Origin of the sequence: Enterococcus canintestini (assembly GCF_001885735.1) — a bacterium.
Lineage (GTDB): Bacteria > Bacillota > Bacilli > Lactobacillales > Enterococcaceae > Enterococcus_C > Enterococcus_C canintestini.
In genome coordinates this window covers 1-57,671 of the sequence record NZ_JXKG01000015.1, presented here as the reverse complement: position 1 = coordinate 57,671, position 57,671 = coordinate 1, and the positions used below count along the sequence as shown (strand labels likewise).

The 57,671-nt window shown below is 36.9% G+C and carries 50 protein-coding genes and 1 other annotated feature (1 of these 51 running past the window's edge); of the genes, 17 read left to right on the top strand and 33 right to left on the bottom strand.

The features are described from left to right. Positions 1-330, top strand: the 3' portion of a protein-coding gene (locus RU96_RS09305; RefSeq protein ID WP_071865263.1) for a DUF5067 domain-containing protein. It extends 285 nt beyond the left edge of the window; only the last 330 of its 615 coding nucleotides appear in the window; its start codon lies beyond the left edge, outside the window; it ends in the stop codon at positions 328-330. Positions 331-428: 98 nt separating this feature from the next. Next, positions 429-1,637, top strand: a complete 1,209-nt coding sequence (locus RU96_RS09300) for a site-specific integrase (RefSeq protein WP_071865262.1) — start codon at positions 429-431, stop codon at positions 1,635-1,637. Positions 1,638-1,673: 36 nt separating this feature from the next. On the opposite strand, the gene rplT is transcribed toward RU96_RS09300, so the two are convergent. From rplT to nox, 10 genes are all read right to left on the bottom strand, one after another. Continuing rightward, positions 1,674-2,033, bottom strand: a complete 360-nt coding sequence (gene rplT / locus RU96_RS09295) for a 50S ribosomal protein L20 (RefSeq protein WP_071865261.1) — start codon at positions 2,031-2,033, stop codon at positions 1,674-1,676. Positions 2,034-2,095: 62 nt separating this feature from the next. Next, positions 2,096-2,296, bottom strand: coding sequence for a 50S ribosomal protein L35 (gene rpmI / locus RU96_RS09290; protein ID WP_016173762.1), 201 nt, complete (start codon positions 2,294-2,296; stop codon positions 2,096-2,098). A gap of 53 nt (positions 2,297-2,349) precedes the next feature. After that, entirely contained in the window at positions 2,350-2,871 is a 522-nt protein-coding gene (gene infC, locus RU96_RS09285) for a translation initiation factor IF-3 (RefSeq protein WP_071865260.1), read from the bottom strand. 25 nt (positions 2,872-2,896) lie between these two features. Further along, positions 2,897-3,023: a sequence feature (ribosomal protein L20 leader region), on the bottom strand. A 117-nt stretch (positions 3,024-3,140) separates the two neighbouring features. After that, on the bottom strand, positions 3,141-3,347 hold the full coding sequence (locus RU96_RS09280) for a hypothetical protein (protein ID WP_249024175.1): 207 nt from the start codon (positions 3,345-3,347) through the stop codon (positions 3,141-3,143). 272 nt (positions 3,348-3,619) lie between these two features. Next, on the bottom strand, positions 3,620-4,210 hold the full coding sequence (gene leuD, locus RU96_RS09275; RefSeq protein ID WP_071865258.1) for a 3-isopropylmalate dehydratase small subunit: 591 nt from the start codon (positions 4,208-4,210) through the stop codon (positions 3,620-3,622). Next, entirely contained in the window at positions 4,210-5,595 is a 1,386-nt protein-coding gene (leuC, locus tag RU96_RS09270) for a 3-isopropylmalate dehydratase large subunit (protein ID WP_071865257.1), read from the bottom strand. Before leuC ends, leuD begins: the two co-directional genes overlap by 1 nt. 53 nt (positions 5,596-5,648) lie before the next feature. Next, positions 5,649-6,701 (bottom strand): 3-isopropylmalate dehydrogenase, encoded by a 1,053-nt coding sequence (gene leuB, locus RU96_RS09265; RefSeq protein ID WP_071865256.1) that lies wholly within the window; start codon positions 6,699-6,701, stop codon positions 5,649-5,651. A gap of 24 nt (positions 6,702-6,725) precedes the next feature. Further along, a complete protein-coding gene (locus RU96_RS09260; protein WP_071865255.1) occupies positions 6,726-8,243 on the bottom strand; it encodes a 2-isopropylmalate synthase in 1,518 nt (505 codons plus the stop codon). A gap of 306 nt (positions 8,244-8,549) precedes the next feature. Further along, positions 8,550-9,086, bottom strand: a complete 537-nt coding sequence (locus RU96_RS09255) for a ClbS/DfsB family four-helix bundle protein (protein ID WP_071865254.1) — start codon at positions 9,084-9,086, stop codon at positions 8,550-8,552. A 160-nt stretch (positions 9,087-9,246) separates the two neighbouring features. Next, entirely contained in the window at positions 9,247-10,581 is a 1,335-nt protein-coding gene (nox, locus tag RU96_RS09250; RefSeq protein ID WP_071865253.1) for a H2O-forming NADH oxidase, read from the bottom strand. A 378-nt stretch (positions 10,582-10,959) separates the two neighbouring features. Between nox and RU96_RS09245 the strand changes: the two genes are divergently transcribed. Then, a complete protein-coding gene (locus RU96_RS09245) occupies positions 10,960-11,586 on the top strand; it encodes a pentapeptide repeat-containing protein (protein WP_071865252.1) in 627 nt (208 codons plus the stop codon). Between the two features lies 1 nt (position 11,587). Here RU96_RS09245 and RU96_RS09240 read toward each other — a convergent pair whose 3' ends face one another. After that, a complete protein-coding gene (locus tag RU96_RS09240) occupies positions 11,588-12,493 on the bottom strand; it encodes a magnesium transporter CorA family protein (protein ID WP_071865251.1) in 906 nt (301 codons plus the stop codon). Between the two features lie 88 nt (positions 12,494-12,581). Beyond that, positions 12,582-13,241, bottom strand: coding sequence for a deoxynucleoside kinase (locus tag RU96_RS09235; RefSeq protein ID WP_180708244.1), 660 nt, complete (start codon positions 13,239-13,241; stop codon positions 12,582-12,584). A 527-nt stretch (positions 13,242-13,768) separates the two neighbouring features. Between RU96_RS09235 and mvk the strand changes: the two genes are divergently transcribed. Genes mvk through fni form a run of 4 tightly spaced genes read left to right on the top strand, consistent with a single transcriptional unit; the run spans position 13,769 to position 17,865 of the window. Further along, on the top strand, positions 13,769-14,704 hold the full coding sequence (gene mvk, locus RU96_RS09230) for a mevalonate kinase (RefSeq protein ID WP_071865250.1): 936 nt from the start codon (positions 13,769-13,771) through the stop codon (positions 14,702-14,704). Then, positions 14,697-15,671, top strand: a complete 975-nt coding sequence (gene mvaD / locus RU96_RS09225) for a diphosphomevalonate decarboxylase (RefSeq protein ID WP_071865249.1) — start codon at positions 14,697-14,699, stop codon at positions 15,669-15,671. The genes mvk and mvaD overlap by 8 nt, the downstream gene beginning before the upstream one ends. A gap of 30 nt (positions 15,672-15,701) precedes the next feature. After that, entirely contained in the window at positions 15,702-16,808 is a 1,107-nt protein-coding gene (locus tag RU96_RS09220; protein ID WP_071865248.1) for a phosphomevalonate kinase, read from the top strand. Further along, positions 16,798-17,865, top strand: coding sequence for a type 2 isopentenyl-diphosphate Delta-isomerase (gene fni, locus RU96_RS09215; protein ID WP_071865247.1), 1,068 nt, complete (start codon positions 16,798-16,800; stop codon positions 17,863-17,865). The genes RU96_RS09220 and fni overlap by 11 nt, the downstream gene beginning before the upstream one ends. An 83-nt stretch (positions 17,866-17,948) precedes the next feature. On the opposite strand, the gene RU96_RS09210 is transcribed toward fni, so the two are convergent. From RU96_RS09210 to tgt, 4 genes are all read right to left on the bottom strand, one after another. Beyond that, positions 17,949-18,422 (bottom strand): hypothetical protein, encoded by a 474-nt coding sequence (locus tag RU96_RS09210; RefSeq protein ID WP_071865246.1) that lies wholly within the window; start codon positions 18,420-18,422, stop codon positions 17,949-17,951. Positions 18,423-18,626: 204 nt separating this feature from the next. Continuing rightward, entirely contained in the window at positions 18,627-21,233 is a 2,607-nt protein-coding gene (gene adhE / locus RU96_RS09205) for a bifunctional acetaldehyde-CoA/alcohol dehydrogenase (RefSeq protein WP_071865245.1), read from the bottom strand. A gap of 411 nt (positions 21,234-21,644) precedes the next feature. Continuing rightward, positions 21,645-21,998, bottom strand: a complete 354-nt coding sequence (gene yajC, locus RU96_RS09200) for a preprotein translocase subunit YajC (RefSeq protein ID WP_071865244.1) — start codon at positions 21,996-21,998, stop codon at positions 21,645-21,647. Positions 21,999-22,078: 80 nt separating this feature from the next. Continuing rightward, positions 22,079-23,227 carry a tRNA guanosine(34) transglycosylase Tgt gene (gene tgt / locus RU96_RS09195; protein WP_071865243.1) on the bottom strand — a complete coding sequence of 383 codons (1,149 nt, stop codon included), beginning with the start codon at positions 23,225-23,227 and terminating at the stop codon, positions 22,079-22,081. 213 nt (positions 23,228-23,440) lie between these two features. Between tgt and RU96_RS09190 the strand changes: the two genes are divergently transcribed. Continuing rightward, on the top strand, positions 23,441-24,178 hold the full coding sequence (locus RU96_RS09190; RefSeq protein ID WP_071865242.1) for a DUF975 family protein: 738 nt from the start codon (positions 23,441-23,443) through the stop codon (positions 24,176-24,178). A gap of 129 nt (positions 24,179-24,307) precedes the next feature. On the opposite strand, the gene RU96_RS09185 is transcribed toward RU96_RS09190, so the two are convergent. Both RU96_RS09185 and queA read right to left on the bottom strand, forming a co-directional pair. Beyond that, complete coding sequence (locus tag RU96_RS09185; protein WP_095006586.1) at positions 24,308-26,944, bottom strand: cation-translocating P-type ATPase; 2,637 nt, start codon at positions 26,942-26,944, stop codon at positions 24,308-24,310. 691 nt (positions 26,945-27,635) lie between these two features. Further along, positions 27,636-28,667, bottom strand: a complete 1,032-nt coding sequence (queA, locus tag RU96_RS09180; RefSeq protein ID WP_071865240.1) for a tRNA preQ1(34) S-adenosylmethionine ribosyltransferase-isomerase QueA — start codon at positions 28,665-28,667, stop codon at positions 27,636-27,638. 178 nt (positions 28,668-28,845) lie between these two features. On the opposite strand from queA, the gene RU96_RS09175 reads away from it, so the two are divergent. The 5 genes from RU96_RS09175 to RU96_RS09155 all read left to right on the top strand — a co-directional run bounded on the left by RU96_RS09175 (position 28,846) and on the right by RU96_RS09155 (position 33,322). Beyond that, on the top strand, positions 28,846-29,733 hold the full coding sequence (locus RU96_RS09175) for a VOC family protein (RefSeq protein ID WP_071865239.1): 888 nt from the start codon (positions 28,846-28,848) through the stop codon (positions 29,731-29,733). 196 nt (positions 29,734-29,929) lie between these two features. Next, a complete protein-coding gene (locus RU96_RS09170) occupies positions 29,930-31,093 on the top strand; it encodes a betaine/proline/choline family ABC transporter ATP-binding protein (RefSeq protein WP_071865238.1) in 1,164 nt (387 codons plus the stop codon). A gap of 3 nt (positions 31,094-31,096) precedes the next feature. Then, the gene (locus RU96_RS09165; protein ID WP_071865237.1) at positions 31,097-31,732 is read left to right on the top strand and encodes an ABC transporter permease; all 636 of its coding nucleotides are present in this window, start codon (positions 31,097-31,099) and stop codon (positions 31,730-31,732) included. Continuing rightward, positions 31,732-32,649: an osmoprotectant ABC transporter substrate-binding protein gene (locus RU96_RS09160; protein WP_071865236.1), complete on the top strand. Its 918-nt coding sequence runs from the start codon at positions 31,732-31,734 to the stop codon at positions 32,647-32,649. Before RU96_RS09165 ends, RU96_RS09160 begins: the two co-directional genes overlap by 1 nt. Positions 32,650-32,653: 4 nt before the next feature. Beyond that, positions 32,654-33,322: an ABC transporter permease gene (locus RU96_RS09155; protein WP_071865235.1), complete on the top strand. Its 669-nt coding sequence runs from the start codon at positions 32,654-32,656 to the stop codon at positions 33,320-33,322. A 109-nt stretch (positions 33,323-33,431) separates the two neighbouring features. Here RU96_RS09155 and RU96_RS09150 read toward each other — a convergent pair whose 3' ends face one another. The 5 genes from RU96_RS09150 to RU96_RS09130 all read right to left on the bottom strand — a co-directional run bounded on the left by RU96_RS09150 (position 33,432) and on the right by RU96_RS09130 (position 41,166). Then, positions 33,432-35,258 (bottom strand): APC family permease, encoded by a 1,827-nt coding sequence (locus RU96_RS09150; protein WP_071865234.1) that lies wholly within the window; start codon positions 35,256-35,258, stop codon positions 33,432-33,434. A gap of 267 nt (positions 35,259-35,525) precedes the next feature. Beyond that, entirely contained in the window at positions 35,526-38,231 is a 2,706-nt protein-coding gene (locus RU96_RS09145) for a YhgE/Pip domain-containing protein (protein ID WP_071865233.1), read from the bottom strand. A gap of 266 nt (positions 38,232-38,497) precedes the next feature. Beyond that, positions 38,498-39,163, bottom strand: coding sequence for an HAD family hydrolase (locus RU96_RS09140; RefSeq protein ID WP_071865232.1), 666 nt, complete (start codon positions 39,161-39,163; stop codon positions 38,498-38,500). A 4-nt stretch (positions 39,164-39,167) separates the two neighbouring features. Further along, a complete protein-coding gene (locus tag RU96_RS09135; protein WP_071865231.1) occupies positions 39,168-39,482 on the bottom strand; it encodes a hypothetical protein in 315 nt (104 codons plus the stop codon). 91 nt (positions 39,483-39,573) lie between these two features. After that, entirely contained in the window at positions 39,574-41,166 is a 1,593-nt protein-coding gene (locus RU96_RS09130; protein WP_071865230.1) for an AcpB/EbpR/MafR family transcriptional regulator, read from the bottom strand. Between the two features lie 316 nt (positions 41,167-41,482). Between RU96_RS09130 and RU96_RS09125 the strand changes: the two genes are divergently transcribed. Beyond that, positions 41,483-42,589: a class F sortase gene (locus RU96_RS09125; RefSeq protein WP_071865229.1), complete on the top strand. Its 1,107-nt coding sequence runs from the start codon at positions 41,483-41,485 to the stop codon at positions 42,587-42,589. Between the two features lie 78 nt (positions 42,590-42,667). Here the strand turns inward: RU96_RS09125 and RU96_RS09120 are convergent, their stop codons facing one another. The 6 genes from RU96_RS09120 to RU96_RS09095 all read right to left on the bottom strand — a co-directional run bounded on the left by RU96_RS09120 (position 42,668) and on the right by RU96_RS09095 (position 49,226). After that, on the bottom strand, positions 42,668-43,039 hold the full coding sequence (locus RU96_RS09120; RefSeq protein ID WP_071865228.1) for a type II toxin-antitoxin system PemK/MazF family toxin: 372 nt from the start codon (positions 43,037-43,039) through the stop codon (positions 42,668-42,670). A gap of 11 nt (positions 43,040-43,050) precedes the next feature. After that, positions 43,051-44,169: an alanine racemase gene (gene alr / locus RU96_RS09115; protein ID WP_071865227.1), complete on the bottom strand. Its 1,119-nt coding sequence runs from the start codon at positions 44,167-44,169 to the stop codon at positions 43,051-43,053. Between the two features lie 31 nt (positions 44,170-44,200). Next, positions 44,201-44,551, bottom strand: a complete 351-nt coding sequence (gene acpS / locus RU96_RS09110; RefSeq protein ID WP_071865226.1) for a holo-ACP synthase — start codon at positions 44,549-44,551, stop codon at positions 44,201-44,203. A 299-nt stretch (positions 44,552-44,850) separates the two neighbouring features. Further along, a complete protein-coding gene (gene cshA / locus RU96_RS09105) occupies positions 44,851-46,383 on the bottom strand; it encodes a degradosome RNA helicase CshA (protein WP_071865225.1) in 1,533 nt (510 codons plus the stop codon). Between the two features lie 311 nt (positions 46,384-46,694). Then, entirely contained in the window at positions 46,695-48,041 is a 1,347-nt protein-coding gene (locus tag RU96_RS09100; protein ID WP_071865224.1) for a UDP-N-acetylmuramoyl-tripeptide--D-alanyl-D-alanine ligase, read from the bottom strand. 123 nt (positions 48,042-48,164) lie between these two features. Beyond that, positions 48,165-49,226 (bottom strand): D-alanine--D-alanine ligase, encoded by a 1,062-nt coding sequence (locus RU96_RS09095; RefSeq protein WP_071865223.1) that lies wholly within the window; start codon positions 49,224-49,226, stop codon positions 48,165-48,167. 252 nt (positions 49,227-49,478) lie between these two features. Between RU96_RS09095 and RU96_RS09090 the strand changes: the two genes are divergently transcribed. Further along, positions 49,479-51,197, top strand: a complete 1,719-nt coding sequence (locus RU96_RS09090; RefSeq protein WP_071865222.1) for an ABC1 kinase family protein — start codon at positions 49,479-49,481, stop codon at positions 51,195-51,197. A gap of 110 nt (positions 51,198-51,307) precedes the next feature. Here RU96_RS09090 and RU96_RS09085 read toward each other — a convergent pair whose 3' ends face one another. From RU96_RS09085 to RU96_RS09075, 3 genes are all read right to left on the bottom strand, one after another. Then, positions 51,308-51,757 (bottom strand): YaiI/YqxD family protein, encoded by a 450-nt coding sequence (locus tag RU96_RS09085; RefSeq protein WP_071865221.1) that lies wholly within the window; start codon positions 51,755-51,757, stop codon positions 51,308-51,310. A gap of 113 nt (positions 51,758-51,870) precedes the next feature. Continuing rightward, positions 51,871-52,533 carry an ABC transporter ATP-binding protein gene (locus RU96_RS09080; protein WP_071865220.1) on the bottom strand — a complete coding sequence of 221 codons (663 nt, stop codon included), beginning with the start codon at positions 52,531-52,533 and terminating at the stop codon, positions 51,871-51,873. Positions 52,534-52,566: 33 nt separating this feature from the next. Further along, positions 52,567-54,084: an ABC transporter permease gene (locus RU96_RS09075; protein ID WP_071865219.1), complete on the bottom strand. Its 1,518-nt coding sequence runs from the start codon at positions 54,082-54,084 to the stop codon at positions 52,567-52,569. A gap of 148 nt (positions 54,085-54,232) precedes the next feature. On the opposite strand from RU96_RS09075, the gene RU96_RS09070 reads away from it, so the two are divergent. Next, positions 54,233-54,910 (top strand): response regulator transcription factor, encoded by a 678-nt coding sequence (locus tag RU96_RS09070; protein ID WP_071865218.1) that lies wholly within the window; start codon positions 54,233-54,235, stop codon positions 54,908-54,910. A gap of 3 nt (positions 54,911-54,913) precedes the next feature. Beyond that, entirely contained in the window at positions 54,914-56,224 is a 1,311-nt protein-coding gene (locus RU96_RS09065) for a sensor histidine kinase (protein ID WP_071865217.1), read from the top strand. 225 nt (positions 56,225-56,449) lie between these two features. Here RU96_RS09065 and RU96_RS09060 read toward each other — a convergent pair whose 3' ends face one another. Then, positions 56,450-57,406 carry a Gfo/Idh/MocA family protein gene (locus tag RU96_RS09060; protein ID WP_071865216.1) on the bottom strand — a complete coding sequence of 319 codons (957 nt, stop codon included), beginning with the start codon at positions 57,404-57,406 and terminating at the stop codon, positions 56,450-56,452. Between the last annotated feature and the right edge of the window lie 265 nt (positions 57,407-57,671).

Here is a 57,671-nt window from a genome sequence, read left to right as displayed (position 1 = left end):
GGTGCTATGACTGGTAACCCAATAATTATTTTAGAGATGGAGTTTACAAACAAAAAACAACAGCCACAGTCACCTTATATGAGTTTCATTACTGATTTTGACGCCCAGCAAACTGACGGAAAAACAACTACTACTTTGATGGGAGCAAATACTGAGTATGGCAACTTAGACGATCAAGAAGCCGTAAAAATGGGAGATTCTAATGTGAATAGTGGTGTTACCGTAAAAGCTATCATAGGATACACATTACAAAACAAAGAACAACCTGTAACTTTTATATACAGACCTTCTCAAATTTCTGGTCAAAATAATGGTTTTATTATTAAATAAAAAGAAGAGCCTTCGGGCTTTTCTTTTCATATTAGATACCAATTAACGTAAAACTCCTTATGCCCTTCGCCCCACGTTAGGTACTGGGAGGAATTTACATGACAACAATAAAGAAATATATCAAAAAAGATGGAACGCCTGCTTTCATGTTCCGAAAATATTTAGGTATTGATCCTTTAACTGGTAAACAAAGAGAGACAACAAGACGTGGCTTTTCAACTATGAAAGAAGCAAAATTAGCTCTGGCCAGACTAGAAATTCAATTTGAGGAAGAAGGACTAAAAAAATCCCCTAAAATACAAACCTATCAAAATTTATTTGAGAATTGGTTTAAATTAGTTTACAAAAGCAAAGTAAAAGAAAGTACTTACTGGGGAACTCGCTTTGTTTTCGATAAGCATATCTTACCTGCTATTGGATCTTATCGTATAGATAAAATATCTGTTATCGATTGTCAAAAGCAAGCCAACCATTGGGCTGAAACTTCGCCCAAAAGATATAAGCGGTATATTAACTATGCAGGTATGGTTTTTGATTATGGATGTTCTATAGGGATACTAAAAGAAAACCCTATGAAAAAAATCATTCTACCTACTACAAATGATGATTTTAATCCCAACGAGCTAGAAAATTTTTATGATCGTCAACGGTTAATTGAATTTTTAGATAGAATGAAAAACAACTTTCCATTTATCCGTTATACTTTCTTCTCTCTATTAGCTTTCACTGGATTAAGAAAAGGCGAGGCTTTAGCGCTAACTTGGCGAGATGTAGATTTCAAAGGGAAAACTATTACCATTACCAAAACTCAAGCTGTTGGTAAAAATGGGAAACTTCTTGTTCAAACACCAAAAACGAAAGCTAGTAATCGCATTATTTCAATTGATGACCATACACTTGACGTTCTAAAAGAATGGCGTTCTATTCAATCAAAAAATCTAGAACAATTAGATTTTGTTCCATCCATTAATCAACTTATCTTTTCAAAAATTAGTGATAACTCCTATATGTACCCGAGAACACCTTTATCTTGGTTAGATAGCTTTTACATTCACAATAAAGATATGCCCCGAATCACCGTACATGGTTTTAGACATACGCACGCATCTCTTCTTTTTGAAGCAGGCGCTAGTATGAAACAAGTCCAAGTTCGAATGGGACATAGCAACATAAAAACAACGATGAATGTTTACACTCATGTGACTAAAGAAAGCAACGAAGAAACAGCTTTATTGTTTTCCGACTACATGACCAAAGGAAAACGTCTGGGTCAATCTCTGGGTCAAAAGAAAAACCCCGCTCAATAAGGGCGGGGAAACATTGATATATCAACGTTTTACTGATTACTTATTCAAAGCATCTTTAGCTTGGTCAGCTAATGCAGTAAATGCAGTTGCATCGTTTACAGCAAGGTCAGCTAACATCTTACGGTTGATGTCGATTTCAGCCAATTTCAAGCCATGCATTAATTTTGAGTAGCTCAAGTTGTTCATACGAGCTGCAGCGTTGATACGTGCAATCCACAATTTACGGAAGTCGCGTTTTTTCTGACGACGATCGCGGTATGCGTAGTTGTATGAATTCATTACTTGTTCTTTTGCTGTTTTAAATAAAGTATGTTTGGAACCGTAGTAACCTTTTGCTAATTTAAGCACTTTTTTACGACGTTTACGAGTTACTGTTCCACCTTTAACACGTGCCATGTTTAATTCCTCCTAAAATAAATCTTGAATTTTTAAAATGGTAAAGCAAGGGTACAACTAGCTTATTTCATGCGAGCTAATTGTTGGCGGATACGTTTGTAATCGCCAGCTGACACCATGCTTGCTTTACGCAATTGACGGCGTTGTTTTTTTGTTTTGCCGTGGAAACGGTGGCTTGTAAACGCACGGAATCGTTTTAATCCGCCTTTACCAGTACGTTTTACGCGTTTTGCTAAACCGCGGTGTGTTTTTTGTTTTGGCATAACTAATTTTCCTCCTCAAAATCAATTCTTCATGAACTTTGACTGACTGACGCTTATTTCTCAGGCTTTGGTGCAACCACTAGAAACATACTGCGTCCGTCCATCTTCGCTTTTTGCTCAACAACTGCGATATCCGCAACTTCTTCAGCTAAGCGATCAAGGACTTTCTGACCAATTTCTTTGTGGGTAATGGCACGACCTCTAAAACGGATTGAAGCTTTCACTTTGTCTCCTTTTTCTAGGAACTTACGTGCATTACGTAGTTTTGTATTGAAATCATTGACATCAATTGTCGGACTTAAACGAACTTCTTTGATGTTGATCACTTTTTGTTTCTTACGAGCTTCACGATCTTTTTTCTGTTGTTCAAAACGATATTTCCCGTAATCCATGATCCGAGCTACTGGTGGTTTCGCACCGGGAGCCACTAAAACGACATCAAGATTTGCATGTTCCGCAATGCTTAATGCTTCTGCTTTAGTTTTAACACCTAATTGTTCACCGTTTTGGTCGATCAAACGCAACTCACGTGCACGAATGCCGTCGTTTACCATCATATCCTTTGCTATGGTCATTCACCTCCAAGTTTTTTGAAGAGAGAAAGCAATAAAAAAACGAGTTCGTAATCGAACCCGCGCGCAAAATCAGCTTGTAAAACAAGCGATCTAACTATTCTGCCCAGCAATATCTTCACTAAGGCGAGAAGCGGGTGCTTCTGCTTTCATTTCTCAACTAGTACAATATACTACAGCTAAAAATATTTGTCAAGCCTAGAAGATTTTTAGCTGTATAAAACGACACCCAAAATTTATCGCAAATTTGGGTGTCATTAAAATTTTTTCTTTTAGTAAGGTTGATTAGGGGAGCGAAAATTTGCTCCAGCAATTGGTGTATCTTCGACTACTTTTTCAATTCCTTTACTTTCTTTTTCTTCTTTACTCTCATCATCTAATTGCAATTCTTTTTCCATTTTATCTATTTTTTCGATTGATTTATCCTTTTTGGCTTCTTGGGCTAGTTTTTCTAGTTGTTTTTCTTTTTCATCCATCATTTTTCACCCTTTCGCTTTATTTTCCAATGTAAGCGTATCATTTTTAACAAAAAAACTGAAACAAAGTGATTAAACTTTATCTTTTCATAAATTGTTTAATAAAAAGTATTAGTTTTTATAATGAAACACTCCAACGAAAAATTCCCATCTAAAAAAGCGCTACTTTCTTATAACTAAAAAATCATTACGTTTTTCATTAAAGGAATTTAACCATCAAAAAAATCCTTATCCCAGCAAAATCGTGCTACGCTATGCTTTGATAAGGATTTTTATTAACGCCAATAACTTGGCATCATTTTATTTTCATATTGTGTGATGAGTGCTTCATCTTGTAAAGTGATTCCAATTTCATCTAAGCCATTGACTAATTTGTATTTCCAGCTTTCATCTATTGTAAATGGAAATTCAGCGGTGGCAGTTTTAACGACTTGGTTGGGTAAATCAATCGTAATTTCTACTTCAGGTGATAAAGCTGCCAACTTTTTACGTGCTAATTCATCTAATACAATCGGAAGTAAACCATTTTTAGTGGCGTTCATATAAAAAATGTCACTAAAACTACCTGCGATCACTACCTTAAAGCCATAATCCATTAAGGCCCAAGCAGCGTGCTCCCGCGAAGAACCCGAGCCAAAATTATCACCTGAAATTAAGATGGTTGCTGCTTTGTATTGAGGATAATTTAAAACAAATTCTGGATTAGGCGTGCGATCTACTAAGTAACGCCAGTCATCAAAGAGAAATTCACCAAATCCTTTTTTATCGACTCGCTTTAAATAAGTCTTTGGAATAATTTGATCTGTATCTACATTGTTGTTCATAAAAGGAACAGTCTTACCTGTATATACTTTAAATGCTTCCATTAACCAACCGCTCCTTTCACAAGTTTGCGCACATCCACAAAAGTACCATTTAACGCAGCCGCTGCTGCCATCGCAGGACTACACAAATGTGTTCGGGAATTTTTCCCTTGGCGGCCAACAAAATTACGATTTGAAGTGGAAGCACAGTGGACAAATTCCGGTACCTTATCAGGATTCATCCCTAAACACATCGAACAACCCGGCTCACGCCATTCAAAGCCAGCTGCTTCAAATATTTTATCTAGGCCTAATTTTTCTGCCGCATGTTTTACAGGTCGTGAACCAGGGACCACTATTCCAGTCACACCTGCTTTTATTTTTTTACCCGCAATAATTTTAGCGGCCTCTTGCAAGTCAGAAAGTCGTCCGTTCGTACAGGAACCAATGAAAACATATTCTATCGGAATATCCTGAACGTTTTGACCTGGCTGTAAATTCATATAGGCATAAGCCAATGCATCGTTATGATCTTGAATTGGCGGGAATTCTTTGTCAACTGCGACTCCCATCTCAGGATTTGTTCCCCATGTTACAAAAGGCGCGAGACTTGCGGCATCTAATTCTAACAAGCAATCAAATGTTGCTCCTTCATCACTATAAAGTGTTTGCCAATCCTCAATTGCTGCTGCCATATCTTTTGGTGCATATTGACGCTGGGCAACGTAATCAAATGTCTTTTGGTCTGGTGCCATTATTCCGATTTTCGCGCCACCTTCAATTGCCATATTGCAAATTGTCATTCGTTCTTCCATTGATAAATTTGAAATGGTGTCGCCAAAAAATTCAGCGGCATATCCCACCCCAAAATCAGTTCCATATTTAGCAATTAAAGCTAAAATAATATCTTTTGCATAGACTCCAGGTTGCAGCTGGCCAGTTACTTTAATTCCCATTTTTTTAGGCTTTTTTTGCCAGATTGTCTGTGTCGCAAAAACATGTTCGACCTCGCTTGTTCCAATACCAAACGCAATGGCACCAAAAGCACCGTGGGTTGCTGTATGGGAATCGCCACACACAATTACTTTACCTGGTTGTGTTAATCCCATTTCTGGCCCTACCATATGAACAATACCCTGATTTTCAGAACCATTATCACAGAGTTCAATCCCAAATTCCTGACAATTTTGGCGTAGTGTATCAATTTGTTTTTTGGCAATCAGATCACTAATCTGATGAATATTAACAGTAGGCACATTATGGTCCATTGTTGCAAAGACTCGATTTGGACAACGGACGCTGCGTTTGGTTTGTCGTAAGCCTTCAAAAGCTTGGGGCGAAGTCACTTCATGAATCAATTGCAAGTCAACATATAATAATTGTGCCTCTTCTTTCTTGCCTTTAATGACATGGCGATCCCAAACTTTATCAAAAAGTGTCTTTTTCATCTCATTACCTCCCATAAGCTCAAATAATAGAATTTAACTATCACCGCCAAAATTTAACTTTGCATTTTTTTAATCACAGCTGCGGTAAATTCATCGGTTTTAGCATTACCACCTAAATCTGGCGTCACAACGCCTTCATTCATTACCGCAAAGACCGCATCTTCAATTGATTGTGCCATTTTTTCTTCCTGAAAACTTTGACGTAACATTAAAGCCGCAGACAAAATCATCGAAGCCGGATTTGCACAGTTTTTCCCAGCAATGTCTGGAGCTGAGCCATGAATGGGTTCATACAAAGAAACGCCATTTTCACTGTGACTTGCACTTGGTAAGACTCCTAATGTTCCAGGTAAAACAGAAGCTTCATCACTTAGAATGTCACCAAATAGATTTTCAGTAACAATTACATCAAAATCCGTGGGCTGTTGCACAATACGCATAGCACAAGAATCAACTAGCTGATGCTCCAAAGTACAGTCAGGGTAATCTTTAGCAACATCTGTCACCACTTTACGCCATAACTTGCTGGTCGCTAAAACATTGGCTTTATCAACAGAAGTGACTTTTTTCCGTCGTGTTTGTGCTAGCTGAAATGCTTTGTGGGCAATGCGGGCAATTTCTGTTTCAGTATAACGACAAGTATCATAAGCTTTTGTTTCTTGTAGTTGTCTTGGTTCGCCAAAATAAATACCACTAGTTAATTCCCGTACGACAATAAAATCTGTCCCTTTCACAATTGCTTCTTTGACTGGTGACAAAGGTAATAACGCGTCTGGGACACAAATTGGACGAATATTAGCAAATAAGTTTAGTGCTTTTCTTAAAGCTAAAAGTCCTTGTTCTGGGGTTTGTTTAGCTTTTTCCCAAGGAGAGCCTATAGCTCCGCCAATGGCCCCTAATAAAATAGCATCGGCATCATAGCAAGCCTGAAGCGTTGCTTCAGGTAAAGCTTTACCACTAGCTTCAATGCCTGCACCACCAAAAAGTTGATTATTAAATTGAAAATTTTGCCCATAATTTAGTGCAGTAGCTTGCAAAACTGCAATGGCACTCGCCATGATTTCTGGGCCAATACCATCCCCGGCTAAAACTGTAATTTTTTTCATTTCTATTCTCCTCGCCTTAATAAATTATGCTGAAAAGTTTTTCAAACTACCGCTAGCTTGGACATAAGCTTTAGCAGATGCCTCTAAAACATCAAAATCTATCCCAATACCATTAATTCTTTTTTTCGTTTTGGGGCACTCTAAAACAACTCTCACTTGTGCTTGTGCATCTTCACCAGCAGTTAAGGCGGTAATTTCATAACTGACTAAAGTTGGTTTCTGAGAAAAAATCTGGTCAATGGAATTATATATCGCTTGAATGCTACCAGAACCAATTGCAGAGGCAATTTTTATTTGCTCCTCACTATTTTTAACTGAAACAATCGCTCCTTGATGACCATTAGAAACATATTGCAACTGGACTTGTTCCAAATGAAAGGCAGTCTGGGATTGACGATCTTGATCGGCCACTAAAGCTAACAAATCATCATCTGTAACTTGTTTTTTCTTATCGGCTAAATTTTTAAACTGTTTAAATAGTGGCTTTATTTCCTCATCAGCTAAGGTATAACCCAATTCTTGCATTTTGGTGACAAACGCATGACGCCCAGATAATTTTCCAAGGGGCAATGAATTGGTGTTCACTCCAACTAATTGAGGCGTAATAATTTCATAAGTTTCAGGATTTTTTAATACCCCATCTTGATGAATTCCAGATTCATGCGCATATGCATTACCGCCTATCACCGCTTTATTTTGTGGAACAGAAATCCCAGAAAGTCGCGCCACCAAATCACTAGTTCGCTTTGTTTCTTGCAGTTGAATTTTACTTTCACATTGATAAAAATCTTTACGAATATAAAGGGCAACTGCCACTTCTTCTAACGCAGTATTGCCAGCACGTTCGCCAATGCCATTCACCGTACCTTCAACGCGGGTCGCACCATTTTCAATAGCAGCCAGTGCGTTTGCTGTTGCCATCCCCAAATCATCATGACAATGAGAAGAAAAAACAATTTCTTCTGAGCTGTGAATATTGGCCAACAAAAATTTGAATAATGCGCCATATTCTGTGGGGTTAGAATAGCCCACCGTATCGGGAATATTAATAATCGTAGCACCGGCATCAATTGCCGTTTGAACGGCGGTTAAAAGGAATTCTTTTCTAGTACGGGTAGCATCCTCAGGGGAAAATTGAACTTTAGCAAATTTGGTCTTAGCATAACTGACATGTTCTTTAATGGCAGCCAACACTTCTGCTTCTGTCATTTTCAATTTGTACTGCATATGAACATCACTGGTGGCTAAAAAAACATGAATCTGTGGAAAGCGGGCAAATTGAAGCGCTTCATAAGCACGATCAATATCTTTTTTCTGGCAACGAGCTAATCCTGTAACGGTCATCTTCTGAACGGCTTTTGCAATCGCCTTTACTGCTTCAAAATCCCCTACTGATGCAATCGGAAATCCCGCTTCAATCGCATCAATTCCCCATTTTTCTAACTGCAAGGCAATTTGCACCTTTTCTTTGGTATTAAAATTGACACCTGGGGTTTGTTCGCCATCTCGTAACGTTGTATCAAAAAACTGAATTGCCCTCATGATATTTCCTCCTCAATTATGCAATGTTTGACAACTTATCTTCTAAAAAAAATTATAAAAAAAGCATTCCATTAAGGGATTAACCGTTAATGCAATGCGAATAGGACTCTTAAATTACCCAAAGAGTCCTCAGCTATAATAATAAATTCATCATAAATGGAGAAGTTGTCATTTTCATCACCTGCTTGTTTGTTACAAACATCATAAAGCTTGATAAAAACGATGTCAACAGTTTATTCTAAATTTTCTGAATATTCTTTTTTTATTTACTTAAATTCGTTGAAACAAAAAATAATTTATACTAACTTAGCTTGCTAAACTCTTTTTAAATTTCCGAATTTTTTTTAGCGCCCACTCATAATGACTGGCAGTTGCTGAAACAAAATAGCTACCCAAAGTAGTTCCTCCTACCCAAGGAAATACTCCTTTTTCAAATAATTCATCATTGGAAAATTGTTCGGCTAAGTCCATGACCTTTTGATGCGTTGTTTGTACGAGTTCAAAAGCTTCTTCATACGTTGTACTTTGATGTTTCTGCCAAAATTCTAAATTCATCTCCCCATAATTTCTCCAATTATAGCCTGCTTTTAAAAATGGTTTTGCTTCACCTTTTTGATTGGCTTCTACCCATGTCAGTAATAGCTTGTGCCATTCATACAGATGAATCAAAACGTCGCGTAAATTTTTATCCCGCTGCCAATGAGCTTGCTTTTCTTTTTCAACATCAAAAGTAAATGTTTGCCTTAATGCACTTTCCGGCAATGTTTTTAGTAGCGCTACCATTTTGTCATAGGATTGCTCTGAGGCTTGTAGCAACTCTTCTTTATTCGTAGGTCTTGCCATTTTACCCCTCCTTTTGCTTTTTAATATAGAGATTATTTATAACTAGATTCTATTTTATTTTACCGAATAATAGAATGAATTAAAAGAAAAGTCCTGTAAGAAAAAAAACGCTAAGCTCAGTAATAAAACTGAAACTTAGCGTTAAACATTTTGTGCTATTTTACTCTGCAGCTAAAGCAGCCATAGTAATGTAGTTGTAAGGTTGATTGAAGTGTGGCAAGAAGAAAATATCCAATAACTTCAATTCATCAATTGTCACATGTTTACTAATCGCAAGTGAGAACATGTGAATACCCATCGAAATATCTTCAGTAGAAGACATTTGTGCCCCGACGATTCGACGAGAAGATGCTTCATAGACGATACGAATTTTCACGTCACCGTTTTCTTCTTTAATAAAGCCTGGCTTTTGCAAATCTTCATAATCCGTATATTTTACTTCCATGTTGTTCTTTTCAGCAGCTGCAACGGACAAACCAGTTGAAACCATGTTAAAGCCAAAGATTGAAATCCCATTTGAACCTTGAACGCCAGCAGACTCAACTGGTGTGCCACCAATATTGTGACCTGCGACAATCCCAGTTCGTACTGCATTAGAAGCTAGTGCGATATACGTTGTGGCATCTAAAGCGTTCGAATAAATCGTAGCACAATCTCCTACGGCATACACATCAGGATCACTTGTTTGTTGATGACGATCAACTAGATAAGCGCCATTGGCAAAAAGTTCCAAATGATCTTTCCCTAGTTGCGCATTTGGACCAAAACCAATCGCATTAATGACCATATCAACCGGATATTCACCTTTTTCAGAAATAACAGTATCGACTCTTTCAGTCCCTTTATATTCTTTAATTAGTTCGCCAAAGTGTAATTCAATACCATGATCGGCTAAGTTTTTGTCCATGTCATCGGTAAACCATTTGTCATAATAAGATGGTAATGAACGATCAGCAGCATCAAAAAGCAATACATTTTTGCCTCGACGTTTCGCAGCTTCGGCAATTTCAACACCGATATAACCAGCACCTACAACAGCTACTGTTTTCACGCTGTCTTTTGCCATTTCGCGATCAACTTCTTGCCCTTCTTGGAATAATTTCAAAAAGTGAATACCAGCTAAATCATGTCCTGGTACTTTTGGTGAGATGGGGCGTGAACCAGTTGCTAAAATAATTTTGTCATAGCTTTCTTCAAAAGTAGAGCCGTCTTTTTTCTCACAGTAAACGATTTTTTTATTAAAATCGACATCCGTTACTGAAGTTTCCATGTAGATTTTTGCGCCTTTTTCTTCAAAAGCCTCTTTGTTTGTATAAAAAAGATCTTGATAACCATCAATTTGACGGCCAACCCATAACGCAGTCCCACAACCTAAATAACTTAAATTGGTATTACGATCGATCATTACTACTTCTTGATCTGGGTAATTATCTAATAATGTATTTGCCGCTGCAATACCGGCATGGTTGGTTCCGACAATAATTGTTTTTGTCATTTCTAATTCCTCCAATATTTAAATCATCCTTACTACTTTTTTCACAAACTACTCCAAAAAAAGTAAAAAGGAAACTATTCGTGAAACATGCTATTTTCTGTTTCCGTTTACATTTTAGAAAAAAACAAATTGAAAGGCGATTATTCTGCTTGTGAATCGCTAACATTTTATTTATAACAAGAGTTCCCATTCAAACCATTGAAATAATCCGTTTTCAAAATTAGAGCTTTATGAGATGAAATTTTTTTCACAATAATTATTCTAAAAAAAGAAATACTTTTAAGTAGATTGAGGTAATTTTTTTGTCATAATTTGTTTTTATAGTGAGCATTGGCTAAAATGCAAAGTAACAAAAGTTTTCACGAAAGGAGTCTAAAAATGAAACCACCAGCACCTCCGCAACTTCCTTCATTAACATCAGCTGATTTTTTTATTGAAGATGAAGCTTTTTTTGAAGGACAACAATTTGTTTTAGCTGACTATAGCTATTTAACTGCTAAAAATATGATTATCAGGCAAAGTACACTGGAAAAAATTTCACTCCATAAAGCCAGTCTCGATAATTTCGAGGCGAGCAACGTCATTTTTTACAATTGTGATTTTTCCAACATTGAATGGCTCAAAGCTAGTTTTCACCAAGTTGTATTTGAACAGTGTAAACTAACTGGGGCGAATTTTGCCGAAAGTTATTTACGTGACTGCAAATTTCACGATTGTCTGTGCGACTTTACATCTTTTAGCCAAAGTAATTTAAAATTTGTCCAATTTTCACAATGTCGTTTAACAGAAAGTGAATTTTATAACATCAAGTGGCAACACCTAACATTAAGTCAAAATGATTTAACCAGAAGTAACTGGGGGCACACATCGTTAAATAAACTAGATTTTAGCCAAAATGAATTTCAACAGATTTTTTTAGATTATACTGCCTTAAGAGGACTTGTTGTTAACCCACAACAAGCTTTGGTAATTGCTACCAGTTGTGGACTAGTAATTAAAGATTAACTTACTTTATCCGACGCCACATCGCCAAAAGCATCCACACGGATAATCCAAGGCTAATTAGCATTGCAATCGCCCAGCCAAAAACAGAATTAGAAAATGGCAAGGGCACGTTCATGCCAAAAAAGCCGGTAACGATGGTCGGTACAGTTAGTAACAAAGACCAAATGGTTAAAAACTTCATCGTATCGTTTAGATTATTATTTAACAGATTGTTATAGGCACCTGAAAGCTGGTCGATTACTTGTGAAGCTAAATTCGTCATCTCCACCGCTTGTTTAGCCTCAATTAAAGCATCATCCAACTGCTCTTTTTCATTATCATGTAAGCGATGGAAAATACTCAAAGCTCGAATTTGTTGCAACAAAACCGCATTTTGCTTTGTCGCAGTTACCAAATAGACTAACCCAATTTCAAGGTCAGACAGTTCCAGCAAGTTCTTATTCGTGGTGCGTTCTCTTAGTTTTTGATTCAAGCGCATCCTTTCACTATTCACTTCTTCAATTAAAGGAAAGAAAGAATCTGAAATTAAAAAAAGGGTATGAAAAAGCAAACTATATTCGCTTTGATTACTGTTTTTATGCAATAAATTTTCCATCATATCCGTGACATAGCCAGTATGGTCTGTCGTAAATGAAAACAGATGATGTTCTTTAATGATAAATGTCATCGGGCTTGTCTCATAGTGATTATCAGTTTTATGCCGGTGCGGCACATTATAGACTAATAAAAAAGCGTGTTCTTCTGCGTCATACTCCACGCGAGCACGTTCGTTTTTATCTAATGAATAGGTTAGCATCTCGTCACTTAGTTGGTATTTTTCTTGCAACTCTGTCAAGGTCGTAACACTATGGTTATCGACTTGTACCCAAAATGAGGCGCCATTATTAAATTCTCGCTTATGTTCCATTTTTCACCCCGCCTTATCTACTTAGTCTAATTATAACAAAAAACGCTAGAATCCCTACTCATAAGTCTGGATTCTAGCGTTTTTTCCTTTAACCAATAAACTCCATTTGACGAATTTCTGCTAATTTATCATCAATCAATTGAATGACTTCTTTTGCAGCCGCTTCATCTTCTACAAAGTTCAATAAGTCCCCATCAATTTGCAATTTCGGACTTTCATGATAATTTTCAAACCATGCATCATACCGTTGATTTAATTCTTTATAATAATCATATAAACTTGGATCATATTCTAACTGTTCAAAATCACGACCGCGTTTTTTAATCCGAGCCAACATAGTTTCAAAAGAAACTTTGATGTGAACTAACAAATCAGGATGTTTTTTTTGCGCCGCATAAGGCAATTCTTGCATCATATTGGCTAACAATTCATCATACACTTGTACTTCTGTTTCTGTCGCACGGCCTAAATCGGCATTTAAATGAAATAACAATGAATCCTCATAAATTGAACGATCCAACACATTATTTTCATGGCGTAATGCTTGTTTAATACTATCAAAGCGCTTATTCAAAAAGTAGATTTGCAATAAAAACGCATATTTGTTTGGATCTTGATAAAACAGTGGCAAAACTTCATTGTCATCAACTGATTCATAAAATGCCTCACTGTTTAAATGATTGGCTATCATTTCAGTTAAACTTGATTTACCTGCGCCAATGGTACCTGCTAATACAATCACACTCATGGACCTCCAACTCACCTATCACTAAATATTGTGGTTTATCACTACTTGCAACACTATACCCCACAACATTTAGTTACGTCAAATAAGAAAATACTCACCAAAATAGCGACTTATTTGTCAAAATCTAGTTGCCGTGCGGTTTCAAAATTAATCCAAAGCGCTATTAATTATTTTACTTTTAATTAAATTTAGTAAAGACAACTTTCGATATTTTTAGCTTTTAAAAACGTAAATTAAAAAAAGAAGTTAAAAAAAACTCTTAAGAAAAAATTGAAAAGCCTTGAAATTTTTCATAAAGCCTTAACGATTCAGCAAATTTTTAGTAGAATAGACAAGCAGTACATAATTTTCTAATAGAAAAATCAGCAAATATCTTCTAACAGCTAATAAAGACAATAAAACTATTGTTTCTTAAGAGTGAAAAGCGCAATATTTTAAAGTAGACGAAATGAATATTTGCTCGCATGGAACAATTAGCATGCGGAATAGATAAAACTTAAAAAATAAAGTAGAAATGAGGCATTTGCATGAAATCCAGTGGTGAAGGGAATGCCAATGGTAAAATTATTTTGATGGGTGAACACGCTGTAGTTTATGGTGAAGCAGCGATTGCCTTTCCTTTTCAACCAACCCATGTAACAGCTGAAATAACAGACCATCCTTATGATCAATTACGTTCTGGCTATTTTGTTGGTCCTCTTATCAAAGCACCCAAAAGTTTGGAGAATATTAAAACATTGATTCGTCAATTACGGCACGATTTCACTGCTCCTCCTGTGCAAATTACCATTTCAAGTACAATCCCCGCAGAAAGAGGGATGGGTTCTAGCGCTGCCGTGGCGGTAGCGATTACCCGCGCTTTTTTTGATTGGCAAAATTCACCAGTGAGCCATGAAACACTGTTAAAGTATGTGAATTATGCGGAAAAAATTTCTCATGGTAATCCCAGTGGTATCGATGCCGCTGCGACTGCTGGTAGTGAACCAATCTTATTTCAAAAAGGTGCCGCTTTTGAAACTTTTCCTATTAATCTTAGCGCTTTTTTAATTGTCGCCGACACTGGCGTCAAGGGTAAAACACGCCAGACAGTCAAAGCAGTAGCACAGCGCTTTGAACAAGATAAAAAGACCACTAGCGCTTTGATTAAAGAACTTGGTGATTTGACTTTAAAAGCCAAACAGGCGATTTTAAATAATCAAGCCCGTTATTTGGGCGAATTAATGAATGCCGCTCAAAAAAATTTAGCTGCTTTACAAGTAAGCGATCAAACACTAGATAATTTAATTGCTGTAGCCACAAAAAATGGTGCACTCGGCGCAAAATTAACTGGTGGCGGCAAAGGCGGCTGTATGATTGCCTTAGCTGCTGATTACACCACGGCTAAAAAAATTGCTACCGCATTAACTAACCAAGGTGCCAAAGCAACTTGGATTCAAGAATTAGGAGTTTATCAATATGCTTAAAGGAAGTGCCAAAGCACATACCAATATCGCTTTAATCAAATACTGGGGCAAAGCCGATGAAGATTTAATTATTCCCATGAACAATAGTCTTTCTTTGACCCTTGATGCTTTTTATACTGAGACAACGGTCACCTTTTCAGAGGAGTTGACTGCAGATATTTTCTATTTAGATGATGTCTTACAAGATGAAGTGGGGACCAAAAAAATTAGTCGCTTTTTAGATTTAGTTCGTAAAAAAGCTGATTGCCCACTTTTTGCAGAAGTTAAAAGTTACAATCATGTGCCAACCGCTGCTGGTTTAGCATCTTCTGCCAGTGGCTTAGCGGCGCTTGCGGCAGCTTGTAATCAAGCGCTGCAACTAAATTTATCTGACAAAGATTTGTCTCGTTTGGCCCGCCGCGGTTCAGGTTCGGCCTGTCGCAGTATTTTCCCTGGGTTTGTAGAATGGCAAAAAGGCACCAGTGATGAAACTTCTTTTGCAGAACCTGTACCAAGTAGTGGCTGGGAAGATGAGCTGGCGATGATTTTCATTTTAATTAACGATCAAGAAAAAGATGTGTCTAGTCGCGACGGTATGCGTAGAACAGTAGAAACTTCGGCATTTTATCCCGGTTGGTTACAAACGACACCACAAGACTTAGCTAGTGCTAAAATTGCGATTCATGCCCAAGATTTCAATAAACTAGGAGCAATCACTGAAAACAACGCCTTAAAAATGCATGGTACAACTCTTGCCGCTGTGCCACCATTTACTTATTGGTCACCAGATAGTTTAAAAGCTATGAATGCCGTGAAAAAAATCCGCGCAACTGGCCTAGCTTGTTACTTTACAATGGATGCAGGTCCCAATGTTAAAGTCTTATGTCAAAAAAAAGACGTCGCAAAAATTGAAGCAGAGCTGGCAAATTATTTTGAAAAAGAACAATTAATTACCGCTTTTAGCGGACCAGGTATCACGTATTTATAAACATGGGTAACATTAACAGGAGGAATTCAAATGCTTGTGGAAGCTTCGGCCCCAGGAAAACTTTATATTGCAGGTGAATACGCTGTTGTTGAGCCGGGACATCCGGCCATTATTATTGCAGTCGATCAATTTATTACCGTTACAATTACCTCTGCAACCAAAAGTGGCAGTATTCAATCCGCCCAATACAGTGAATTACCAGTAAAATGGACCCGTCGCGGTGGGGAATTGGTTTTAGATATTCGCGAAAATCCTTTTCATTATATTTTAGCGGCGATTAAAATTACCGAAAAATATGCCCGTGAACAAGGTAAAGAACTGGCTTTTTTTGATTTAAAAGTTACAAGTGAGTTAGACAACTCCAATGGTCGCAAGTATGGTTTAGGCTCTAGTGGCGCAGTAACCGTTGCGACTGTCAAAGCGCTAAGTGCCTTTTATGAGTTGCCTCTAACGCCAATGATGACGTTTAAACTAGCCGCTCTTGCCCATTTAGAAGTCCAAGGTAATGGTTCTTGTGGCGATATTGCTGCCAGTTCTTACGGTGGTTGGATTGCTTTTGCAACATTTGATCAGCAGTGGTTAAAAAAGGAACAGCAAAGTGAAAGTATCACTAATTTACTCACCAAAGAGTGGCCTTATCTTACCATTACACCGCTACCAGAAGTCCCTCACTTACGTTTATTGATTGGCTGGACAGGTTCTCCAGCATCGACTTCTGATTTGGTTGATCAGGTGAATGAATCAAGAGCAGACAAGCAAACTTCTTATGAAGAATTTTTAGCTGATAGCAAAACTTGTGTAGAACAAATCGTCACTGGGTTTCATCAGCAAGATATCAGCCTAATCAAACAAATGATTAAAAAAAATCGGCGCCTATTAAATGAACTGACTCAAATCACAGACGTTGTCATTGAAACACCTGCTTTAAAAACATTATGTGATTTAGCTGAAAATTACGGTGGTGCAGCCAAATCTTCTGGTGCTGGCGGAGGCGACTGTGGCATCGTGATTACTGATCAAAAAAGTGGGATTTTACCGTTAATGAGCGTGTGGGAAAAAGCAGGAATTACCCCCTTACCCCTCCACGTTTATCATTACCCAAATCCTACTATAAAAAGGAGTTCCCATGAATCGTAAAGATGAACACATTCGTTTAGCCAAAGCCTTTCATAAAGAAAAAAGCAATGATTTTGATGCTATTCGCTTAATTCATAATCCTTTACCGCAAATTGCTACAAATGATGTTAGTCTACAGACAGCGGTTTTAGACCATGAAGAAGCTTTTCCTTTTTTTATCAATGCTATGACAGGTGGTTCACAAAAATCACAACAAATCAATCACGATTTGGCCCTTATCGCAAAAGAGTGCAATTTGATGATGGCTACAGGTTCTGTTACGGCTGCTTTAAAAGATGAAAGTGTGCAAGATAGTTTTAAAATTGTCCGCAAAGTCAATCCTGATGGTTTTTTCTTAGCGAATATTGGCGCTCATAATGATTTAGAAAATGCCCAAAGAGCGGTGGAATTATTTGGCGCAAATGCCTTACAAATTCATTTGAATGCTCCGCAAGAATTGGTAATGCCAGAAGGTGACCGTGCTTTTGGCGATTGGTTGGATAATATCGCTGAAATTGTAGCAAAATTAGACGTTCCGGTAGTTGTAAAAGAAGTTGGTTTTGGTATGACCAGAGAAACAATGTTGCAATTAATTAGTGTTGGTGTACAAACCATTGATGTCTCAGGCCAAGGGGGAACAAGTTTCACTCAAATTGAAAATGCTCGTCGCCCTAAACGTGAAATGGCTTATCTGAGTGAATTTGGACAATCGACTGCTATTTCATTATTAGAAGCCGCACAAGTCACCCGTTCATTTGAAGTAATTGCTTCAGGTGGGATTCGCAATGCTTTTGATATTTTCAAATCCCTCATCTTAGGGGCAGACACAGTAGGTATTTCTGCTACTATTTTAAATCAACTACTCAGTCACGGTGTAGATGCGACAATTGCCATGATTGAAAGTTGGCAAGAAGATTTAATCTTGCTCTACACGATGGTGGGCAAAAAAAATACCCATGCTCTTGAAACGGTTCCGGTTATTTTTACAGATGAAGTGTGGCAATGGTGCCAAGCACGGGGAATTGATGTTAGAAAATATGCAATTCGCGGGCAAAATGAAATTCCTTTCCGTTTTTAAGCATAAAACGCCAAGCCACAGCTTAGATTTTTTCTAAAAGTGGTTTGGCGTTTTTTTATAAATGACAAGTTAGAAAAGTATGCTTAGCGTTTAAATAAGCGCTTAAAAAATCCTGCTTTTTCAGTAGTATTTTCTTTTTCATGAAGTGGCGTCTTTGTAGCCAAGTCAACTGATATATTGGACTCTTTTTGCAAAGTTCGATTTAACTCAACAATGCCTTTTAAACTTTCATACATACGCCGAATCGCACCTTCTGTTACCTTAAATTGTTCAGCAGCATCACTTTGTTCTGCTGGACTATTTAATTGAGCAAGAATAGCTTGAAGCAATTGCGCTTGTTGTTTTAAAACAGCATTAATGGGATAAGTTTTTAGCTCTGGGGGGCCTATTTCAATGTTTACGTAATCGGTCACTACTGACAAACTTTCAATGTAATCGAGTAAATCGTGTTGAAGTGTGGTGATGGATAAATCTTGAGTGGGGTTTTCAATTCGCTCGACTAATTTTTTTAACAACTCCTGAGATTGCTTGAGCTCTTTTACTTGTGCTAGTACCATCGCTTTTCCTTCTTCCTTTTTCCTTCTTATCTTTAATATTAGGTTACTCCTAAGAAAAGTCAACTACTCTACTACAAACTTAAATTGCAGCTTTATTTTATTAGCATACCGTTACAACTTATACTAACTTATACACTTTACTTTCACGCAAAAAATCCGTCCTAGCTGCTAAGAGGCTAAGACGGATTTTTAACTTACATTTAATTATGCTTTTGCATTGTATGCTTCCACAATGATACCTTTTAATTCAGAAATTAAAGGTTCTTTTGGATTAGCTGTAGTACATTGATCTTCATAAGCAAGTTCAGCCATGCGGTCAACAGTTGTATCCAATGTTTGTTGTGTAACGCCTTGTGCTTTCAAGCTCATATCGATACCAACCGATTTACCTAATTCGTAAACTGCAGTTGCTAATGCTTCGACTAATTCTTCAGTTGTTTCACCTTTAAGACCTAAGAATTTCGCAATATCCGCGTAATCTGTATCTGCACGGAAGTAGTCATATTTAGGGAACATTGCATGTTTTTGTGGATCTTTGGCATTGTAACGGATAATATGCGGTAATAAGATCGCATTTGTACGTCCGTGAGGAATACCATATTCGCCCCCAATTTTATGCGCGATTGAGTGACAAATACCCAAGAACGCGTTGGCAAAGGCCATACCTGCCATTGTAGATGCGTTATGCATTTTTTCTCTTGCATCTGGATCAGCTGTTTTCACTGAATTTTCCAAGTTATCAAAGACAAGTTTGATTGCTTGTAAACTTAAACCACGGGTATAATCAGATGCCATAACAGAAACATAAGATTCAATTGCGTGTGTTAAAACGTCCATCCCTGTATCAGCAGTAACACTTGCTGGCACTGACATAACAAATTGCGGATCGACAATCGCAACGTCTGGTGTCAATGCATAGTCAGCTAATGGATATTTCACATGCGTATCGCTATCAGTAATAACGGCAAATGGTGTTACTTCTGAACCGGTACCTGAAGTTGTTGGGATACATACAAATTGTGTTTTTTCAGGTTTGCCAATTTTGTAAGTCCGTTTACGAATATCTAAGAATTTTTGTTTTGCGCCAAAGAATGAAGTATCTGGGTGTTCAAAGAACATCCACATGCCTTTTGCCGCATCCATTGCAGAACCACCACCAAGCGCAATTACTGTGTCTGGTTGGAAAGCATTAAAGACTTCAAGACCTTTATAAACTGTGTTTGTTGAAGGGTTTGGTTCAACATCTGAGAAGACTTCAATTTTCACATCGTTTTTACGACGAGCTAAAACTTCACGTACTGTATCCGCATAACCAAATTGCACCATACCTGGATCACAAACGATCATGACACGTTCAACGTTTTCCATTTTTTCCAAGTATAATAATGAGTTCTTTTCAAAGTAAATTTTTGAAGGTAATTTGAACCATTGCATATTATTTCTCCGTTTCGCGATAGTTTTAACGTTGATTAAGTTGATCGCAGATACGTTCTTAGAAACAGAGTTACGACCGTAAGAGCCACAACCTAATGTTAATGATGGAATCATTTCGTTGTAAATATTCCCGATACCACCTTCAGCAGATGGAGAGTTTACTAAGATACGGCAAGCTTTCATCTTCAAACCATATTGTAATTGTAAATCTTCATTTTCAGTGTGGATAACCGCTGTATGACCAAGTCCACCTAATTCCAACATACCTTGAGCTAAATCAAAACCATGTTCTGTACTTTGAGCTTTCATCATCGCTAAAACTGGTGATAATTTTTCACGAGATAATGGGTAATCAGCCCCAACACCATCTAATTCTGCGATTAACATTTTAGTGCCTTCAGGAACTTTAATACCGGCTAATTTGGCAATTTCAGTTGCAGGATGACCAACAATTGCAGGGTTAACCGCATATTTGCCTTCGTTCATAACTGCATCTTCTAATTTTTTCAATTCTGATTTTTTCACAACATAACATTGATGTGCTTCAAATTCAGCTTTAACTGCAGCGTAAATTTCTTTATCAACGATTACACCTTGTTCAGAGGCACAAATCATCCCGTTATCAAATGTTTTTGAAACGATAACGTCATTTACTGCACGTTTAATTTTCGCTGTTTTTTCGATATAAGCTGGTACGTTACCTGCACCTACACCTAAAGCTGGTTTACCAGTTGAGTAAGCTGATTTCACCATGCCAGGACCACCAGTTGCCAAGACAATTGCAACACCTGGGTGGTTCATTAATTTTTGCGTTGCTTCAATTGAAGAATGTTCTTTTTCAATCCATTGAATACAGTTTTCAGGAGCACCTGCTGCAATCGCTGCATCACGAACGATACGCGCTGCTTCTTTTGAACATTCTTGCGCAGATGGGTGGAAAGAAAAGATTACTGCATTAGCAGTTTTCAATGAGATCATTGCTTTAAAAATAGTAGTTGAAGTTGGGTTAGTTGTTGGAACAACTGCTGCAACGACCCCAACAGGACCTGCAACTTCGATTAGACCTTTTTGTTTGTCTTCGCCGATTATGCCAACTGTTTTATCATGTTTAATTGAGTTCCAGATATATTCTGAAGCATACATATTTTTGATTGCTTTATCTTCGACAATCCCACGGCCAGTTTCTTCAACTGCCATTTTTGCTAAAGGCATATGTTTGTCTAAAGCAGCCATTGCCATTTCATGTACGATTTTATCTACTTGTTCTTGGGTAAAGTTTTCCATTTGTTTTGCAGCTTCATTTGCTTTTGCTGCTAACTCGTCGATTACTACATCTGTATTGATTACTTTAACTTCTTTTTCCAATGTCTTAGCCATTGTGTTCCTCCTAAAAGTTGGGTAATTTTCTTTGTTAACCATTTCACATACAGAACTATACACTATAATTTTTAGCTTGTAAATAGTTTTTGTGATTTTTTTCACAGTTTTTTTAAATTAAATTTTGCCTTGTTCTAAAAGCATTTTTACAACCCTTGATTTAAAAACAAAGAAAGCAGTTACAAAGTTTTTATAACTTTATAACTGCTTTAAAAATATTTTTTATTATCTTAAGTAAAATGATAATAGATTAATTATAACTTAAGTAATTTTTATTCTTAGTAACCCTAATTAGACATTCATTTATTCGTGCACTAGTTTACAAAGATAAAGCAACACCCTAAAAGACCTCAAAAATTTTATCTAACTAATGGAAAATTTTTAGTCAAAAAAATCCTGCAAAAAGCAGGATTAGTCTTTGTCACTATTATCTTCAGTATCAGTAGGGTTAGAAACTAAATCTTCAGTTTTAACTTCTGTTACTGTATCGTCCACTACTACTGATTTCCCAGGAGTAATTGATTTGATGGCTTGTTTATCAAAAACAAGAAATACACCTTCACAATCAATTGTGACTGTTTTGTTCGTATCGTCAACTTCAGCCAAAACACCATGCAAGCCGCCGATTGTGACAACTTCATCACCTGGTTTCATTGCGTTTAACGTATTTTGACGTTCTTGTTGTTGTTTTTTGGTTGAACGTGACATAAACCACATCGCTCCTAACAACACTACGAACATAAGAATTGTTGGTAAGCCGCCCATTTTCTTCACCTCGTTTAATTTAATTCACAAGAATAACTTTAACAAAGATTCTTTACTTAAACTAGTTTTTTCTATGAATTTTAAAAACTTTTCGCATTTTCTTTATTGTAGCCATATTCTTCAAAGAAAGCTTGGCGGAAATCCAACAAGTTATCATCCATAATCGCTTGGCGAACTTGTTTCATTAAGTTTAATAAGAAATACAAATTATGATACGTGGTTAGGCGAATCCCAAATGTTTCATCACAATGAATCAAGTGACGGATATACGCACGACTATAATTACGACAAGTATAACAATCACATTTTTCATCTAGCGGTCTAAAGTCATGGGCAAATTTAGCATTTTTGACAACCAGACGGCCTTTAGAAGTCATACATGTACCATTGCGAGCAATTCTTGTTGGTAAAACACAGTCAAACATATCAATACCACGAATTACGCCGTCGATTAATGAATCGGCAGCACCCACACCCATTAAATAGCGAGGTTTGTGATCAGGAATTAGTGGCGTTGTGAAATCTAAGACACGATTCATTTCTTCTTTTGGTTCCCCAACCGATAAGCCACCAATTGAATAACCAGGAAAATCCATACTGATTAAATCTTTGGCACTTTGACGTCTTAAATCTTCAAAGCCAGCCCCTTGAATAATTCCAAATAAACCTTGGCGATCAGGATTAGCATGAGCTTCTAGTCCTCTATAGGCCCAACGTGAAGTACGTTCAACTGATTTTTTAACATAATCATAACTTTCATCAAAAGGTGGACATTCATCAAAGCTCATCATAATATCTGAACCTAATTTATTTTGAATATCAATCGCTTTTTCCGGTGATAAGAAAAGTGGTGCCCCATTCAAATGGTTTTTAAAATGCACGCCTTCTTCAGTAATATTACGCATATCAGCTAGTGAGAAAACTTGAAAACCACCTGAGTCTGTTAAAATAGGTTGATCCCAATTCATAAATTTGTGTAAGCCGCCTGCTTCTGCGACTAAATCTTCACCCGGGCGTAACCATAAATGATACGTATTACTTAAAATTACACCAGCACCCATTTCTTTTAACTCTTCTGGTGCCATAGTTTTAACTGTCGCTAGTGTTCCCACCGGCATAAACATCGGTGTTGGAAAAGTTCCATGCGGGGTAATTAATTCACCCAGGCGTGCGCCAGTATGTTTTTCTTTTTTAATTAAACGGTATTTGATGGCAGGTTCTTGCGCCATTTTACTCCCTACTTTCTACTTTGTTCTGTGTAGCTTCAACCATCATAAAGGCTAGGGGAAAAATTTGCAAGGTCATAATTTTGACTGTTATTTTCTTTTAATAAATGTCCCTTTATTCAGCAAAAAAACAGCAAAATCCCTATAAATTCTTGTAATTTCCAAAAATTAAAGTTTTTGTTATACTGAAGCTACTTATAAAAAGGAGTTGAAAAAATGAAATCATCTGGTGAATTAAAGTTAGAAGCCAAACAAATGTTACAAGGCCGCTGGAAAGATGCGGTTTTAATGAACTTGATTCCAACTGTAATTGGCATTGCCATTGCCGCAATTATCTTAATTCCTCTTATTGCCATTATCGGTGGAGTTGCAATCTTTAGTCCTGATACATTAGATACTGTTTCAAATGGGATTAACAGTAATGGGGATGTTTCTTGGACAGCCCAAATTGGCAATCAAGGGGGCGGTATTCTTAGTGGACTATTAACGACTATTTTTGTTTCTGGAATGTCTTGGACGTTTTTAGACATTTATCGGGGGAAACGGGTCGACATTCATCCTTTAAGCGACGTTTTTCGCGCTTTTAAGAGTCCCTTTTTAGTAGGTGTGGTCTGTATTTACCTACTTTCAACCATCTTCATTGGCTTGTGGTCATTGCTGTTTTTGATCCCTGGTATTATTAAAAGTTATTCTTATGCCCAAGCAAACTTTATTTACTACGACATTTTAGAAGGTACTGGTCAAAAACCAGGATATCTCGAATGTATTACTGCAAGCCGCCGTTTAATGAATGGCTATAAAGGTCAATTATTCTGGTTAGATTTAAGCTTTATTGGTTGGCACATTTTAGCAGTCTTAACTTGTGGTATTGGCTATCTATGGTTAAATCCTTATATTTACGCTACAAAAGCCGCTTTTTACAATAATTTGCCAAATGAAGCTGAAACATTTTAATCACTAAAAAGTATTGAAATAAAAAGGCCTAATAAATGCTACTTAATTGTGTGTCTTTTACTTAGAAAAGGAGCTGTGACAAGACTGTCACAGCTCCTTTAGTATTTCATTATATGCTTCAAAAAAAGTTTAGTCTTCTTCTGTTGAAAAATGGAACTTAATCATTTCATTTACAAAGACTGGTATAATCGATAAGATGGCCACTAAGAACCAGTGATTTAAACTAATATGAACTAAGTTAAATAAGCCTTGAGTAAATGGTAACAACGCAATTGCCGTCGTAATCAAAATTGCCAAGACCGCCATTTCAAAAAGTGATTTATTCGATGATAATTTCACTTGGAAAATGGAACGACTACTGCGAACATTAAAGACGTGGATAATCGATGAATAAGCCAAGACTAAAAAGGCAACAGTTTGGCCCACTTCTGGACTTGCATCAACCCAAGGACTGACACTATCCACAAAAGAACCTAAATAATAACCAAAAAGAGTGACGATAGTAAAAATACCGGCATTTACCGCAATTTTCTTCCATAATCCCCGTGCAAAAATTCCCTCATGTGCTGGAATTGGCGGCTCATTCATGATGCCAGCTTCAGCTGGTTCTCGCCCTAAAGCAAACCCAGGTAATCCATCAGCGACGACGTTAACAAATAATAGTTGTACCGCACTAAATGGTGCCCCCCAACCAATTAACATCGCGATTAAGACGATAAAAATTTCGGAGATATTACAACTTAATAAAAAGTTGATGGCTTTGCGAATATTTTGATAAACAGTCCGACCTTGGGCCACGGCATCAACAATTGTTGCAAAGTTATCATCTGTTAAAACAATATCGGCGGCTCCTTTGGCTACGTCTGTCCCAGTAATTCCCATCGCACAACCAACATCACTGGCATTTAATGCTGGCGCATCATTGACACCATCACCTGTCATGGCTACTACAGCACCCGTTCGCTGCCAAGATTTTACGATTCTAATTTTATCTTCTGGTGTTACGCGGGCATAGACGGTCAAATCTTTTACTTTTCCATCTAATTCTTCATCTGTTAATTTTTGTAATTGTGAACCAGAAATTGCTTGATTTTTATGACTTAAAATACCTAATTCTTTAGCAATCGCACTGGCTGTAACCACGTGATCGCCTGTAATCATCACTGTTTTGATGCCTGCTTTACGCGCTTTTTTAATTGCTCCTTTACTTTCTGGTCTTGGTGGATCAATCATACCCACTAAGCCGAGTAAGCGTAAATCTTGTTCTAAATTTTCAGAAGTAATTTCAGTTGGTTCTGCTTCAAAGACACGGTATCCAACCGCAATCACCCGCAATGCTTTTTTACCGAAACGATCATTGACAACTTGGGCACGCTCCACATCCCCATAATGAAATCTTGGCATTAAGACATCAAAGGCACCTTTGGTAACAGAAAGAAACTTTTTATTTCCCATCTTATGAACAGTGGTCATCATTTTCCGTTTTGAATCAAATGGTAATTCTGCCACCCGTGGATACTCTTCATCCAATTCTTTTTTGGTGTGATAATTTTCTTCAATTGCGCGCACAATGGCAACTTCTGTTGGATTTCCTTTCACAACTACTTCGTCATCTTCGCCTTTTTCTACAATAACGTCTGTACAAAGACTGGCGATTTTTAAAACTTCCATCGCTTCATCAGTCATACCGTCTTCAACATCTGTTACTTCATCACCGCGAGACCAAACACGGCGAACTTGCATTTTGTTTTGCGTTAAAGTCCCTGTTTTATCTGAACAAATTACACTAGCAGTACCAAGTGTTTCCACTGCTGGTAAACGTCTAATAATGGCATTTTTCTTTGCCATTTTCTGCACACCATAAGCCAATGTTAAGGTAACGATAACCGTTAGTGTTTCTGGAACGGCGGCAACAGCTAAAGAAACAGATGTCATAAACATTTCTAAGAGCGGTTCATTTTGTAAATAGCCAATTAAAAAGACTAAAGCGGCAGCGACTAAAGCAATTAAGCTGATTCGTTTCCCTAATTGGTTTAAACGTTTTTGTAACGGTGTTAAAGATGTACCAGAATCACTTAATAAACCAGCAATTTTACCCATTTCAGTGTCCATACCTGTACCGGTTACAATCGCTTGTCCACGACCATTGACCACCGTACACCCTTTAAACACCATATTTTGTTGATCACCTAATGGTAATTCTTCTTCACTAATAAACTCAGCATCTTTTTCTACCGGCTCACTTTCCCCGGTCAACGCAGACTCCTCAATTCGCAATTGGGAAGCTTGCGTTAAACGAGCATCCGCCGCAATCATAGCTCCGTTTTCAATCACCAATAAATCGCCTGGCACTAATTCATCGGCATCGATTTCTTTTTGCTGTCCATCACGAATGACCGTAGCCGTTTGTTTATTCATATCTTGCAATGCACTGAGCGCTTTTTCAGCATTTCCTTCTTGGACAATCGTCAAAACAGAATTAATTACAATAATCGCAATAATCAATATTCCTTCAAATAAATCACCATGTTCAGTGGCAATAGCGGTATAAAATGAAATAATCGCCGCCACTATTAAAACTAACGTGGTAAAGTCCGTTAAACTGAGTAAAATCTTTTTCACCATGGAATCTTTCTTCTCTTCAGCAAAACGATTCGGCCCGTACTTTTCATATCTTTTTTGGGCTTCTTGATTGCTAAGACCAGCTTTAGTTTGTGAAGAAAACTCCTCCACTATTTCATCTGCTGTTTTTTTATAATAGTCCATCATCTTCTCTCCCTTTAATTTAATTCATAATTTAACTATAACATACGATTTTTTAAGACCACAAACTATATGCGGTTTTTTCACAATTGTTCAAAAAATATTCACAATTAACGTAGGAAATTTTATTTTATAAAAGGAGAGTTTATTGCTTGTAAGCGCTTTTATATCGTGCTATACTATTGGTGTAAGGAAGGAAGATATTTGTTGGAAAGGAGATCTCGAAAAGAAGAAAAATTAAACAAGCTAAAAGTTGTTCGATGTACAAGATTCACCTAGATTTATATGTGTGAAGTAAAAAATTATAAATAGTGAATGCGTATTAGAGGTTGAAATTTAACACAACAAGTAGTAAAAAATAATACGTAACAATTAAACAATTATAAATTACAAGATTACAAGTGAATAGCAACAAGAATCACATGTTTTAGTGTAGAAAATGTAGTGAAAACAAAATTTTATGTTTAACACAAGAGATTGGTACTTTGCATATATAAACTGCAAATAACCCTTTTCAACAAATCCTTCCATGATATAAAAGAGGATGGGCACTCGAGAGCCCATCCTCTTTCTTTTTGTTCTTATTCATCAAAACTCTAAAAGCATCATATACGCTTATTAGCGCAATTCATTTTTTAGTTTTTTGTTGCGGTAATTTACTTACCATTAAAAACAGCTTAGTTAGGGTTACAATTTATTTTACAAACATCGCATCGCCAAAACTAAAGAAGCGGTAGCGGGCTTCAATCGCATGTTGATAAGCCGCTAATGTTAATTCACGTCCAGCAAAAGCACTGACTAACATTACCAAAGTTGATTTTGGCAAATGAAAATTGGTGCTAAAGGCTTGCACAATTTTAAATTCGTAACCTGGGGTGATAAAAATATCTGTCCAACCACTATCGGCTTTAATTTCACCATCGAATTTGCTGCCAATTGTTTCAAGCGTACGAATCGAAGTGGTACCGACTGCCACAATTTTACCGCCAGCAGCTCTTACTGCATTCAACTCTTGTGCAGCTTCTTCTGTTAAACGGTAAAATTCACTATGCATTTGATGTTTGGAAATATCATCAACGCTGACTGGTCTAAACGTCCCCAGTCCCACATGTAAAGTTAAATAAACTAACTTCACTCCTTTAGCTTCAATTGCAGCTAATAATTCTGGCGTAAAATGTAAGCCCGCTGTTGGCGCTGCCGCTGAACCATTTTCTTTGGCATAGACAGTCTGATAACGATCTGGATTTTCCAAACGTTCTTTAATATAAGGTGGTAGCGGCATTTCCCCTAATGACTCTAAAATTTCTAAGAAAATCCCATCATACTTAAAAGTAATAATTCGTCCGCCGTGTTCTAATTCTTCTTCTACAACCGCTTTTAGCCGGCCATCACCAAAAACAATTTCTGTCCCCACTTTTGCTCTTTTGGCTGGTTTAATTAGGGTTTCCCATGTATCACCTGTCGTATTGGTTAAAAGAAGAACTTCTAAATGACCACCCGTATCCGGTTTTTCACCATGCAAACGCGCTGGTAAAACGCGCGTATCATTCATAACTAAGGCATCGCCAGGATTTAATTCATCAATAATATCGCTAAAATGTCGATCTTCCATTTCACCAGTTTGTCGATCTACCACCAATAAACGAGAACTAGAACGCTTTTCCAATGGTGTTTGCGCAATCAGTTCTTCAGGCAAATCAAAATCAAAATCTTCTGTTGTTAACATTTTTACCACTCTTTTCCTGAAATTGTCTTTTGTATTTTAACACTTTTTATACTACTTGACGATGAATGAGACACATTACTTGCTGAAAACTTTTTTAGTCGTTAAACTTACATAAAGTAAGAAAAACAGTGCGATTCTCCGCGCCGATTTTTTCTAATTTCAAAAAGAGGTGTCTTTTATGCCAGCGTTTCATCATATTTCATTATTAACGAAAAACCGTCAGCAAAATGTGGCGTTTTATACCCAACTATTGGGGATGCGCTTTGTTAAAAATACCGTTAACCAAGAAAACACCCGTATGCTCCATTACTACTACGGTGATTATACTGGTAGTCCTGGTAGCGTTGTTACATTTTTCATCGTGCCTCACTTAGGACAACGGTATGACAATGATCATTTTTTAGCCACAATCGGCTTAAATATTCCAGCTCATAGCTTAAACTATTGGTATGAACGATTAACCAATGCTGGTGTTACTGTCACAAAACAAGAAAACCAATTATTTTTTAACGATCCAGATGAGGTGGCTATTATTTTAACTGAAGTTACAGAAGGTCCCCTCAAATCTGAATTACAAGTTCAAAATGATGTCCCAGGCGATAAACAAATTTTAGGGCTTGCTTCTACTCAACTACATGTTTCTGATCCTAAAGCAACGGCTGATTTTTTTAAGCGCTATTTAGATTGGGATGTTATAGATGGCAAAATAAACTTAAGTCAAAATGAACACTTAGAACTTTATCAAACTGAAACAATCGAAAAAATGCGAATGGGCCGGGGTGCTATTGATCATGTGGCATTTGCTGTTAAAGATGATGCCGCTTTAGAAGATTTATATCAAAAAGCCCAAGCACAAAATTGGCAAATTGAAGAAATCATCTCACGGGGCTATTTCAAGAGTCTTTATATTCGCGAACCTGGTGGTAATCGTTTAGAGTTTGCGACCATGTCACCTGGCTTTACGATTGATGAACCATTAGAAACGTTAGGAGAAAGTTTTGCCTTACCACCTTTTTTAGCCGCTAAACGGACTGAAATTGAAGCCAACTTGTATCCAGTCGACTAGATAATTCCTCATTTTACACGACACGCTACTAAGCTATCATTAGTAGCGTGTTTTTTGTTCGATAAAAAAAGCGTTATCAATTTTTCTAACAAACAGAAATTTTTCCAAAAACATGCGTATTATTTGTCATATCCTTCATTTACTTACATACTAGTAGTGATACATAACTGGGAAAATGATGAAGAGGTGAAGTAAATTGATCGAATTTCAACATGTAACAAAAATTTATAAAGGTGGTAAAGTCGCTGTCGAAGACGTCAATTTGTCTTTTAATAAGGGCGAATTTATTTGTTTTATCGGTACAAGTGGCTCGGGTAAAACAACGTGTATGCGAATGATTAATCGCATGAATGAACCAACAAAAGGGAAAGTACTCATTAACGGTAAAGATGTTAAAGATGTTAACCCTGTCGAACTGCGTCGCCAAATTGGCTATGTCATTCAAAATATTGGTTTAATGCCGCACATGACGATTCGCGAAAATATTACATTGGTTCAAAAACTGATGAAAGTCGATGAAGAAACACGCAAACAAACCGCTGAAAAAATGATTGATTTAGTTGAATTGCCCCGCGAAATGTTAGATCGCTATCCAGCGGAACTTTCTGGTGGGCAACAACAACGGATCGGCGTTGTCCGGGCCTTAGCAGCCAACCAAGATATTATCTTAATGGATGAACCTTTTGGAGCTTTGGACCCGATTACACGGGATGCGTTACAAGATTTAGTCAAAGATTTACAAGAGCGACTAGGTAAAACAATCGTTTTTGTTACCCACGATATGGATGAAGCATTAAAACTTGCTAATCGCATCGTTATTATGAGTGAAGGTAAAGTTATTCAATTTGATACGCCGGAAAATATTTTGAGAAACCCGGCGAATGAATTCGTCGAAGAGCTAATCGGTGAAGATCGCTTATTACAAGCAAAACCCGATACTACAACAGTCGGTGAAGTGATGTTAAATAGCGCCATTACGATTACACCAGAAAAATCTTTACGTGAAGCCATTTCTCTTATGCGGGAAAAACGGGTCGATACGTTACTTGTAACAGATAATAGTAAAATTTTAAAAGGTTTTATTGATGTCGAATCTATCGACAAAATGCGTGGTAAAGCTTCCAGCGTAGGAGATATTTTAAATAAAAATGTTTTCTATGTAAAAGAAGATAAATTATTGCGAGATGTTTTACAGCGTATTTTAAAACGCGGCTTGAAATACGTCCCCGTTGTCGATCAGCAAACACGGGTCGTTGGTATTTTAACACGCGCCTCATTGGTGGATATTGTCTATGATGTTTTATGGGGTGATGAAGCTTCGATTAGTGAAGCGATTGAATCTGCAAAAGAGGAGGCGTAGAGCATGGCTGATTTTTTTGCAAAACACGGTTCAGAGATTTTAAATAAAAGTTTTGAGCATATTTATATTTCCTTTTTTGCTTTAATATTGGGAATTGTGATTGCGGTGCCACTGGGGGTTTTATTAACACGTTTTAAAAAAGTGGCAAATATTGTCATTACTGTCACCAGCGCACTACAGACTATTCCTTCACTGGCGCTTTTAGCATTAATGATTCCGATTTTTGGTGTTGGTAAAGTACCTGCGATTATCGCATTATTCATCTATTCACTATTACCAATTTTACGTAATACTTATATTGGAATGAAAAATGTTGATGGCAATTACTTGGATGTAGCCCGAGGTATGGGGATGACGAATTTACAATCAATCTTTAGCGTTGAGCTACCAATTGCAATGCCAACCATTATGGCGGGAATCCGCTTAGCTTCTGTTTACGTCATCGCTTGGGCAACTCTTGCTTCTTATATTGGCGCTGGTGGCTTAGGGGACTTGATTTTCAGCGGTTTAAATAACTATCAACCTGATTTAATCTTCGCTGGGACAATTCCTGTTACTTTATTAGCTTTACTAAGTGATTTCCTTTTAGGATTATTGGAAAACTATTTAACACCCAAAGCATTAAGGGGGACGGATTAATGAAAAAACTAAAGACACTCTTCCTCACTCTTATGACTACTGTCTTACTAGCCGGCTGTTCTTTTCCGGGCCTTGCTTCTTCTAGCAGTGAAAACACCGTCGCAATTACTGGTGGTATTACCTCTGAAGCTCAAATTTTAGCAAGTATCGTAGCTGGGATGATTGAACATTATACTGATTTAAATACGACAATTATTAATAATTTGGCCACCACCACGATTAATAACCAAGCCATGATTAATGGTGACGCTCAAATTTCGGCTGCTCGTTATACTGGGACGGATTTAACCGCAACGTTAGGCATGGAGCCGGTAAAAGACCCTGCTGAAGCTTTTAAAATTGTAAAATCAGAATTCAACAAACGCTATCAACAAACATGGTTTAAATCGTATGGCTTTGACAACACCTATACTTTTTTAGTCCGAAAAGATACTGCTGAAAAATATCATTTGAAAAAAATTAGCGATTTGAAAAACGTTAGTGATGAATTAGTCGCAGGCGTTGATACTTCGTGGATTAACCGTAAAGGTGATGGCTATGACGGTTTCCAAAAAGAGTATGGTTTTTCGTTTAAAAACATTTTACCAATGCAAATTGGATTAGTTTATGATGCCGTAGCTGCAGGGAAAATGGATATTGTTTTAGGTTACTCAACAGACGGCCGGATTGGTAGTTATGATTTGGTGATGTTAGAAGATGACTTAAAATTCTTCCCACCTTATGATGCAGCCGCTATTGCCGATAATGCTTTATTAAAAAAATATCCCGATTTACAAACTGCATTAGGACGTTTAGAGGGTGTCATTGATACCCCACAAATGCAAAAGCTAAATTACGAGGCTGATAATAATTTAGTCGAACCTTCTGTCGTTGCAGAAAAATTCCTTAAAGACAACCACTATTTCGAAGGGAAGTGAGTAGATGAATCTGCAAAATATGAATTTAGCCGAACAATTTGTTTATTACTTTAAAGAAAACGGCAGCTACGTTTTCAGTCAATTTTTACGCCACTTCTTAATTTCGATTTATGGTGTACTCCTAGCAGCGATTGTCGCTATTCCATTAGGGATTTTAATTTCCAAACGACACAAATTAGCTGATTGGGTCATTCGGATTGCCAACGTCATTCAAACAGTTCCGCAACTGGCGATGTTATCCATTTTAATGATTGGTCTAGGCTTAGGGGTGAATGTGGTAATCGTGACTGTTTTTCTTTATTCGATTTTACCAATTGTCAAAAATACGTATACCGGTATGAAGCAAGTGGATAAAAATGCTTTAGATGTTGGTAAAGGTATGGGCATGACAAGCTGGCAAAGACTTTATCTCATTGAATTACCACTTTCAATTTCTGTTATTATGGCAGGTATTCGTAACGCTTTAGTCGTTGCAATCGGTATTACCGCAATCGGTGCCTTTGTCGGTGCTGGTGGTCTTGGTGATATTATTATTCGAGGCACAAATGCCACAGATGGTGCCTCAATTATTTTAGCAGGTGCTTTACCGACAGCCTTAATGGCAATTATCACAGACTGGATTTTAGGTATGGTAGAACATCGTTTAGATCCAGCTGGCAAAACATCTAAATAAATGGAATTGAAAAAAAGGCTATGACAGAAACTGATTTTGTCATAGCCTTTAATTGCGTAAAGGAGATGTAACAAGACTTTTGTCACAACTCCTTCTTTTTTTGTCTTTTTTATTTCTTCAAGTGATAACTATAAGTTCCAACGACAATATTTTGACGCCAAGATAAACGCATTCGCAACCGCAAACTCGTTTGGTTGTGCAAAATATTTTGCCAACGTCTCCGTGGCACAAATTGGGGAATGATAACTGTAGTCGTATAGTTATGTTTCATAGCATTTTTACTAACTAAATCGACATACCGGATAATCGGATTTTCAATCGAACGGTAAGAAGAATGAACCACAGAAAAACGCACATCTGGGAAATTTTGTTTAAATTCAGCTTCGATTTCTTTTTCTTTTTTGATATCTTCATCTAAAGAAACATGCATCGCTACTACGTAATCACCAATCGATTGCGCATAATTTAAAGCCCCGACATTGACCCGAGTAACATTACCGACTAAAACAATCACAGTATTGCCATCATACGTATGAAGTTTTGCATCTGCCTCCATTAGTCGTAGTTGTTCAGCAACTTTGCGGTAATGATCATGTATTTTGTAAAAAATAAAGAGTAATACTGGCATAATGATAAAGAATGGCCAAATATCACCAAGTCGATACGCAAATAAGATGGCGATAATCGCATAAGAGATCAACGCTCCGACGATATTTGCGATTGATTTTTTTAGCCAACCACTACCTTGTTTTTGCCAATGACGGACCATGCCGGTTTGTGACAATGCAAAAGGAATAAATACCCCAATCGAATAAAGTGGAATTAAGCGCTCAGTTGAACCTTGGAAAATAATCAATAAAACAATTGAACCTGCCGCTAAAGTAATAATCCCATTAGAATAACCTAAACGGTCGCCTCGATCTTGATACATGTGGGGCATAAATTTATCTTTAGCTAAGTTATAAGCTAAAACTGGAAAAGCAGAAAAACCCGTATTGGCCGCAACCGCTAAAATTAAAGCAGTACTAAATTGTAAAGCATAATACATAATACCATGCCCAAAAACAGCTTCACCAATTTGAGATAAAACTGTTACTTCTGTTTTTGGCACAATCCCATACCAATAGTTAATAAAGGTAATGCCGACAAAGAAGAAACCTAAAATACTCGCCATAATCGCTAAAGTCGCAGCAGCATTTTTTGCCCGTGGCTTTTTAAAAAACGGTACCGCGTTACTAATCGCTTCTACCCCAGTCAATGAGGAAGAACCGGAAGAAAAAGCACGTAAAATTAATGCTAGCGAAATGCCAGGAACGACTGCCCCAGGTAAAGCCGTAGCATGCAGCGGTTGTGCACCTGTTACAATTTTAAATAACCCAACTGCAATTAAAATCGTAATCACTGCAATAAATGTGTAAACTGGCACCATCAAAAAACTAGCGGATTCTCTTAAGCCCCGTAAATTCATCATCATAATTATTAAGACAATAAAAATTGAAATTGCCACTTGATGCCCATACAAGGCTGGAACAGCAGAAGTAATGGCTTCAGCCCCAGCAGAAACCGATACAGCAACGGTTAACATATAGTCAATTAACAATGAACCACCGGCAATCAGTCCTGCATTTCGCCCTAAATTCTCACTACTAACTACATAGGCTCCACCGCCATGGGGATAAGCATGAATAATTTGCCGATACGATAAGGTTAAAGAAACTAACAAAATAATCACAAAAGCAGCAATTGGTAATGAATACCAAATAGCAGCCGTAGATAATGCTACTAATACAACTACAATTTGCTCAGTTCCGTATGCAATGGAGGATAACGCATCAGAAGACAATAACGCTAACGCTGCAAAACGCGTTAATTTTTGCTCATCATTTTCCGCTGATTTTAAAGGCCGTCCCACTAACAGCCGTTTTAAATAATTCACTTTTCCTTACTCCTTTACGAAATAATTTACTTTCACAAGTTCGTTAATGGTGGTTTTGTAACAACCCTAAAAATAAAAATAATTGCTGCAATCAAGAGTGTATGCTACGCCTCTCTTTTGAAAAAGTCAATGAAAATTTCAGTTAAAAATTTTCTGTTTTTTTCTCCCCTCAGAAGTCCACGTTTTACAACAGAGTAAGCGTTTTATCGAAAAACTGAAAAAGAAGACAAATTATAATAATTTGCCTTCTTTTTTCCTTGTGACACATCAATGGAAGAAATGACTTTCTTTAGTCATATTTCCGAGTTTTTTAGTTGCACCTTCTAAGTATGGATAGACAATTGTCCCGACTACCCCAAAGAAGATAAACAACCCTAACAAAATGAAAATATTTGGCCACGCGTTTGGCCAGTAAATACCACCGGCTGACTCACGTAACAAATCAACCGCATGGGTAAATGGTAACAACGGATTAATCATTTGGAAGAACTTCCCTGAAACTTGAATTGGATAGTTCCCCCCACCCCCAGAAATTGAGAGCACCAAGATTATAATTGCAATCCCTTTACCAATATTCCCAAATAGCGCTGCTAAAACGTAAACGATCATCATAAAGGCTAAGCCGACTAATAAGCCAAATAAGACGGCATAAACAGGTTGTTTCACATCGACTCCTAATAAGAAGTAATTTCCTAAGGTTACGATTAGTGCTTGCCCTACTCCTTCGGTTAAGAAAGTTAGCATCCGCGCAACAAAAGTTTCTCGTTTTGAAAAACGACCTTTGTTTTTATCTTCAATGTAAACATCTGTCGCAGCTACACTAGATAAAAGTAATGCCCCAACCCATAAACATAGCGCTGTATAAAAAGGCGTGCTGGCAGAACCATTGTTTGCCATCGGGTACATTTGATTGGTTTTTAGAGCAACTGGATTGGTGAAAAATTCACTTTCTTTATTGGCATCTAATTTCAACAATTTAATAATTTCACCAAGATCCGCAGTTTCTTCACCTTTTTTAATGGCAGCTGCGGCTTTTTCAATTCCAGTTCTTAGCGATGGCCAGTTATTTTGAATCAAATCTGTGGCCACGTCTAATGCTTTTTCAACTTCTGGTAATTTTTCATTCACCATTCCCATCGTACTGGTCAAATCTTTTTTAATTCCAGGCCAATCTTTTTCATAAAAGTCGACTGCTAAAGCCAATTTTTTCTCGACTTCCGGCAAATCATTTTTATATAAATCGGCACCTTTATTAATACCAGAAACAATCGCATTCATATGTCCATTTAACATCACATTTGCGTCATGCAACTCTTTGCCAATTGCTGGCATTTCTTTTTGATACTTTTCTAAAATAGTAACCGCGTTTGTGATTGTCGTCTTAGTTGAAGACAATAGTGATTGAAAATCAATATGTTGGGCTTTTGTTAGCAACCCATCAGCGGTATTAATAGTATTAATTAATTGGGTCAAACCTTTTGAAATTTCGCTGGAAATCTTAGTTGCATCAATACCACTTAAAACATTATTCACTTCATCGCCTATATCTTGGACTTGTTTGATAAAGTTAAGCGCTGCATTGACATCCCCGGCTTGAATATAGCCATTTAATGTGGTAATCCGAGTCGCTAAACCACTAATCAGCGTTTTGGCATTATTTAAGCGACTGACTAAATCTTGTAAAATTTGACTATCACTGGCATTGGGTAACTTATTGATAAAGTCAATCAGATTTTGAATAATTGTCTGCTGTGTATTCAAATGGCTAACAAAATCTTGAAGCGTTTTGTCGATTGCCTTTTTTTCTTCAGTGGATAACTGATTATCTTTTAAAGCTGTAGAGACATCTTCTAATGCACTATTTAATTCCGTATGAATAAACTGCAAATTATTTAAAATCATGTTAACACTTTGGGTAATATTAGGAATCGCCTTTTGTAGTTCTTCGGCGCCTTCTTTTGTCGTATTCGCAAATTCTTGTGCTTGATTGCCTAATTTTTGAATATCTGGCAAAATCCCTTGAACTTGTTCGATAATGGTTAAGCCTTGTTTGGCATCTTTAATCCCTGCATCCATGGTACTCTTGATATTTTCAAAATCGCCATCCACCATGGCTAATTGTTTACCGGCATTTTGAATTTCTGGAATCTTAGCTTGCAAGTCCAAAATAATGGCTGCTTCTTTTTTCAATTGCGGCATTTTATCATTTAAACTGACTAATTTGTCCCCCATTTCATCGACTTGGGGCAGATAATCAATAAATTGATTGGCTTTATTCAGTTTTTCTTTAATTTCCGGCATTTTTCCTTTTAAAGCCACAACTTCTTTTGTGTAACCTTCAATTTGATCGAGGTTATCATTTGTCGTCAAAATTAAATTTTTGACTTTATTGATGCTGACTAGATTGGTGTCAATATCATAGCCCACTTCATTGAATACTTTCATTAAGGTATTGCTGGCGGTATCAATAAACTGACTCGAAATCTGATCTTGTAAACTAGTAGCCCCTTTGTCAGTAATTTTGGGCGCAATCGCATTAATTTTTTCATTAATATAATATTCAATCGTCGGCTTTTTAATTGTTCCAGTGGTAAAGCTCAATAAATCTTGGGAAAATTCTTTTGGTAAATAAATCCCGGCATAATATTTCCCAGAGCGTACACCTTTAGTTAGGTCTTCTTTTGAGTCGACAAAGCGCCAACCTAACTGTTTATTTTTATGAAGAGTATCAATCACCTGATCGCCAATCTCTACTTTTTTATCCTGTAAACTGGCACCCGCATCATCACTATAAACTGCAATAGGCAATTCACCAGTATTACCATAAGGATCCCACAAGGCTTTTATGTTAAACCAAGCGTATAAAGAAGGTAAAATCATTAATGCAACGATTAGAAAAGTTGCCATCGGATTTTTAAAAATTCGTTTCCAGTCTGTTTTATATAATTCAAAAACATTTTTAATATGCTGCATATTCATCACCTTTATTTTTTTATGCTTGATTACTTTACCACGCATTAATTTTGGCTGCCATCTAAAAAAGCTATGATAGACTTGTCTTTTTGACACTTATGACAATCTGTCATAAAGAAAAGGCTTGCAAATTCTTTTTAGAAACGATCATCTTAAACATTACTTTAAGTTTATCAAAATTATCATTATATAGAAATAAATACGGTTCTTTTGGCAAATGAAAAAGCTTGTGAAGACCCATTAAGACGTTTCACAAGCTGTATCCATTATAATGTATTTAAGAAATCCAAAAGAACTTTTAGACTTTTCCCTTGTAAAAAAGGGGTTAAACCAATTTCTGCCGGATCCCGATGATTAGCAGGTAAACTTTGGTCAGGCACTAATACGACTTTCATACCTGACTCCATGGCTGCTTTAGCGCCAGTTAGAGAATCTTCTGCCGCAATAGTATGTTGGGGGGAAGCGTTCACTTTTGCTGCAGTTGCCAAATAAATTTCCGGATCAGGCTTTAATTCTTTGACATCATCGCCAAATGTTACCACATCAAAAAATGGTGCCAATTCAAAATAATCTAAATACATCTGACCTCTTTTTTTCAATGTCGAAGTGGCTAGGCCGCAATAAAGACCTTTTTCTTTTACTTTAGCCAATGTTTCTTTAGCGTAAGGCTTTAATTGCAAAGCGCCATTGGCTAATTCGTCGGCGATAAAAAGTTCTCGTTCCTCTTTCATTTCTTCGACAATTGTCGCAGAACCAAAATGAGCCACTAATTTAGCCATCGTTTGGCTTGCACTTTGACCGCTCCAACCTCTCATGTCCGCTTCTGTTAAGGCAATACCGTGATTTTTTGCTACTTTTAACCAACCTCGCTGGTACATTTGTTCACTATCTATTAGCAAACCATCCATATCAAAAATTACCATCTCAATCATCAAATCACCCTAAATTCTTTGCATTTAAAAATTTTTCTACCGTTAAATCAAATATTTCACTCACTTTTTCTGGTGCTTGCTCATAGGACAAATTAATAGTTGGTGTAGCTAAACTATCAAAAGCACTTAGCGGTTGTAAATTTTCTTGGGAAAAAGTTACTTTTGGCGCATGAATCGTTTCTCCGCACGGACCAGAGTGAATGATGGCCATTTCAGCTTTATTTTCTGGTAAAAGGCGTAGCCGGTAAAAGACTCCATCTAAAAATTCTCGTTGTTCACCATAATTTTCTTTGATTTTTTGCCACTGTTCTGCTTTCAATTTAACCCCTCCTTAAATTTATTATAATCCAAAAAGCACCTTCTAACCAATGGCGGTTGCAGGTGCTTGCTAACTTTTTTCTTTAAAAAATTTATTGTTCCTTTTTCTGACTTAGTGATTCATCCATAATAAAAGTCGCGATTCGCTCATGGTGTTTATAGTTTGGATAAACAAAGCGACCTGAACGAAACTCAGTAGCATCTAATTTTTCCAAATAGCGATCAGAAGCTTCTTTTTGAATCGTAATAACCCGACGATTTAAAACTTCCCAATCTGTTTCTGACAGATAATTATCAACAATCATCAAATTACTATGTTGATAGTCAGCTAATAAGTCATTGGTAACTACTAGGTCATATTCTTCAAATAGTTTTAATTCTGCGCTAGAAACAAAAAGTGGCGACTCTTTATATAAATCAATTTTAAACCGTTCACCATATTGTCCTTTTAACAAACTACGCAACATATTTGCATGACGAATCCCCATATTGCTAACAATTAAAATTGATAACCGTCGCCGCAAACTTTCTAATTGAAGCGGTAAATTCTCCCATTCTTTTAACAGCATGCATAAAACATCAGATTCTGTTTTTTGAACCCAAGGAAAATTACAATCTTTTTCGATTTCGCGTAAATTTACACTGACAATTTTGGAAAAAATAGGATAAATTCGTTGAATATTTTGGGCGGACTCTTGACTATAATTGTGCAAAATTTCCCGATCATAAGGATACAAACTATAAGTAGAATATAACCCCATTAATTGTTGCACAATCTTTTTTTCATCCCGCGTGCTTAAAGGAAAATCGACAGCTTTAGATACAGCTTGTAAAAAATGCTCCACAGCTGTTTGAATACGTATTTCTTGTTGCTGATTATCCCAAGTATAATATTCATGAAAAACCGTGCGACTCGTCTCTTTATACCACTCAGGAACTAGAACATACTGAGTACTGGCAATTTTTTCACTATAGCTATGATTACTTTTAATAAGCTGATCTAAAAGATCATCCTCTTCATCGTAAATTGCTTCACTTAAGAGAAACCCTTGTGAGGCTCGAATAATCGTTACCATTAAGAGATAGGCATGTTCAATAATTTCATGATCATCCCATAAGATATCAAAATCCGTAGAAGTTCGCATCACAAAACAAATTAACTCCTGTCTATCAATTGGAAAAGGCCAGTTGGCAGTACCATACGCTTCAAGAAAATAAGCTTGGTAGAAAAAACGCACCCAGCGTTCATCTGGGGCTGTAATCCGAAACGGCTTACGTTCCAAGGTCAGTCCTCTTCTTTTTAAAGCTTTTCCCACACTACTTACCATCCGATAAAAAGTAGCTTCACTTAAAAATAATTTATTAATCCAAAATTCAGCGTCTTGATCTGGATTTAAAAAGACTTGTTCTAAAAATTGGAATTCGTTGGAATTTTGAATCACATTTTGATAAATGTTATTAATCTTGTTTGACTGCATAGGATGTGCTTTTATCCCCCGCACCTTTGAAATATCAATATGCAGATATTCTTCCAGCTCATCATTTATATAGTTAACGTCGGTTATTAATGTTTTGGTGGAACAATCCAAATGCGCTGCAGCTTCTTCTAACGGCCACCAGCGCTCTTGCTTAGCTAAGAATTCGATTAAATATAATCGTCTTTTCATAGCGGTATTCAATAACATCCTCATTTAACTCACCAACTTACCATTTTTTTAATTCTATTTTAACATACTCACAAACAACTATCGAACACTTCCGAGTTTTTTATTTAATAATTTTTCCTACTTCAGTTTTTTTCACAAACAAGAAAATTATGAGATAAGCAAAAAAACATTGTATTATCGGCAATTACAAAGATTTAAAAAAACAGTCGTTGTTATATTTTGTGAAATCCATTTAACTTTTACCATCATTCTTCTTAAGCTAAATGTGTAAGTAGGAAAGATAAAACAAATAAAACTTGATATAAATTTAAATATAATAATGGAGGAATTTACAGTGATAAAAAAAATATGGCATAAATGTAAAATGAAATGGATAATTATTTTCCTATGTACACTTGTCACCTTTTCTGGCTTTGATTTTTATACTTCAGGTTCTACATATTCCAGTAACGCCGTAGTAGCACAAACGCTAAGTGATCTATCAGCTCCAAAAATTTTAGGAGATATCGCTATTACCATAGAAAGAGGAACTGAATTTAAAGCAACTGATCATTTCACAGTAACAGATGATCAAGATGAAAAACCAACATTAGAAGTTCAAACACCATTAGATACGAATAAAGTAGCCGTAATGCCAGTGCTTTTAATCGCAAAAGACGAAACAGGTAATACTAGTACTAAACAAATTACAGTAATTATCATTGATTCAAAAGCTGAAGCTGAAGCTGAAGCAAAAGCAAAAGCTCAAGCCGAAAAAGAAAGAATCGAGAAAGAAAAACTTGAAAAAGAAAGAATCGAAAAAGAAAAAGCGGCTGAAGCTGAAAAAAAAGAGGCTGAGGCAAAAGCTCAAGCTGAAGTAGCTGCACAAGATAAAAAAGATAATACTGAAACAAAGAATTCATCTGCAAATTCAAATGCAAATCATAATACTAAACAAGAAAACACTAGCAACAATTCACAAGATAATGCCACACAAGCTGACAGTAGTACTGAAAATACAACTACTGCGGCTGTTGCAGCACCAACAATTCAACCGATGCAACTAGAAATTAATGGACAATTTATTAATTATCAAAATGCTGGACAAGCCAGTGGTCAAGCTGTAATCGATGCCGATCACAACCGTGCTGCTACTTGGGGTGGTGCGCCAGTCCAATCTGGAGATGATGGTCTAAACACGCATATTATCGCCCATAACCCTGGTGCTTTTAGCGTCATTTTTAATCTCGGGATAGGCTCTCAATTCAAAATATCAGATGCCGCTGGTAAAGTTACCACCTATACAGTAAATGAAGTTGCCCAAGTAGATGATGAAGCTTATCGCCTTAGCGATGGCGCAGATTATTGGGACAAAATGATTGGCACAGGCGGTGGTGAAAGAGTCACCTTACAAGCTTGTATCAATGACGTTCACAATCTCGTCGTATTTGCTTATAAATAAAATGCTTACCCTCCCCCTAGTATTTATTTATAAAAAACGCGCTTCAACAAGTGACAAAACTTGTTGAAGCGCGTTTCTTTATGTAGCCTGCTGGGGAGCAGGCGTTAATTCTGCTAATCCTACACTGATGCGCAGCGCATGATCCACAGCTTTCATCGTCACAGAATCTAAAACACAGACTTTTTCCTTCAAGCGGCTTTTGTCAATCGTACGAATCTGTTCGAGTAAAATTACCGAATCTTTATTAATACCACTTTCAGTCGCCTTAATGCCGACATGAGTTGGTAGTTTTGGTTTTGCCATTTTAGCTGTAATCGCTGCTACAATTACAGTTGGACTAAAATGATTGCCCCGATCATTTTGAATAATTAAAACAGGGCGAATCCCTCCCTGCTCAGATCCTACGACCGGTGACAAATCAGCAAAGAAAATATCTCCGCGTTTCACCATTTAACTCATCCTCATTCAATATATTCCCGTGGTACTCGTGACGAAAAGCCACAAGCAACTTCGTAGTGAATTGTTTCTAATTTATCTGCAACTTGTTGTAACGTAACTTCCTGATTGCCATTTTTTCCAATCAAAGTTACCTTTGTTCCCACAGGCACTTTTTTAGGCAAACGGATCATAATTTGATCCATGCACACACGGCCGACAATTTCGCAAAAGTTACCATCTACTAAAACTTGAAATCCCTGTAATTTTCGTAACCAACCGTCAGCATAACCAATTGGTACAGTGCCAATCCATTCTTCTTTTGGCGTAATATACGTTTCACCATAGCCAATGCCTGAACCTTTTGGTAGTTGTTTTACTTGTACTACTTGAGAAACTAACTCTAACGCTGCTTTTAATTCATAAGGTGTTTTTAAAGATTCACCAGCAGGATTTAGCCCATATAATGCCACACCATACCTTACCAGATTACCCACCGGCTCATGCCATAGGGCAGTAGCGCTATTACTATCGTGAATATAAAGAGGACGGTAGGGTAATTGTTCCAAAATAGTTAAAAAGCGATGTTTTTGAGTCTCATAATAGGTTTTATCAGCTTGATCAGCAGTGGCAAAATGAGTAAAAATCCCTTCCCATTCTATTTGCGGGATAGACTCCATTAATTGAACTGCTTCATTGACACTTTCTGATGCCAAAAAACCAATTCGGCCCATTCCAGTATCAACTTTTAAGTGAACTTTTAACGGCCGTGGCAACTGCTCTACTTTTAGTAGTGTTGCTACTTCATTTATCCATTCCAACGTTGTTACTGGAAAAGCTAAATCATATTCACTCAGCAATTGGATATAGCTTGCTTGCACTACCCCTAAGATTAAAATAGGCTGGGTGATACCAGCTTCTCGCAATTCGATTCCCTCATCAATCGTAGCGACGCAAAAACCATTGGCGCCACCTTTTAAAGCAGCTTTAGCTACAGCTACGGCACCATGTCCATAACCATTAGCTTTGACGACTGCAAAAAGGTTCATTTGAGGCGGTAATTTTTGGATAATATTCTCAGTATTTTGGGTAATAGCCGTTAAATTGATGATTGCTTTAGTTGGGCGATGAATCGATGTAACCAAGCTTTTTTCCTTCTTTCTATCCTAAAAAACATTACTCTGCTAATAAAATTTGCGCAAATGCCATTTCATCAGTATGCGTAATACTAACAAAAACCTGTCCTTTATGAGGTGAAGCAGTCATTGTGGGGGCTCCTAGTGCATCGGGAAGGATTTCCAGCTCTTTGAAAGTCACTTTCCCAATCCCTGTGCCCCAAGCTTTAGAAAATGCTTCTTTACAGGCATAGCGGCCACCTAAAAATTCTATTTGTCTTTTAAGGGACAACCCTTTAAAAATCGCTAATTCTTTGGGCGTTAAAACGCGACTGGCAAACTGTGGCTTTTCGGTGATAATCTTTTTAATTCGACTTAATTCAACAGCGTCAATGCCGATTCCTCTTATCATTTATAGACTCCCGTATCGCAATTATCCTAAAATCCTAAGCGTTAATTTTTTACTAGTATTATTCTACCAAATGTTGCGAGAAAAACCATCAAAAGACTTCACATCTTTCAAAAAACTGTAACAGATTATTATAATGTGAATTTTGTTCAAACTCAAGCGTAACGCAAACAACAGCCTTATGTAAACCCTTTTTTGATAAAAAATGGGAAAGATTTGCTAAATAAAAATTTATATTTTTGTTAATAAATAAAAAGCAACGAATCAATTTAGTTTGACTCGTTGCTTTTAGATCGATTGGCTTAATCTTGGTTATTCCGAATAACGAAATTACGCTTACTGCCACCATCATTTTGGCGACGGTCATCGCGACGGCGATCGTTGCGTTTTTGGCCTTCTTTATTGTAGTGGCTATTTTTATTTTTATTACGGTAATTGCCACCTTCTTTGCGGTTGCGGTTGTTACCCCCACCGCCACCACGACGATTGTTTTTATTAAACCCTTTTTTACCACTTGGTAAAGGACGCTCTGGTGTAATTTTCACCGGCACAGCATCTGCGGGATCTTTGGCAATCGTTTTTAGCAATAAAGCAACTAAAACTTCTGGATCATAGCCTTCAATTAGTTTTTCAGCGGTAGTCATGTAACGTTCCAAACCGTTTTCTTTTAAGCCGTCTTCAATTTGTTGTACGGCAGCCCCTAATTGACCTTTAAAGGCTTCTTTTTCGGTTGGTGGACGTAATGGAGACATCCGTTTTTTCGTTAAGTTTTCAATAACATGTAAGTAACTCATTTCATTTGGTGTGACAAAAGTAACTGACATGCCACCTTTACCGGCACGACCGGTACGACCAATACGGTGAACGTAACTTTCAGGATCTTGAGGAATATCGTAGTTATAAACGTGTGTAACCCCGGAAATATCTAAACCACGGGCAGCAACGTCTGTAGCAACTAAAATATCTAATTGACCAGATTTAAACGCACGCAAAACGCTCATCCGTTTTTGTTGTGATAAATCACCATGAATGCCTTCTGCACGATAGCCACGAGTCTCTAAACCACGGGCTAATTCATCTACCCGACGTTTTGTCCGACCAAACACAATTGCAAGTTCTGGCGTTTGAACGTCTAATAAACGTGTCATAACATCGAATTTTTCAAAATCTTTGGCCCGAACATAATATTGATCAATCAAGTCTGCAGTCATTTCTTTAGCTTTGATTTGCACATGTTCAGGATCTTTCATAAATTTCACGCCAATATTTTTAATAGCTGGGGGCATCGTTGCAGAAAATAGTAAAGTTTGGCGTTCTGCAGGAACTTGGGAGATGATTTTTTCGATATCTTCTAAAAAGCCCATATTCAACATTTCGTCTGCTTCGTCTAAGACTAATGTCCGAACTGTTCCTAATTTCAATGTGTGACGGTTAATGTGGTCAAGCATCCGACCAGGTGTCCCAACAACAATATGGGGACGATCTTTTAAGCCACGGATTTGGCGGCCAATATCAGCGCCACCATAAACGGCTTGAACGCGAATTTTTTTATCCCGTCCTAAACGGTACAATTCTTCTTGCGTTTGAATCGCAAGTTCGCGGGTAGGAGCAATAACAAGACCTTGCAATGTGTGATTGTTGGTATCGATTTTTTCCAACATTGGTAGACCAAAAGCGGCTGTTTTACCAGTACCTGTTTGTGCTTGGCCGATTACATCGCGTCCTGCTAGTGCTAGAGGAATTGTTGCTTCTTGAATAGGGGTTGCTTCTTCAAAGCCGGCCCGTTCGACAGATTGCAATAATTCAGGTGATAAATTAAGTTCGTTAAATTTCAAAAGTTTCCTCCTTGAGATGTGGTTCTTATCTAATGTATTTGATGCCCTCTACCGAAAATAACTCTCGGCAGCCTGCTGCCAAATAGCAAAAGAGGAAGGCCAAAAGAGGCACAATCAAAAAGCTGAGTTCACTCACAAAGCAGTAACACTGCTTTTGCTCATTCATTGTCTACTTTTGTACCGTCCTCTTAACTTCAAAAAGTGAGATTCACTTTACCCTTGATTTTCGGTATCGTGTCATTTTAACATAGAATGAAATTTTCAGCAAGTTTTCAATTCTATTCTGCAAAATAAATTAATAATACTAGTTTTTAAATCAAAGCGGCCACCACTTCTGTTAGTCCCATGCCATTACTTCCTTTTAAAACAATGGTATCAGTAGGTCTCAACTCCGCTTGCACCATTTTAAGTAACTCTGCCTTATTTTCTTTATCAAAATGATAGACCATTAAGTGACTATCCATTTGCGTTAAAGCATTAAATAAAGATTTCATTTCACTGCCGTATAAGAAAATGACACTGAAGCGGTCATCAATATGATGTGCCATCTTCGCATGCATTTTTTTTGAATCAGGACCCAACTCCAACATATCCGCTAGGACTGCTAATTTACGTCCGTCTGTTTTTAAATTAGCGACTGTATCTAAGACTAATCCCATAGCAGTTGGATTGGCGTTATACACATCACTTAAAATTTGAGCACCATTTTTAGCTGTCAGCCACTCTGTTCTATTTTTAGTTAATTGAAATTTAGCTAATCCTTGTTTAATATTTGCTAAAGAGACACCAAAATATTTTCCTAAAGCATACGCAATCAATGCATTTTTGACATTATACCCTCCAATAACGGGAATCGTGTATTTTGTCTTTTGAATCATAAATGTTGTTTTAGCTTTATCCTCTTTTGTAATAGTTGCTGTTAAATCGCCTCTATCTAAGCCAAAAGTAGTGATTTCTTGAGGCAAATCAGCAATAAGTGGCGTTAATAAAGGTTCATCAGCGGGAATTACCAACAAGCCATCCCGTTTTAATCCCGCAGTAATTTCCATTTTTGCTTTGGCAATCCCGGCACGAGAACCTAAATTTTCAATGTGAGCTTCACCAATAATTGTAATTGCCGCAGCATCTGGTTGAGCTAATAAAGAAAGTTCTGTTAATTCTCCTGCATGGTCCATCCCCATCTCCAATACCAAAACTTCGCAATCTGCTGGCATATGCAAAATCGTATAAGGCATGCCGATATTGTTATTATAGTTGCCTTGTGTTTTATAAGTATTAAATTGCGTCGCCATTACCGCAGCGGTCATATCTTTTGTTGTTGTTTTTCCGTTACTGCCTGTAATTGCCGCAACTTTTGGATTGACCTTTTGCAAATAGTACTGTGCTAAAGTTTGCAATGCCGCTAAAACATCAGCAACTAAAATGACAACCATATCCGATGGCGCATCTTTTAAATCTCGACTCCAAAATGTTGCGACTGCCCCGTTTTCTTTTGCGGCAGCGACAAAGTCATGGCCATCTCGTTCACCAGCTAAAGGAACAAATAAACCACCACTTGTAATCTTACGACTGTCAAATTCAACACTTGAAATAAGTGATTCATCGCGAATTTCTACTTGCTCAAATAAAGCTGCAATCTCTTTAATTGTTAAATTCATTTTCTGCTCCATTCTAAACATATTCCTAAAAAATTAAGCTAAACTTTTAACTAAAAACTAAACTAGCCTTTTTGTATCATAAAAAAGGTGAGATGTTCTGCAAAGAATCATCTCACCTTTTCTTTATTTCACGTCGGTTAAAAAGCTTTGCCGTTGTTCATAACGTTTTAGTGCTAATTGAATCAATTCTTCAATTAAGTCACCATATTTTAGCCCCATTTTTTCCCATAGTGAAGGATACATACTGTACTGGGTGAACCCGGGCATTGTGTTTAATTCATTTAAAAACAATTCATTTTTATTGGTTAAAAAGAAATCACAACGAGACAAACCACTGCCACCTAACATAACGTAAGCTTTTTTGGCAAATTCCTGTGCTTTTTGCTGTACATCATCTGTCACTTCCGCTGGAATTTGCATGACAATTTGGTTGTCGATATATTTAGAATTATAGTCATAAAAAGCGACATCTTTGACAATTTCACCTGCTAAAGTTGTACGGACATCTTCATTTCCTAAAATAGCAACTTCAATCTCGCGCGCTTCAATGCCTTGTTCTACAATCGCTCTTGTATCGTATTTATAGGCTTCTTGTAAGGCATTTTGTAATTCTTCTCTGTTTTCAGCTTTTGAAATTCCCACTGAAGAACCCATGTTAGCTGGCTTCACAAACATTGGATATAATAATGTACCTTCACATTGTTCAAAAATTTGTTTGGGATTTTCTTTCCACAAATTTTTCAAAACTGGCACATAAGGTACTTGCGGAATTCCGGCAGCCTGTAAAATATATTTGGTCATGATTTTGTCCATGCCACAAGCACTCGTTAAAACACCTGCACCAATATAAGGCATATCAATAGTTTCTAAGAAACCTTGAATCGTTCCGTCTTCGCCATTTGGTCCATGTAATAACGGAAAGACAACCGCATTTTCTTCTTTAATCGTACTTGGTGAAATAATTTCACCAGTAGCATCTTCTGTGTCCCATGTTAATTTTAGTACAGAATCATTTTTTGGTTTTTCCGTCAGCAACGGTCCTTTGACCCACTTGCCATCTTTTGTGATGAAAACTAGTTGGACTTGATAGTAGTCGTAGTAAATAGCATTCAGCACAGAAAAAGCTGAAAGAATTGAAACATCATGCTCGGCACTGCGACCGCCATATAATAATACGATTTTCAAAAGTATTTCCTCCCGTGATCAACTCACATCTTTTTATCTCTCACATTTTAGCACAAAAATGCCCTTTACGACATATTATTTCCAAACTAGTAACTGAAGGCAGAAAACTATTCTTTCTAAAACAAGCGGGAAATGCTAGTTTCTCCTGCTTATCTGGCTGAATTATTTGTCACAAAAACGTTTAAACAGTACCATAGAAGAAAAGAAACCTTGTTTGATTTAAAAGCGCCATATACATAAGGAGGTGTAAAAGTGAGCCAAGAAATTTCTAAAAAGAAACGGCTACAAACCATCATCACAGTCTTTACTAAGTATAAAGTCATTCAAAATTTTAGCCAACAAAAAAATCCCGCAGCAGTTCGTACTGCTTTTGAAGAATTGGGACCGACCTTTATTAAAATTGGCCAGATGCTATCTGTGCGCACTGACTTACTCTCAAAAGACTATATTAAAGCATTTAAAAGTTTACAAGATAATGTGAAAAGTGATGATTTTAGTAAAGTAAAAACACTTTTAGAAAATGAATGGGGCTTTGCTCTGACAGAGATTTTTAGTGACTTTACAAAAACAGCTTTTGCTTCTGCATCCATTGGTCAAGCTCATAAAGCTACCTTAAAAAATGGACAAAAAGTCATTGTTAAAGTACAACACCCTGGTATTATTGAGGCAATTAATGTTGATTTAGCCTTATTTGAAAAAGCGATTCCCTTAATTTCAAAAATCCCTGAAACGAGCGTTATTGATTTGCGGAGCGTTTTAAGAGAAGTACGCACTTCTTTAGATAATGAAACTGATTTTTTAAAGGAAAGCCAAAATGCCGATCGTTTTTATAAAAACAATAATAATTGGCGGGAAGTAAAAGTTCCTCAAGTTTTTCACGAATACTGTACCAAAAAAGTTATCGTTTTAGAATTCATGCCCGGCAAAAGCTTACGCTATTTAATTGACGCCCCCAAAGAGGCCATCGCCTATGGTAGCGTCACTAATAAGGAATTAAAGAAAAAAATTGGCTTATTGTTAGTCGAATCTTTTATGAAACAAGTTTTTGAAGATGGTTTTTTTCATGCTGATCCACACCCTGGCAATCTTTTTTTACAAATGATTTCTAGTTCTGAAAATATTCCTAAAGAACGAGTTGGCCGCTTTGGTCCTTTTGGCTACGAAGCTACTTGGCAAACACCAAAAAACTTACCGCCGTATCGCGTCATCTACTTAGATTTTGGTATGATGGGAAATTTAAACAATACGTTAAGAGGGAAGTTAACCGATGCCGTAATTGCTCTTTATACTCAAGATACAGCTGCCGTAGCCCAAGCTGTTTTGCGTTTATGTCGGCAAGAAGGACCATTTGATGAATACCGTTTTCATGATGAGCTGGAGGAATTTTTAAGCGAATACTATCATCTTTCACTTAAAGAAATTGATTTACAACAAGTCCTAAGCCAAGTTATCGGCATTTGTCATGCGAATAACCTCCAAATGGATCAGTCTGTCACTATGTTAATTAAAGCCTTTGGTACTTTAGAAGGTGTTGTGGAAGAATTAGATCCTGAACTTTCAATGATGGAAGTGTTACAAAATTTTGCTCAAAAATATTTTTTCAAACAATTCGATTTAAAAGAAGAAGCCAAGCGACAAGGTTTAACGTTATTTAAAAACTTACGCAATTTACCTAAATTGCCAGAAAAAATCAGTAATGCCCTTGATACTGTCAGTAACGGTAAAAGTCGCGTCAACTTAGAAATTAATGATCAAAAGCAAATTTTAGATCGCCTAGAGGCAATGGTCAATCGGATCGTCATCGCCGTAGTCTTGGCCGCGGTAATTTTAAGTTCTTCTTTATTGGTGGTTTCAAGCCCAGATGCACAACCCAGCTTTGTTGATAATTTAGGCATATTTGGCTATACAGCAGCCTTTATAACGATTTTGTTATTAGCAATTGGCTACCTCTATCGTCGTTTCAAAAAATAAGTGAGTAACCTTCAAGGTTGTGACAAAAGCTGCTTCTGTCCCAACGTTTATTTAAAAAAAAAGAGTTTGTGACAAGACTTTTGTCACAAACTCTACTAATAGGAGCTTTTTTAATTTACCTCTTTTATGAGTTGTTGTTCCATCATATTTGTAAAAGCCTGTCGATCTGCTGGGGTAAAAGCTTTGGGTCCTTTTGTGCGCTGCCCAGCTTTTCTTAACTGTGCGCCTAAATAACGTTGCTCTAATAGTTGATCGATTGTTTCAGGTAAATATTCTTTACCATTATGATGAAAAACCCGTGCGCCTTTTGGCAAAACTAATGAAGCCAGACCATAATCTTGGGTAATTACCCAATCATCTGATTTAATTTCTTTTACAATGCGATAATCCGCACTATCGGCTCCTTTATCTACATAAATAAACTGAACAAAATCTGGATAGGTTTCTGTTGTATAATGATCGACACTGGTTACAATTAACACTTTTTTATGATACTTTTTGGCTAAAGCAATCACTTCTTTTTTTACCGGTGAACCATCACCATCCACTATAAAGCGCATCTTTTTTCTCCTTTATGCTTGCAATTACAATCTTCTCATTTAGTATGAGGGATAATTATTTTTTTAGCAAATAAGGAGTGTGGGCTACATTTACTCATTAGATACGAAATGGTCTAACGAATAAGCTCGTGAAATTCTTTATTCTTTAATTCGTAAACCGCATCGCAAGCTGCTGCTACTTCTTGTTCATGGGTAACTAAAATAATACATTTATTTTGTTCATGGGCAATTTTTTGAAATAAGGCAACAATATCTTTTGAAGTGCTCTCATCTAAGTTTCCTGTTGGTTCATCTGCGACAATTAAACCATGATCACAACATAACGCCCGCACAATTGCCACTCGTTGTTGTTGCCCCCCAGAAAGTTGCGTTACTTTTTTATGGGCTAAATCATTGGTAATACCCACTTGCGCCAAATTATCTAACGCATAAGCCTTAGGATCGCTTTGTTGGGTTTTAGCAATTGCCATTGCCGTTAAAACATTATCCACCGCAGACATATAAGGTAGTAAATTATAAGCTTGAAAAACAATGGAAACATCTTTACGGCGATATTCCTGTAACCCAATTTCTTTTAAAGATTGATTATTATATAAAATTTTTCCTGCTTTTGGCGCGTCTAATCCTGTAATTAAGGATAAAAAGGTCGTCTTACCTGAACCGCTACTCCCTAAAATTGCGTAAAGTTTACCTGCTTCAAAATTCAAGTTTACGTCTTCAAATAAAGGGCCATCTGGTTCATACCAATAGCCTAAATCTTCTGTTGTTAGCATCATTTGTGGTTTCCTCCATTAATTATTAATTTGGCTTTACGAAACTAAAATCTTTTTCGGATTTAAACGTAAAATTCCAACACTTGCTAATAAAATAGCAAACATACTGATAAATAAGCCCATTGCGGCTAAACTAGCAATTTCAGTTGGGGAGACACTAATTTTTAGTTCTTTTACAGCTTCACTTGTTTGTAACGCATTATTAAAGCCACGTTGCATCCCTGGCCCTTTATTGCCATTTGGAGCTTGCATTGTTTGTCCATCTGGTTTTTCACCTTGTGCATTCCCACCAGGCCCCATGTTAGTATTAGCCACTTCTGTTGTTTCACTTTGTTGGGCTAGTAGCTGATTGCCAACCGCATTCCCAACGACATTGCCACTAAATGTTGCAATCACTAAGGCAAAAAGCATACAAACGAAAATTTCACTAAAGAATTGTAAAATAACTTTAAAACGTGATTCTCCCAATGACAACAGCACCCCGATTTCATAACGACGTTCACGAATTGTTAACATTACGATTAAAGTCAAAATAATGACACCGGCAGCTGCTACTAGCAAAATAATATTTTTAGCAAAACTCGCGACATTATTTAATGGCTGTAACATTTGTTGATACATTTGATCATTGGTTTGTAAGCTATACGTGTCCGTATCAATTAATTTGCTAGCTTCTTTCACAAAACTATCCATTTCTTTTGGATCAGATAAATCATAAACAGCCGAGTCAATCGTATCGGTTGCATCACTACCTTTTAACTCATTGGCTAAGGTATAAGAAGTGAAAATCGTATTAGCTGGATTCATAAAGTTAAAACGCATCCCCATGCTTGTTCCGCTATCACTTGTTTCATAAATTCCTTTGACTTTAACGGTAACGTCTTTATCATCACTATCTTTTACTTTGAACGTATCACCGACTGTTAAATCATTGGCTTGTGCAAGAGAAGACTCAATTAAAACATTATTACTATTCTCATCTGCTTGTGTTAACGCCTCTCCTGTTGTAATTTTGGCCGTCCCAGCAGCAAAACTAGAATACGCACTACTTTCTAAAACACCAGTAATCTGAAAGTCTCCTTGTGACATTTGAGCTTTTCCACCTGGCATCTGACCGGCTGGACCATTAGCAGATTCTTCACTATCAGAATCTTCACTACTTTGCTCACTCTCACTAGAAATCGGCTCAATGCCACTACTTTTATCAGCTGAGGTACTGACTTCAAAGGAGTAAGACTTCACCCCAGATAAAGCTGCAATTTTTTTAGCGTCACTTAATTTCACTGGTGTCATTTCAAAACTACTAGGATCTGGTTTTTCACTTTCACTAGTAGTACTGTCATTATCTGCTTTAAACATCCCTTGGCGATTTGTCGCAAGCGTAACAGTTGCGCCTACGCTTTTTTTAGCATTTTCACTCGCTACTTCTGTTGCACTTTTAATTGTTAGGCCAGCTAAAACAAAAATTAGAATCGCTGCAAAAACAGCAATTAATAAAATACTGCGGCCTTTTTTGGCCCAAAGACTTTGATAAGCCCGTTTTAAAAAGTTCATTTTATGTCCTCCAGTTATTTTTGATGTGTTGTAACCCTAGCTTATTTACACGAGCTTAAATCTAGCTTAAAGCCAATCAGAGATTTAAAAAAAGTAAATTAAGTTTCATTTAGGGTAAACATGATAAAATAAACACGAGGTGAAGATTATGCTGAAACTACTCATTGTCGAAGACGAACAGACACTATCTGATAATATAAAAGAAATTATCCAGCCTTTAGGCGAAATCACCCAAGTTTTTGATGGGGAAACAGGCTTATTTGAAGCACAAAGTAATATTTATGATGTCATTTTATTAGATTTAATGCTGCCAGAAATAAACGGCTATGAAGTCTTAGCCCAGCTACGGGCACAAAATATTCAGACGCCTGTTTTGATTTTAACGGCTAAAGATGGCATTGATGATAAAGTAACTGGTTTTCAAAAAGGAGCCGACGATTATCTGACAAAACCTTTTTACCGCGAAGAATTATTGTTACGGGTAAAAGCATTGTTAAAGCGCTCCTTAGGCTTATATGAAGAGAGCAGTTTAACTTATGGTCCGATTAGTTGTAACTTACAAAGTAATCAAGTGACTTTCCAAGAAACTGTTTTACCTATTCAAGGAAAAGAATTTGAACTGCTCGTTTACTTTATTCAAAATAAGGGCGTCATTTTAACGAAAGAACAAATCTTTGATCGTATTTGGGGATTTGATTCAGATACGACCATTACAGTGGTAGAAGTGTATATGAGTAATTTACGTAAACATTTAAAGCCAACTGGTGTTGCCAATGACTTCAAAACGTTGCGAAATGTCGGTTATTTGTTGCAAGAACAGGGGTAAAAGATGAATACAGAAATTTCAAAAAAACAACGCCGCCAATTCTTTTTACTAAACGCTGGCGCATTTGCGCTTATTTTTCTTTTGTTAGGACTTATTGTGTTACAGCTGCTACAAAGCTCAGCTTATCGTCAAACTGATGAATCTTTAAAAAATATTAGCCAAGATGAGCGTACGATTACAACAGAGATTACCCGACTAAAAGAAGATAATCCTTTCTTAATGCAAAAATCAGATCTACCACCTTTAGGAAACCGTAACAACCGCTTTAACTCGCAAATAATTTTGTGGAGTGCTGATGGTAAAATTTTAAATAAAGCTGTCTTGGGAGGTCGATTTACCGAACTACAGAATTTGAAACTATCAGTCAACAATTTAGCGACGATTCAAACTGTTAACGTAAAAAATAATGATCAAACCCTTCATTTTCGTTCGATCACGCGCAAACTAGACACGCCACAAGAAGATGTTGCTTATATTCAACTGTTGGAAAACACTGATCAAATTGATGAGTCTTTACGAACTTTCAAAACCATTTTAATTATGTGTATGGTTATTTTTTGGCTAATTTCGTTAGCTGTCAGTTATTTTATCTCTAAAAAAAATATGGCGCCGATTATTAAAGCATGGCAAAAGCAACAAGAATTTGTCGAAAATGCTTCCCATGAATTACGGACCCCTCTTACAATTATTCAAAATAGTTTACAAAAGTTGTTTACCACACCAAACGAAACGATTTTAGAGCAGTCTGAACCCATTGCCCAAGCCTTAAATGAAACCAGACGACTGACTTCTTTAACAAACGACTTACTAACAATTGCCAGAAGTGACGCCAACGAAACAACGCTAGCTTTAAACAATTTGCAAACACAACCTTTTATTACCCAACTAGCTAAACCGTTTCAAGAAATTGCCAATTTAGAAAATAAATTTTTTATTTTAGAAAATTACGCCAACGAAAACGTGCTAGTCGACGAAAAAAAGATTCATCAACTCCTAGTGATTCTTTTAGACAATGCACTAAAATACACACAAGAAAAAGATAAAATCATCCTGCTTTCCCAGATTACCCATGATGATTGGCTACTAGAGGTGCGTAATACTGGGGCGAACATTAGTGATGAAGATAAACAACAAATCTTTGAACGATTTTATCGGGAAGAACGTTCCCGCAATAAAAATAGTGGTGGTTTTGGTCTAGGACTAGCTATCGCACAACAAATTGTTAAAGAACATCACGGCAAGCTGACTGTCCATGACTTAAATCCTAAAGGTGTCATTTTCCGCGCCAAAATTCCATTAAAAAATAGAACATAGAAAGCTTCATGAACTCGTCCAGCTCTCAAGCAATAAGATGGAATTTTAATAAATTGCTTTTTCAAATTTCTTCAAATTTTAGCTTATTGCCGCAGAGAGCTAGTTCAAAATGCCGGCAATAAGAAAACACAACGTCCTCTTTTTGAAAACAGCTCTTTCTTTCTACCAAAAAAGCTCCTATCGGTTAACAAAAATTCATTTGCTTAACCGCTAGGAGCTTTTTGACTATTCATTGAGCCATTTTTGATATTGGTTTTCCACTAATTCCACCGTTTCAATGGTTAAAGATGGGGTCATCACAGGACTAGTTAATAAGCCTTGTTTTAAACATTCATTGACATGATCTACTTCAAAAGCAAATTCACTGCTAAAAGGAATATGCAAATCTTCTCTTCCTTCATTAGTATAAATAGTGGCGACTTGTGTCTTCCAAAAATTAGGAATCTCAATTCGGCCTTTGGTACCATAAATTGTCATCCCATTATCTGTACCAAATTCAGTCGTGATAAAAATATTGGCCAAAATAGTCTCACCAAATTTCAAACTCAAATCACTTTGTTTATCAGACCTTCCCTTTGGCATTACTGCATTTCCTTTTACGTTTTGATAATTTTCATCCGTAATAAAATGCATGTAATGAAGGGGATAGCTTCCAGAACCATGTAAAGTCCCCCCACCAGCTTCAAGACTTGGGAACCATTTAACATGGTCAATATGAGGGTAAGAAGTAAGCGAACGCATCAATTTTATCTCCCCAATTTTCCCAGCCTGAATTGCTTTTTTCACCGCTAAAGTAATCGGTAGAAAAACTGCTTTTTGGGCCTCCATTAAAAAAAGTTTTTTTTCTTTGGCTAAGGCAAATAATTCTTTTGCTTCAGCTGCAGACAAAGTGAAAGGTTTTTCCAATAAAACCGGTTTTCCTGCCATTAAAGCTTGTTTAGCAGTTTCAAAATGGCCTTTATTGTAAGTGGCAATATAGATGATATCAATTTCTTGATCGGCAAACATTTCGGCATAACTACCATAAGCTTTAGGAATATTAAGTTCTGTGGCAACTTTTTGTGCTTTAGCAAGTTCTCTTGAAGCAATGGCTGAAACCTTTCCTTCTTGACTAGCACGAATTCCGGCTACAAAACGGGGAACAATTGACGCTGTACTGACAATACCATACGAAATTGACATAATGACTCCTTTCTAAAAAACGAGCTTTTATTTTCTCAGGCTTAACGTTACCAATAAAAGTTACTAAATTTTTTTACTAAAAACTTCACGCATAAATTAGCATTGTAACTAAATTTAGAACTACTTAGTATGAAACGAATAAAAGAGTCAACAGTTGCATTCAACCGTTGACTCTTTACAACTATAATTAAAATTTAACAGAAGAAAGTTAATTTTACAAAAATCTCATCTTTTTATAGACAAGTTAGTCGTGGTACTCGCCACG

Bases quoted from the DNA above. Each gene is read 5' to 3' on its own strand.
- RU96_RS09085 (WP_071865221.1), bottom strand. From the start codon at position 51,757: ATGCGCTTTATAGTGGATGGTGATGGTTCACCGGTAAAAAAAGAAGTG.
- RU96_RS09300 (WP_071865262.1), top strand. From the start codon at position 429: ATGACAACAATAAAGAAATATATCAAAAAAGATGGAACGCCTGCTTTC.
- RU96_RS09210 (WP_071865246.1), bottom strand. From the start codon at position 18,422: ATGGTACTAGCACAAGTAAAAGAGCTCAAGCAATCTCAGGAGTTGTTA.
- RU96_RS09060 (WP_071865216.1), bottom strand. From the start codon at position 57,406: ATGTCAATTTCGTATGGTATTGTCAGTACAGCGTCAATTGTTCCCCGT.
- RU96_RS09120 (WP_071865228.1), bottom strand. From the start codon at position 43,039: ATGGTGAAACGCGGAGATATTTTCTTTGCTGATTTGTCACCGGTCGTA.
- RU96_RS09280 (WP_249024175.1), bottom strand. From the start codon at position 3,347: ATGATGGATGAAAAAGAAAAACAACTAGAAAAACTAGCCCAAGAAGCC.
- RU96_RS09130 (WP_071865230.1), bottom strand. From the start codon at position 41,166: ATGTTATTGAATACCGCTATGAAAAGACGATTATATTTAATCGAATTC.
- RU96_RS09255 (WP_071865254.1), bottom strand. From the start codon at position 9,086: ATGGCAAGACCTACGAATAAAGAAGAGTTGCTACAAGCCTCAGAGCAA.
- RU96_RS09145 (WP_071865233.1), bottom strand. From the start codon at position 38,231: ATGCAGCATATTAAAAATGTTTTTGAATTATATAAAACAGACTGGAAA.
- RU96_RS09260 (WP_071865255.1), bottom strand. From the start codon at position 8,243: ATGAGGGCAATTCAGTTTTTTGATACAACGTTACGAGATGGCGAACAA.
- RU96_RS09165 (WP_071865237.1), top strand. From the start codon at position 31,097: ATGGCTGATTTTTTTGCAAAACACGGTTCAGAGATTTTAAATAAAAGT.
- RU96_RS09140 (WP_071865232.1), bottom strand. From the start codon at position 39,163: ATGATTGAGATGGTAATTTTTGATATGGATGGTTTGCTAATAGATAGT.
- RU96_RS09175 (WP_071865239.1), top strand. From the start codon at position 28,846: ATGCCAGCGTTTCATCATATTTCATTATTAACGAAAAACCGTCAGCAA.
- RU96_RS09185 (WP_095006586.1), bottom strand. From the start codon at position 26,944: ATGGACTATTATAAAAAAACAGCAGATGAAATAGTGGAGGAGTTTTCT.
- acpS (WP_071865226.1), bottom strand. From the start codon at position 44,551: ATGATAAGAGGAATCGGCATTGACGCTGTTGAATTAAGTCGAATTAAA.
- fni (WP_071865247.1), top strand. From the start codon at position 16,798: ATGAATCGTAAAGATGAACACATTCGTTTAGCCAAAGCCTTTCATAAA.
- RU96_RS09220 (WP_071865248.1), top strand. From the start codon at position 15,702: ATGCTTGTGGAAGCTTCGGCCCCAGGAAAACTTTATATTGCAGGTGAA.
- RU96_RS09070 (WP_071865218.1), top strand. From the start codon at position 54,233: ATGCTGAAACTACTCATTGTCGAAGACGAACAGACACTATCTGATAAT.
- mvaD (WP_071865249.1), top strand. From the start codon at position 14,697: ATGCTTAAAGGAAGTGCCAAAGCACATACCAATATCGCTTTAATCAAA.
- RU96_RS09065 (WP_071865217.1), top strand. From the start codon at position 54,914: ATGAATACAGAAATTTCAAAAAAACAACGCCGCCAATTCTTTTTACTA.
- yajC (WP_071865244.1), bottom strand. From the start codon at position 21,998: ATGGGCGGCTTACCAACAATTCTTATGTTCGTAGTGTTGTTAGGAGCG.
- rpmI (WP_016173762.1), bottom strand. From the start codon at position 2,296: ATGCCAAAACAAAAAACACACCGCGGTTTAGCAAAACGCGTAAAACGT.
- RU96_RS09245 (WP_071865252.1), top strand. From the start codon at position 10,960: ATGAAACCACCAGCACCTCCGCAACTTCCTTCATTAACATCAGCTGAT.
- tgt (WP_071865243.1), bottom strand. From the start codon at position 23,227: ATGGCGCAAGAACCTGCCATCAAATACCGTTTAATTAAAAAAGAAAAA.
- mvk (WP_071865250.1), top strand. From the start codon at position 13,769: ATGAAATCCAGTGGTGAAGGGAATGCCAATGGTAAAATTATTTTGATG.
- infC (WP_071865260.1), bottom strand. From the start codon at position 2,871: ATGACCATAGCAAAGGATATGATGGTAAACGACGGCATTCGTGCACGT.
- RU96_RS09075 (WP_071865219.1), bottom strand. From the start codon at position 54,084: ATGAACTTTTTAAAACGGGCTTATCAAAGTCTTTGGGCCAAAAAAGGC.
- RU96_RS09190 (WP_071865242.1), top strand. From the start codon at position 23,441: ATGAAATCATCTGGTGAATTAAAGTTAGAAGCCAAACAAATGTTACAA.
- adhE (WP_071865245.1), bottom strand. From the start codon at position 21,233: ATGGCTAAGACATTGGAAAAAGAAGTTAAAGTAATCAATACAGATGTA.
- RU96_RS09100 (WP_071865224.1), bottom strand. From the start codon at position 48,041: ATGAATTTAACAATTAAAGAGATTGCAGCTTTATTTGAGCAAGTAGAA.
- queA (WP_071865240.1), bottom strand. From the start codon at position 28,667: ATGTTAACAACAGAAGATTTTGATTTTGATTTGCCTGAAGAACTGATT.
- leuC (WP_071865257.1), bottom strand. From the start codon at position 5,595: ATGAAAAAGACACTTTTTGATAAAGTTTGGGATCGCCATGTCATTAAA.
- RU96_RS09160 (WP_071865236.1), top strand. From the start codon at position 31,732: ATGAAAAAACTAAAGACACTCTTCCTCACTCTTATGACTACTGTCTTA.
- RU96_RS09240 (WP_071865251.1), bottom strand. From the start codon at position 12,493: ATGGAACATAAGCGAGAATTTAATAATGGCGCCTCATTTTGGGTACAA.
- leuB (WP_071865256.1), bottom strand. From the start codon at position 6,701: ATGAAAAAAATTACAGTTTTAGCCGGGGATGGTATTGGCCCAGAAATC.
- RU96_RS09080 (WP_071865220.1), bottom strand. From the start codon at position 52,533: ATGATGCTAACAACAGAAGATTTAGGCTATTGGTATGAACCAGATGGC.
- leuD (WP_071865258.1), bottom strand. From the start codon at position 4,210: ATGGAAGCATTTAAAGTATATACAGGTAAGACTGTTCCTTTTATGAAC.
- nox (WP_071865253.1), bottom strand. From the start codon at position 10,581: ATGACAAAAACAATTATTGTCGGAACCAACCATGCCGGTATTGCAGCG.
- rplT (WP_071865261.1), bottom strand. From the start codon at position 2,033: ATGGCACGTGTTAAAGGTGGAACAGTAACTCGTAAACGTCGTAAAAAA.
- RU96_RS09235 (WP_180708244.1), bottom strand. From the start codon at position 13,241: ATGAGTGTGATTGTATTAGCAGGTACCATTGGCGCAGGTAAATCAAGT.
- RU96_RS09155 (WP_071865235.1), top strand. From the start codon at position 32,654: ATGAATCTGCAAAATATGAATTTAGCCGAACAATTTGTTTATTACTTT.